At 69.8% G+C, this 49,443-nt stretch carries 48 protein-coding genes; 19 read left to right on the top strand and 29 right to left on the bottom strand.

The annotated features are described in order from the left end of the window. The first annotated feature begins 284 nt into the window (after nt 1-284). Nucleotides 285-2,102, top strand: coding sequence for an FUSC family protein (locus AB0N89_RS04330; RefSeq protein WP_364200053.1), 1,818 nt, complete (start codon nt 285-287; stop codon nt 2,100-2,102). On the opposite strand, the gene AB0N89_RS04335 is transcribed toward AB0N89_RS04330, so the two are convergent. The 11 genes from AB0N89_RS04335 to AB0N89_RS04385 all read right to left on the bottom strand — a co-directional run bounded on the left by AB0N89_RS04335 (nt 2,099) and on the right by AB0N89_RS04385 (nt 11,267). Continuing rightward, a complete protein-coding gene (locus AB0N89_RS04335; protein ID WP_364200055.1) occupies nt 2,099-2,692 on the bottom strand; it encodes a hypothetical protein in 594 nt (197 codons plus the stop codon). The two genes, AB0N89_RS04330 and AB0N89_RS04335, sit on opposite strands and share 4 nt — an antisense overlap. A gap of 78 nt (nt 2,693-2,770) precedes the next feature. Next, on the bottom strand, nt 2,771-3,631 hold the full coding sequence (locus AB0N89_RS04340) for a DivIVA domain-containing protein (RefSeq protein WP_364200057.1): 861 nt from the start codon (nt 3,629-3,631) through the stop codon (nt 2,771-2,773). 54 nt (nt 3,632-3,685) lie between these two features. Further along, entirely contained in the window at nt 3,686-3,961 is a 276-nt protein-coding gene (locus AB0N89_RS04345) for a YggT family protein (protein ID WP_005155180.1), read from the bottom strand. 114 nt (nt 3,962-4,075) lie between these two features. Further along, nucleotides 4,076-4,675 carry a cell division protein SepF gene (locus AB0N89_RS04350; RefSeq protein ID WP_364200059.1) on the bottom strand — a complete coding sequence of 200 codons (600 nt, stop codon included), beginning with the start codon at nt 4,673-4,675 and terminating at the stop codon, nt 4,076-4,078. An 82-nt stretch (nt 4,676-4,757) separates the two neighbouring features. Beyond that, entirely contained in the window at nt 4,758-5,489 is a 732-nt protein-coding gene (locus tag AB0N89_RS04355; RefSeq protein ID WP_364200061.1) for a YggS family pyridoxal phosphate-dependent enzyme, read from the bottom strand. Next, the gene (gene pgeF, locus AB0N89_RS04360) at nt 5,486-6,193 is read right to left on the bottom strand and encodes a peptidoglycan editing factor PgeF (protein WP_364200063.1); all 708 of its coding nucleotides are present in this window, start codon (nt 6,191-6,193) and stop codon (nt 5,486-5,488) included. Before pgeF ends, AB0N89_RS04355 begins: the two co-directional genes overlap by 4 nt. 73 nt (nt 6,194-6,266) lie before the next feature. After that, nucleotides 6,267-7,589: a cell division protein FtsZ gene (ftsZ, locus tag AB0N89_RS04365; protein WP_364200065.1), complete on the bottom strand. Its 1,323-nt coding sequence runs from the start codon at nt 7,587-7,589 to the stop codon at nt 6,267-6,269. Between the two features lie 250 nt (nt 7,590-7,839). Next, the gene (locus tag AB0N89_RS04370) at nt 7,840-8,610 is read right to left on the bottom strand and encodes an anti-sigma factor (RefSeq protein ID WP_364200067.1); all 771 of its coding nucleotides are present in this window, start codon (nt 8,608-8,610) and stop codon (nt 7,840-7,842) included. After that, nucleotides 8,607-9,218, bottom strand: coding sequence for an ECF RNA polymerase sigma factor SigK (gene sigK / locus AB0N89_RS04375; RefSeq protein WP_364200069.1), 612 nt, complete (start codon nt 9,216-9,218; stop codon nt 8,607-8,609). Before sigK ends, AB0N89_RS04370 begins: the two co-directional genes overlap by 4 nt. After that, complete coding sequence (locus tag AB0N89_RS04380) at nt 9,211-9,951, bottom strand: DUF1365 domain-containing protein (protein WP_364200071.1); 741 nt, start codon at nt 9,949-9,951, stop codon at nt 9,211-9,213. The genes sigK and AB0N89_RS04380 overlap by 8 nt, the downstream gene beginning before the upstream one ends. After that, nucleotides 9,945-11,267 (bottom strand): FAD-dependent oxidoreductase, encoded by a 1,323-nt coding sequence (locus tag AB0N89_RS04385; protein WP_364200073.1) that lies wholly within the window; start codon nt 11,265-11,267, stop codon nt 9,945-9,947. The genes AB0N89_RS04380 and AB0N89_RS04385 overlap by 7 nt, the downstream gene beginning before the upstream one ends. 42 nt (nt 11,268-11,309) lie before the next feature. Here AB0N89_RS04385 and AB0N89_RS04390 point away from each other — a divergent pair, with 42 nt between their 5' ends. Beyond that, nucleotides 11,310-12,581: a cyclopropane-fatty-acyl-phospholipid synthase family protein gene (locus tag AB0N89_RS04390; RefSeq protein ID WP_364200075.1), complete on the top strand. Its 1,272-nt coding sequence runs from the start codon at nt 11,310-11,312 to the stop codon at nt 12,579-12,581. Next, nucleotides 12,581-13,366, top strand: a complete 786-nt coding sequence (locus tag AB0N89_RS04395) for a DUF1295 domain-containing protein (RefSeq protein WP_364200077.1) — start codon at nt 12,581-12,583, stop codon at nt 13,364-13,366. Before AB0N89_RS04390 ends, AB0N89_RS04395 begins: the two co-directional genes overlap by 1 nt. Here AB0N89_RS04395 and AB0N89_RS04400 read toward each other — a convergent pair. Continuing rightward, entirely contained in the window at nt 13,353-13,862 is a 510-nt protein-coding gene (locus AB0N89_RS04400; protein ID WP_364200079.1) for a DinB family protein, read from the bottom strand. The genes AB0N89_RS04395 and AB0N89_RS04400 overlap by 14 nt on opposite strands. A gap of 219 nt (nt 13,863-14,081) precedes the next feature. On the opposite strand from AB0N89_RS04400, the gene AB0N89_RS04405 reads away from it, so the two are divergent. Further along, a complete protein-coding gene (locus tag AB0N89_RS04405) occupies nt 14,082-15,401 on the top strand; it encodes a wax ester/triacylglycerol synthase family O-acyltransferase (RefSeq protein ID WP_364200081.1) in 1,320 nt (439 codons plus the stop codon). A gap of 409 nt (nt 15,402-15,810) precedes the next feature. Here AB0N89_RS04405 and AB0N89_RS04410 read toward each other — a convergent pair whose 3' ends face one another. Together AB0N89_RS04410 and AB0N89_RS04415 are read right to left on the bottom strand one after the other, a co-directional pair. Further along, nucleotides 15,811-17,202, bottom strand: a complete 1,392-nt coding sequence (locus AB0N89_RS04410; protein WP_364200083.1) for a class II 3-deoxy-7-phosphoheptulonate synthase — start codon at nt 17,200-17,202, stop codon at nt 15,811-15,813. 79 nt (nt 17,203-17,281) lie between these two features. Then, nucleotides 17,282-18,214 carry a peptidase gene (locus tag AB0N89_RS04415; protein WP_364200085.1) on the bottom strand — a complete coding sequence of 311 codons (933 nt, stop codon included), beginning with the start codon at nt 18,212-18,214 and terminating at the stop codon, nt 17,282-17,284. Between the two features lie 202 nt (nt 18,215-18,416). On the opposite strand from AB0N89_RS04415, the gene AB0N89_RS04420 reads away from it, so the two are divergent. Beyond that, nucleotides 18,417-18,821 (top strand): hypothetical protein, encoded by a 405-nt coding sequence (locus AB0N89_RS04420; RefSeq protein WP_364200086.1) that lies wholly within the window; start codon nt 18,417-18,419, stop codon nt 18,819-18,821. An 81-nt stretch (nt 18,822-18,902) separates the two neighbouring features. Here AB0N89_RS04420 and AB0N89_RS04425 read toward each other — a convergent pair whose 3' ends face one another. Both AB0N89_RS04425 and gltB read right to left on the bottom strand, forming a co-directional pair. Further along, complete coding sequence (locus AB0N89_RS04425; RefSeq protein WP_364200088.1) at nt 18,903-20,411, bottom strand: glutamate synthase subunit beta; 1,509 nt, start codon at nt 20,409-20,411, stop codon at nt 18,903-18,905. Next, nucleotides 20,404-24,972, bottom strand: coding sequence for a glutamate synthase large subunit (gltB, locus tag AB0N89_RS04430; protein WP_364200090.1), 4,569 nt, complete (start codon nt 24,970-24,972; stop codon nt 20,404-20,406). Before gltB ends, AB0N89_RS04425 begins: the two co-directional genes overlap by 8 nt. A gap of 378 nt (nt 24,973-25,350) precedes the next feature. Between gltB and AB0N89_RS04435 the strand changes: the two genes are divergently transcribed. The 3 genes from AB0N89_RS04435 to AB0N89_RS04445 are packed head-to-tail and all read left to right on the top strand — an operon-like array spanning nt 25,351 to nt 28,756. After that, nucleotides 25,351-26,853 carry a hypothetical protein gene (locus AB0N89_RS04435; protein ID WP_364200092.1) on the top strand — a complete coding sequence of 501 codons (1,503 nt, stop codon included), beginning with the start codon at nt 25,351-25,353 and terminating at the stop codon, nt 26,851-26,853. A gap of 40 nt (nt 26,854-26,893) precedes the next feature. Then, nucleotides 26,894-27,679 (top strand): SDR family oxidoreductase, encoded by a 786-nt coding sequence (locus AB0N89_RS04440; protein WP_364200094.1) that lies wholly within the window; start codon nt 26,894-26,896, stop codon nt 27,677-27,679. A 12-nt stretch (nt 27,680-27,691) separates the two neighbouring features. Then, nucleotides 27,692-28,756, top strand: coding sequence for a diacylglycerol kinase (locus AB0N89_RS04445; protein ID WP_364200096.1), 1,065 nt, complete (start codon nt 27,692-27,694; stop codon nt 28,754-28,756). A 181-nt stretch (nt 28,757-28,937) separates the two neighbouring features. On the opposite strand, the gene lgt is transcribed toward AB0N89_RS04445, so the two are convergent. The 3 genes from lgt to AB0N89_RS04460 are packed head-to-tail and all read right to left on the bottom strand — an operon-like array spanning nt 28,938 to nt 32,337. Further along, nucleotides 28,938-29,999 carry a prolipoprotein diacylglyceryl transferase gene (gene lgt / locus AB0N89_RS04450; RefSeq protein WP_364200098.1) on the bottom strand — a complete coding sequence of 354 codons (1,062 nt, stop codon included), beginning with the start codon at nt 29,997-29,999 and terminating at the stop codon, nt 28,938-28,940. Nucleotides 30,000-30,028: 29 nt separating this feature from the next. Next, the gene (locus tag AB0N89_RS04455) at nt 30,029-31,198 is read right to left on the bottom strand and encodes a M20 family metallopeptidase (protein ID WP_364200100.1); all 1,170 of its coding nucleotides are present in this window, start codon (nt 31,196-31,198) and stop codon (nt 30,029-30,031) included. Then, nucleotides 31,195-32,337, bottom strand: coding sequence for an amidohydrolase family protein (locus tag AB0N89_RS04460; RefSeq protein WP_364200102.1), 1,143 nt, complete (start codon nt 32,335-32,337; stop codon nt 31,195-31,197). The genes AB0N89_RS04455 and AB0N89_RS04460 overlap by 4 nt, the downstream gene beginning before the upstream one ends. Nucleotides 32,338-32,433: 96 nt before the next feature. Between AB0N89_RS04460 and AB0N89_RS04465 the strand changes: the two genes are divergently transcribed. After that, a complete protein-coding gene (locus AB0N89_RS04465; protein WP_364200104.1) occupies nt 32,434-33,807 on the top strand; it encodes a glutamine synthetase family protein in 1,374 nt (457 codons plus the stop codon). A gap of 35 nt (nt 33,808-33,842) precedes the next feature. On the opposite strand, the gene trpA is transcribed toward AB0N89_RS04465, so the two are convergent. From trpA to AB0N89_RS04490, 5 genes are all read right to left on the bottom strand, one after another. Then, nucleotides 33,843-34,634, bottom strand: a complete 792-nt coding sequence (gene trpA / locus AB0N89_RS04470; protein ID WP_364200106.1) for a tryptophan synthase subunit alpha — start codon at nt 34,632-34,634, stop codon at nt 33,843-33,845. Then, on the bottom strand, nt 34,631-35,860 hold the full coding sequence (gene trpB / locus AB0N89_RS04475) for a tryptophan synthase subunit beta (RefSeq protein WP_364200108.1): 1,230 nt from the start codon (nt 35,858-35,860) through the stop codon (nt 34,631-34,633). The genes trpA and trpB overlap by 4 nt, the downstream gene beginning before the upstream one ends. Then, entirely contained in the window at nt 35,857-36,666 is an 810-nt protein-coding gene (gene trpC, locus AB0N89_RS04480) for an indole-3-glycerol phosphate synthase TrpC (RefSeq protein ID WP_020630310.1), read from the bottom strand. Before trpC ends, trpB begins: the two co-directional genes overlap by 4 nt. A 192-nt stretch (nt 36,667-36,858) precedes the next feature. Beyond that, the gene (locus tag AB0N89_RS04485; protein ID WP_364200110.1) at nt 36,859-37,449 is read right to left on the bottom strand and encodes a Trp biosynthesis-associated membrane protein; all 591 of its coding nucleotides are present in this window, start codon (nt 37,447-37,449) and stop codon (nt 36,859-36,861) included. Further along, nucleotides 37,442-39,004, bottom strand: a complete 1,563-nt coding sequence (locus AB0N89_RS04490) for an anthranilate synthase component I (protein WP_364200112.1) — start codon at nt 39,002-39,004, stop codon at nt 37,442-37,444. The genes AB0N89_RS04485 and AB0N89_RS04490 overlap by 8 nt, the downstream gene beginning before the upstream one ends. Nucleotides 39,005-39,099: 95 nt before the next feature. Between AB0N89_RS04490 and AB0N89_RS04495 the strand changes: the two genes are divergently transcribed. Then, a complete protein-coding gene (locus tag AB0N89_RS04495; protein WP_364200114.1) occupies nt 39,100-39,705 on the top strand; it encodes a TetR family transcriptional regulator in 606 nt (201 codons plus the stop codon). Between the two features lie 90 nt (nt 39,706-39,795). Here the strand turns inward: AB0N89_RS04495 and AB0N89_RS04500 are convergent, their stop codons facing one another. The 5 genes from AB0N89_RS04500 to hisF form a co-directional block, all read right to left on the bottom strand. Further along, a complete protein-coding gene (locus AB0N89_RS04500; RefSeq protein ID WP_364200116.1) occupies nt 39,796-40,410 on the bottom strand; it encodes a hypothetical protein in 615 nt (204 codons plus the stop codon). Between the two features lie 146 nt (nt 40,411-40,556). After that, the gene (locus AB0N89_RS04505) at nt 40,557-40,919 is read right to left on the bottom strand and encodes a DUF1304 domain-containing protein (RefSeq protein WP_364200118.1); all 363 of its coding nucleotides are present in this window, start codon (nt 40,917-40,919) and stop codon (nt 40,557-40,559) included. After that, a complete protein-coding gene (hisI, locus tag AB0N89_RS04510) occupies nt 40,916-41,278 on the bottom strand; it encodes a phosphoribosyl-AMP cyclohydrolase (RefSeq protein ID WP_020630317.1) in 363 nt (120 codons plus the stop codon). The genes AB0N89_RS04505 and hisI overlap by 4 nt, the downstream gene beginning before the upstream one ends. Continuing rightward, entirely contained in the window at nt 41,275-41,655 is a 381-nt protein-coding gene (locus AB0N89_RS04515; RefSeq protein WP_364200120.1) for a hypothetical protein, read from the bottom strand. The genes hisI and AB0N89_RS04515 overlap by 4 nt, the downstream gene beginning before the upstream one ends. After that, nucleotides 41,655-42,428 carry an imidazole glycerol phosphate synthase subunit HisF gene (gene hisF / locus AB0N89_RS04520; protein ID WP_364200122.1) on the bottom strand — a complete coding sequence of 258 codons (774 nt, stop codon included), beginning with the start codon at nt 42,426-42,428 and terminating at the stop codon, nt 41,655-41,657. The genes AB0N89_RS04515 and hisF overlap by 1 nt, the downstream gene beginning before the upstream one ends. 38 nt (nt 42,429-42,466) lie before the next feature. Between hisF and AB0N89_RS04525 the strand changes: the two genes are divergently transcribed. The 9 genes from AB0N89_RS04525 to AB0N89_RS04565 all read left to right on the top strand — a co-directional run bounded on the left by AB0N89_RS04525 (nt 42,467) and on the right by AB0N89_RS04565 (nt 49,252). Next, a complete protein-coding gene (locus AB0N89_RS04525) occupies nt 42,467-43,069 on the top strand; it encodes a TetR family transcriptional regulator (RefSeq protein WP_364200124.1) in 603 nt (200 codons plus the stop codon). A 10-nt stretch (nt 43,070-43,079) separates the two neighbouring features. Continuing rightward, nucleotides 43,080-44,291 (top strand): phytase, encoded by a 1,212-nt coding sequence (locus AB0N89_RS04530; RefSeq protein ID WP_364200126.1) that lies wholly within the window; start codon nt 43,080-43,082, stop codon nt 44,289-44,291. A gap of 90 nt (nt 44,292-44,381) precedes the next feature. Next, nucleotides 44,382-44,891, top strand: a complete 510-nt coding sequence (locus AB0N89_RS04535; protein WP_364200128.1) for a SigE family RNA polymerase sigma factor — start codon at nt 44,382-44,384, stop codon at nt 44,889-44,891. Beyond that, a complete protein-coding gene (locus AB0N89_RS04540) occupies nt 44,888-45,889 on the top strand; it encodes a hypothetical protein (RefSeq protein ID WP_364200130.1) in 1,002 nt (333 codons plus the stop codon). The genes AB0N89_RS04535 and AB0N89_RS04540 overlap by 4 nt, the downstream gene beginning before the upstream one ends. A gap of 28 nt (nt 45,890-45,917) precedes the next feature. Continuing rightward, on the top strand, nt 45,918-46,838 hold the full coding sequence (locus tag AB0N89_RS04545; RefSeq protein WP_364200132.1) for an NADP-dependent oxidoreductase: 921 nt from the start codon (nt 45,918-45,920) through the stop codon (nt 46,836-46,838). After that, on the top strand, nt 46,835-47,395 hold the full coding sequence (locus AB0N89_RS04550; RefSeq protein ID WP_364200134.1) for a putative glycolipid-binding domain-containing protein: 561 nt from the start codon (nt 46,835-46,837) through the stop codon (nt 47,393-47,395). The genes AB0N89_RS04545 and AB0N89_RS04550 overlap by 4 nt, the downstream gene beginning before the upstream one ends. A 28-nt stretch (nt 47,396-47,423) precedes the next feature. After that, nucleotides 47,424-48,125: an ABC transporter ATP-binding protein gene (locus AB0N89_RS04555; protein ID WP_364200136.1), complete on the top strand. Its 702-nt coding sequence runs from the start codon at nt 47,424-47,426 to the stop codon at nt 48,123-48,125. Further along, nucleotides 48,122-48,856, top strand: coding sequence for an ABC transporter permease (locus AB0N89_RS04560; RefSeq protein WP_364200138.1), 735 nt, complete (start codon nt 48,122-48,124; stop codon nt 48,854-48,856). Before AB0N89_RS04555 ends, AB0N89_RS04560 begins: the two co-directional genes overlap by 4 nt. A 9-nt stretch (nt 48,857-48,865) precedes the next feature. Further along, complete coding sequence (locus AB0N89_RS04565; RefSeq protein ID WP_364200140.1) at nt 48,866-49,252, top strand: PPOX class F420-dependent oxidoreductase; 387 nt, start codon at nt 48,866-48,868, stop codon at nt 49,250-49,252. The last annotated feature ends 191 nt before the right edge of the window (nt 49,253-49,443 follow it).

Here is a 49,443-nt window from a genome sequence, read left to right on the forward strand (position 1 = left end):
GCCGGATCCCTTGCCGAACAGGTGATACACGCCCGCCTGCCCGCGCATGTACAGGAAGAGGACGCGAAGTTTGCGGGCCGGATCGGCGGGAGTTCGGGACGTCAGGCGTCTCGAAAGTGGCTTTCGCGACACTGGGCGCCGCCGGAGACCACCTGTACCGACGCCTCACAGGACGCGCCGCTCCCGCACACGGGTTGCGAAAGCCACTTTCACGACCCCAGGGGCCGAGTTGCCGTCCCCGCCATCGCATCTAGGTTGACGGGTATGTCGATCAACGGGGTCCGATGAAAGGGCCCGGACTCCTCGTCGTCCTGCTGGTGGTCCTCGGCGGCGTCAGCGGGCTCGGATTCCTGCTGGGACTGGGCAACGCGGCCGTCTTGGCGGCGCTCACCGCGCTCTTCTGCCTCATGGCCGCGGTCGGCGGTCCACTGTGGGCGGATCTGCGGCTGCTGGCGTGGTTCGCGCCGTCGCTCGTCCTCGCGGTCGGCGTGCCCCGGCTGCTGGGGGCGGTGTCGCAGTGGGCGGCGATCGGGCTGCTGGTCGTGATCGTGGTCGTCGCCGGACTGCTGCCCGCGCTCGGAGCGCGGTTCGTCACGGTCGGGCTGGGGCTCGGCATGGCATCGCTGTTCGGGTACGGCTTCCAGCTGACGGGAACGGCGACGGCGGGGCAGATTCTGGGCGCGCCGGCGCTCGCGGTGGGCGTCGTGCTCCTGCTGCGGGTCCTGATGGGAGCGAAGGACCCGGCCAAGCCGACCAGGGACGCACTGGCCGACGCGCTCGCGTCGAGCACCTCCGAAACGCAGGAACGCGCCGCGAAACTGTGGCTCGCGGACCGGCCCCGTCGCTGGACCGGCAGGGTCCTCGGCGGCGTGTTCCGCTACCGCGCGGCCACCGGATTGCTGGAGATCCGCCGGAAACGGCTGGACCACGACGAAATCGGCGAAACGCTCGACGCGGCCGGGGAAGAAGCCATCAGGCTCGCCGAGGCCGTCCGAAGCGCCACGGCGCCGGACGACGTCGAATCGGTGCGGCGCAAGGAACCCGCCGGACTGCCCGGCGCCACGGCCAGGCTCGTCACCGCGCTCTGGGACGCCCTCGAAACCATCCGGACCGCGGCGACCGAACGCGACGAGTCGCGTGTGGACGTTCCGAAAGGACTCCGGAAGGAACTGCGCCGGATCGAGTTGAGCGGCGCGCTTTCCTGGCAGTCACCGCAGTTCCGGCACGCGCTCCGCTGCGGGCTCGGGCTGGCGCTGGCGCTCGTGGTCGCGAGTTTCCGGCCCGGCGACCCGCTCACCGTGTCGTTCCTGCTCGGCACTTTCGCCATCATGCAACCGGAATGGCGGGACAGTCTCAGCAAGGCCTGGCAGCGCATCGGCGGCTCGCTCGGCGGCGCCGTCGTGCTCACCCTCGTCCTTTGGCTTCTGCCGCAAGGGTTTCTGCTGCCGATCGGGCTCATCGCCCTGCTGGGCGGCTTCTCGTTCATGCGGACACGGCCGGCGGTGTTCAACGGCTGCATGGTCCTGATGTCGGTCGGCATGAACGCGACCACCAGGCATCTGGACCCGCGTTACGTGCTCGTCGAGTACCTGCTCCTGATGGTCCTCGCGGGCGCCATCGCCCTGCTGTTCGGGTTCGCCGCGATCCCCGGCGTGCCGAAACCCGGCCCGGCGGAACGGTTCGAGCGCGCGGTCGGCGCCACCCAGGTGCTGCTCGGCTCGGTGGGACGGAAACTACGCGGCGAGGACGTCGATCCGCGGACGCTCGGCCGCGAATTCCGCACCGCCGCCGTCGCGCACCACGGACTGCTCGCCGCGGAACCGGGCACGAAAGAACCCGCGCCCGGGCAACGGGACGCACTGGAGAACGCCGCCGAAGCCTTGCGAGGTCTGTCCGTCACGGCGTCGTCGCTCTTGCTGCTGTCCGGACCGGCCGACGTCGCGGACGCCGTCGGCGAAGCCGCACGCGCGCTCGGAACCGAAGAGCCCGCGGAGATTCCGGTGCCACCAGACGCCGACGAGGAACAGCGTTTGATGCTCGACACGATCGCCGCCGACGTGATCACCGTCGGCGAAGCGGCTCAGACGCTCAAGAACGCCTAGCTGTCGGCCTTGCTCTTGTCGCGGTGCTGCCCGGCGATCTCGGCGTCGGGCGTGCACAGCGCGCACGGGGTGAACCCGAGCTGCCGCGCCTCACCGATGCCGAGCGGAATCGTGTCCCGCGCTTCGAGCCACGCGCACGATGTCACGTGATAGCGCGGGTACTCGTCCACGACGACGACCTCGGTCTCGAGTTCGGAGACGATCGCCACATCCTCGGGATCGCTCTTCTCCTCGCCGGGGTCGCCGTTGCGCTGAGTCCCCGGAGCCTCGTCGGTGTCGTCGAGTTCACCGGCGGCGGGCATCAGGACGGTCTGCTCGGCGTCCTCGGATTTTTTCTCGTCGTCCGCGTCACTCTTTTCGGCCGCCGTCGAATCGTCGGCCTCTTCGGCGTCGCTCTGCTCGGCGTCGGAATCCGCGTCGGTCTCGGCCGCGCGCTTCTTGCGGCGGCGCAGCCAGTCGAAGACGAGCAGCAACCCCGCGACGACGGAGAGACCGATCGAGATCCAAGCCCACAGGGAGTTCGCGGTGATGAGCGCCGCGACGAGCAGCCCCAGAGCCGCCAGTACCAGTACCAGGACGATGTAGAGCACGCTGAATTACAACACGAGTGACAAGCGAAACGGCCCCGACCCTCCGGAGAGTGCCGAGGCCGTTCCACTGTGTAGAAATCAGCCCGCTTCGGCCCGGGGGCCGAACGAGTAGCCCTGTCCGCCGCCCGAGGACGACGCCGACTGCCCCGAATTCGTCGAGGACGCCGACGCGGGAGCGGCCGAGCCGCGGTCGTCGAGCTCACGCAGCTGGGACTCGAGGAACCCGCGCAGCCTCGTGCGGTACTCCCGCTCGATCGTGCGCAGCTCTTCGATCTTCTTGCCCAGCGAGCCCTTCTCCGCGTTCATGTTGTTCATGGTCTCGGTGTACTTGCGCTGAGCTTCGCGCTCCATGGTCGTCGCCTTGTCGCGCGCCTGGCGCTCCAAGGTTTCGGCACGGGTCCGGGCGTCGTTCAGCATGGTCTCGGCGCGGGTGCGCGCCTCGTTCACCATCGAGTCCGACTTCGACCGCGCGTCCGAAAGCAGCTGCTCGGACTTGGTCCGGGCTTCGGCGAGCATGCCGTCCGACTCGGTCTTGGCCTCGGCGGTGAGCCGGTCGGCCATCTCCTGCGCCAGTCCGAGCACCTTCGCGGCCTGGACGTTGGGCTCCCCGTTGTCCGGCACCATCGAGTGGGCCTGGGTCTGCTCCATCGCCGACTGCGGCGGCACCGGCGCCAGGCGGCGCGACGGCTCGTCGCGTACCTGCGGCGGCGGGCCGACGGCGCCGGCCTTGGCGTTTTCGAGCTCACCACGCGTGGTCTCGAGCTCGTTGTCGAGCTGCTCGACCTGCTGCCGCAGCTCGTTGTTGTCCTCGATCAACCGGGCAAGCTCGGTCTCCACCAGGTCGAGGAACGCGTCCACCTCGTCCTCGTTGTAGCCCCTTTTGCCTATGGGCGGCTTGCTGAACGCGACGTTATGCACGTCAGCGGGGGTCAACGACATCAGATCACCTCACGCACTCCATGGCCTGCAGGTCCACCCGGGCTTCCCCGAAAATCACCCTGGCGTTGCCAGCTGCATCGCGAAGAACACAACCAACAGCAGCACCATAATCGATAAGTCCAGTCCGACGCCGCCGATTCGTACGGTCGGGATGATTCGTCTGAACAGACGAACCGGAGGGTCGGTCACTGTGTAGATGGTCTCGAGCGTTACCGCAACCCCTCCGGCAGGACGCCACTCGCGAGCGAAAGCACGCACGAGTTCGACGACGATCCGTGCCGTCAGCAGGAGCCAAAAGGCGAACAGCACGTACCAGACGACCAGCAACACAGCATTCACGTAACCACTCTGCCATGCCCCGCGTCAAAAGACGCAGTTGACGGGCCCGAGATGCCGATGAGTCGACAAAATCACATCCGGCTGCGCCCAGCGGTCACCGGGTGATCAGCCGCGCAGGAATAATCCGCCTTCGGCAATCCGCCGACGGTCTTCCGCGGTGACGTCCACATCGGGCGGTGAGAGAAGGAACACCTTGTTGGTGACCTTGTCCATCGAGCCGCGCAACGCGAAGGCGAGCCCCGCGGCGAAGTCGACGAGACGCTTCGCGTCCGCGTTCTCCATCTCCGTGAGGTTCATGATCACCGGGATGCCTTCCCGGTAGTGCTCCCCGATCGCACGCGCCTCCGCGTAGCTCGTCGGGTGCAGCGTCGTGATCCGGCTCAACGGGTCACGGACGGCCGGGCGGACCGGCTCGGTGACCGGACGCAGCCGCGCGACCGGCTCCGGCTGTCGGTCGATCGCCAGTGCCCCGTGGACCGCCGGCTCCGGACTGGCCACGGAGCGTGACCGAGGCCGGGGCGCGGGCTCGTCATAAGTGTCTTCGACTTCCCGGTAACGTCCACCCCGTGACCGGGCAGGCGGCTCGTCGTCGTACTCGTACTCGTCCTCGGCGTACCCTCGCCGGTAGTCATCCTCGACGTCGTAGCCGTCTTCGTCCGCGGGCACCATCCCGAAGTAGGCCTTCAGCTTCTGCAGCGCGCTCATGCCTCTCCCTAGCCTTAGCCGCGTCCCGCACCGTGCTCCCCCGCCCTCGCCGCCACTCCCCGTAACGACGAGACGGTATTCCCTAGGGCGAGGCTAAACCGCGTCCACCGAGCAACGCGGTTCCGACACGCACACAGGTCGAGCCGTGCGCGATCGCCTGTTCGAGATCATTGCTCATTCCGGCGGAGATCTCACGGGCATTGGGGTGATCTTCCCGTAGACGCTCCGACGCACGAGCCAGCTTCTCGAACGCCTCTACGGGGTCAGTACCCAGCGGAGCCACTGCCATAAGCCCTCGGAGGCGAATATCACCCACATGGGCTATCCGCTCCGCCAACTGGCCCAGTTCGCTCACCCGAGTGCCCCCGCGCTTCGGATCGTCATCGAGACTTACTTGAATGAGGACGTCCAACGGGTGATCGCGTTGCCCGGAATCGAGCGCCGACCTGGTGGCTTTCGCGAGCGCGTCGGCCAGGCGCTCGGAGTCGACGGACTGGACCTCGTCGGCCCAGCGCACGACCGATTTGGCCTTGTTCCGCTGCAGGCTGCCGACCATGTGCCAGCGGACGCGGGCGTCCGGGCGCAGAGCCGCGACCTCTTCGGCCTTCGCCCCCGCCTCCTGATCGCGGTTCTCGGCGAGATCGAGCGCGCCGAGGTCGGCGAGCAGAGCCGCGTCGAGCGCTGGGAAGGTCTTGGTGACCGCGAGCAGTTTGACCTCGCCGCGTTCCCGGCCCGCGGCCTCGCACGCGGCCGCGATCCGCTCTTCGACCTCGGCGAGGGAAGCGGCCAATTCCCCCTTGCGGGCGTCACTCACGACGCGTCCAGCCAAGTGATACCCGCGATCCGGCCGGTGGTGCCGTCGCGGCGGAAGCTGAACAACGTCTTGTCTTCGTTGGTACAGCGCGGATCGACGCCGATCTTGCCGACGCCGAGGTCGGCCAGCTGCCGCCAGAGGCCCGCGCGCAGGTCGAGCCCGGGCGTGCCTTTGCGGGTTTTGCAGGCACTGCCGGGAACGTGCTTCTCGACGTCGGCGGCCATGTCGGCGGGGACTTCGTAGCAGTCGCCGCAGATCGCGGGACCGAGCAGCGCTTCGGTCCGGGCCGGTTCGGCGCCGAGTGAGCGCATCGCCTCGACCGCGGCGGGGACGACGCCGACCCTCGCGCCGACGCGGCCCGCGTGGACCGCGGCGACGACCCCGGCTTCGGCGTCGGCCAGCATCAGGGGCACGCAGTCGGCGACGAGCACCACGAGCGCGAGACCCGCCTGGGCGGTCACGAGCGCGTCGGTCGCTTCGGCGGCGGAGGTCTCCGAGCCGTCGACGACGGTCGCGGTGCGGCCGTGGACCTGCTCCATCCACGCCAGCCTGTCCTCGGTCAGGCCGAGTTCGGTGGCGAGGCGTTTGCGGTTGGCGTAGACGTCGCCCGCGTCGTCACCGACGTGATCACCGAGGTTGAAGGTGTCGTAAGGCGGCCGGGAAGCCCCGCCCGCCCTTGTCGTGACAACCCGCCGTACCCGCACGAATTCCTCCTGGACCTGAGTGAAGGCCCCCTCGACTGTAGTCAAGGAGGCCTTCACGGAACGTACTGGCGAACTATCGCCGCATGAACGGCGGCACGTCGACCTCGTCGTCCGACGGATCGTCATGCACCGGGGTGGCGCGGCCGGGCAGGCTGCCGTGGGTCGAGTTCGACCCGATCGGCGAGTAGCCGCGCGAACCGTTGGCGGGCTGCGGGAGCCCGCCGCTCAGCGAGCCGTTGCCCTCGGTGCGGGTGGACGGCATCGGCGTGTGCGTGCGCGGCGGCGCGACCGGGTAGCCGTTGGACCCGGTCGACGGGACCGGCGTGGCACCCGAAGGCGGGCCCTGCACGGGCGTCGCCCCGCCACCGGCCACCTGGCCGGCCTGAGCGGACGCGGTCGAGTTCGAGCGGGAGCCGAACGCCGGCGGGTCGAGCTTCTTGTGGGTCGGCGTTCCGGCGTCGAAACCGGCCGCGATCACGGTGACCCGGACCTCGTCGCCGAGCGAGTCGTCGATGATCGTCCCGAAGATGATGTTGGCGTCGGGGTGCGCGGATTCCTGCACCAGCGACGCGGCCTCGTTGATCTCGAACAGGCCGAGGTCCGACCCGCCCGCGATCGACAGCAGCGCGCCGTGCGCCCCGTCCATCGACGCTTCCAGCAGCGGCGAGTTGATCGCCTTCTCCGCCGCCTGGATCGCCCGGCCCTCGCCGCGCGCCGAGCCGATGCCCATCAGCGCGGAGCCCGCGCCGGACATGACGCTCTTGACGTCGGCGAAGTCCAGGTTGATCAGACCCGGCGTGGTGATCAGGTCGGTGATGCCCTGGACACCCGAAAGCAGCACCTCGTCGGCCGAGCGGAACGCGTCCATCAGCGAGACGCCGATGTCGCCCAGCTGCAGCAGCCGGTCGTTCGGGATGACGATGAGCGTGTCGCATTCGTTGCGCAGCTGCTGGATGCCTTCTTCGGCCTGCTTGCTGCGGCGCTTGCCCTCGAAGGTGAACGGGCGGGTGACGACGCCGATGGTCAGCGCGCCGAGCTTCCGCGCGATCTGGGCGACGACGGGCGCGCCACCGGTGCCGGTGCCACCACCCTCGCCCGCGGTCACGAACACCATGTCGGCGCCCTTGATGACCTCTTCGATCTCTTCGCGGTGGTCCTCGGCGGCCTTCTGCCCCACCTCGGGGGCGGCGCCGGCACCGAGGCCGCGGGTCAGTTCCCGGCCGATGTCGAGTTTGACGTCGGCGTCGGACATGAGCAGTGCTTGAGCGTCGGTGTTCACCGCGATGAACTCGACACCCTTGAGGCCGACCTCGATCATGCGGTTCACGGCGTTCACGCCGCCGCCGCCGATACCGACGACCTTGATCACCGCAAGGTAGTTGTGCGGGGGCGTCATCGGGGCCGCCTTCCTGATCGTGTGTGCCCGTGCTGCCCGCCGGTCGCTGAGCGTTTGCCGAACCCTCGAGCTGAAGTTCAGATTGAGAGTTATGTCAACTGCCGACGTTGAAGCAGGACGGTATGCACCAGGCTGGCTCGAATCCAGTAGCCACGCCGTGTGTCGCAAAGGTGTTTTGCCACAACATCTTCGCGGGCGCAAGAGCGAGACCCGGTCGCAGCGGCGAACGGCGGCCTGGTAGAAGCGAAGATCAGGTCGGCATGGACATGACCATGACGACGTCCTTCGACGGCGTCCCGGTCGGCGATCCGCCCGCCTGTTCGACGCTGAGCGCGAACTTCTCGGCCCCGCTGAGACCGTCGGCGACCAGCACCGCACCGTCCTGACCACCGGAAATGAGCCCGGCGGGCTTCGGCGCGGTGCCCGGGTACATCAGCCACGCCTGGTACGTCCGGCCCGGATCGTTCTTCGGCAGCTGCGCCGCCATGAAGACGAGCCGGTCCTTCGCGCGCGACATCATCACGGTCCCGCCGCCCCCGGCGGAGGTCTCGGCGTGCCCGGTCCGGAGATCGGCGGCCGCGAGGACGTCGGCGACCGGGGTGTACCGGTCCGCGTACTGCGCGGCGCGTTCCCGCGCGGCGGTCAGCTGGGTGTGGTTCTCGTAGGCGATGCCGCCGAACACGGCCGTGCCCGCCAGCCCGACCACCGCGGCCGCGGCCGCCGCGATCGCCCAGCGCGGGGCGCGGCGCCGGTCCTTGAAGCGCTCCCCCGACCCGGCGCGCGTCTTCGGCGGCACCTGCCTGGTCGCCATCGCCTCGGCGAGCACCCGGCGCTTGAGCTCCGGCGGCGGGTCTTCGGCCAGCGCGGCCCCGAGCCGGGTCGCGGTCGCCTGCAGTTCGAGGACCTCTTGGGCGCACGGAGCGCACTCCCCGAGGTGCCGCTGGAACTGGGCACGCTCTATATCGGACAACGCGTCGACCGCGTAAGCGCCGGTGAGCGTGTGCATTTCGGGCATGGTCATGCCGTCACCCCCAAACAGTCCCGGAGCCGGATCAGGCCGTCCCGGAGGCGGGTCTTGATGGTTCCGTGCGGGGTCTGGAGCACTTCCGAGACCTCGCGATAGGTGTAGCCCTGGTAGTAGGCGAGCAGCACGGATTCCCGTTGCAGCTCGGTGAGCGTGGTCAGGCAACGGCGCACCTGCGAACGCTCCCAGCGCGCCGCGACGGCTTCCGACACCTCGTCGAAGGGCCGCGCGCGGGCGGCTTCGAAGGTCGCCTTGACCTCGCGGTCCGAACTGGCCCGTGCCGATCGGACGCGGTCGACGGCACGACGATGCGCCAAGGTCATGGCCCAGTTCAGCGCGCTCCCCCGCTCCGGGGAGTAGCGCGTGGCGGTGCGCCACAGCTCCACCATGACCTCCTGAGTGACCTCTTCGGACTGTGCGGCGTCACGGAGGATGCGCCGCACCAGACCGAGGATCGGTCCGGCGAGCTGGTCGTACAAGGCGTCGAAGGCCCGCTCGTCCCCCTTGGCGACCCGGACGAGCAGGTCCTCGGCCGTCGGGCCCGCCGGTTCGCCGTCGGGTTCGGGAACGGGCGCCATCCGGCGGGGAAGTGCCGATTCATCCATCAAGTCTGCCTCCGGCCGTCTGTGGCGTCCGCGGGGTGATCGGCGCCTTCTTCACCCACAGTTTGATCCCATGCCGCCGGATCAGCGCGGAGACCCGGTGCGGCATGAGCGGACGGGTGATCAGCAGGTGCGCCAGCCACCTCGTGGTGGCGGGCCGCCGCACCCCGCGCAGCGACGCGGTCAGCGGGGTCGTCTCCCCCTGGCGGAGGGCGATCTTGACCGAGAGCAGCGACTCCGGCTTCGGCACCTCCATCCGGTACTCGCCCTCCATCGACTGGAACGGCGAGACGTAGAACTCCTTGTCCGCGAAGGCGTTCCCGGCCGCGTCGGGACGCAGGAGGTACGCGTGCCTGCCCCGATAGGTGTTGTGGACCTCGGCGACGACACATTCGAGCCCGCCGTCGGGCCGGTGACACCAGTAGAGGGAGATCGGGTTGAAGTTGTGCCCGAGCATCCGCGCGCCGGCGAGCATCAGCACCCGGCCGCCCTGGAGGTCGACGCCGCGTGCCGCGAGCCACCGGTCCAATTTGGACCGGATGCTGGAGGTGTCCTCGGGCGCGAAGTGGTCTCTCGGGTCGAAGCGGGCGAAGGGCCGAAGCCACCACGGCAGCTTCGGCAGCCTGTCGAGGTCGACGAACCACAGATAGACGCGGTGGGCGAACGAGATCGGCGGATCGTTGCGCCGGACGTGCGCCACCGTCGCGTCGTAGAGGACTGCCATGGCGGTCACCATCGCACTCCGAAGCTCTCGGCCGCGCGGACGCCGGACGCGCAACCGTCCTCGTGGAACCCCCAGCCGTGATACGCGCCGGCGAAGGCGACCGTGCCGTCGTTGAGGTCGGGCAGACGGCGCTGGGCGGCCACGGACCCCGGCGTGTAGACGGGGTGCTCGTAGGTCATCTTGGCGAGCACCGAACCGTCGTCGGGGGCGGTGCCGGGATTGAGCGTGACGACGTAGCCGGTCGGCTCGTCGAGCCGCATCAGGCGGTTCATGTCGTAGGAGACCTGGACCGCGCCCGCGTTCGCGCCACAGGCGGGGGTGGCGTAGTTCCAGCCCGCCCGCGCCGATTCCGCCGTCGGGAGCACGCCGGTGTCGGTGTGCAGCCATGCCTCGTTGCTGGAGTACCGGAACGAGCCGAGGACGTCGCGTTCGTCGTCGGTCGGCGACGCGAGCAGCTTCAGCGCCTGGTCCGCGTGCGTGGCCAGGACGACCTTGTCGAGCCGGTGCCGGGTGTCGGCGTCGTCGCGGACCTCGATCCCCCGCCCGGTGCGCCTGACCGAACGGACCGGCGTCGACAGGTGCACGGCGGTCAGCTGCTTGGCGGCGCGTTCGACGTACTCGCGGGAGCCGCCGACGACGGTGCGCCAGCGCGGGGACCCGCCGACCGACAGCATCCCGTGGTTGCGCAGGAACTCGAACAGGTAGCGCGCGGGGTACTGGAGCGTGTCGGCCCGGTCCGCCGACCAGACGGTCGAGACCACCGGCAGCATGAAGTGGTCGACGAAGTACTTCGTGTACCCGCCGATCGCGAGGAACGCGCCGAGCGTGACGTCGCCGGCTTCGGGCGATTCGAGGACGCGCTTCGCGTGCAGGTGGAAGCGTTTGACGTCGGCGAGCATCCGCAGGTAGCGCCCGCGGGCGACGTTGCGCGGCTGCGCGAACAGGCCTTTCATTCCCTTGGCCCCGGCGTACTGGAGGCCGCAGCCGTCGCAGCGGATGCTCATGGACATCTCGGTGTCGCGGGTGGCGACGCCGAGCTCGCCGAACAGGCGCAGCAGGTTCGGGTAGGTGCGCTCGTTGTGCACGATGAACCCCGAGTCGACACCGACGGTGCCGCCGTGCGCGCTCGGGACGTCGTGGGTGTGCGCGTGCCCGCCCAGCCTGTCGTCGGCTTCGAACAGCAGCACTTCGTAGCGGCGTTGCAGCAGGTAGGCGGCCGTGAGGCCGGCCACGCCGCTGCCGATGACTCCGATGCGTAGACCCTTGGTGTGCACGAAGGGGATTCGGAACAGGGGCCGGGCCGGATTGGACCGGGTGAACCGGGGCATCGTGCGACCCATCCTTTTCCTGTCCGGGGTCGAATGACGACTATGCCCAACAGCCCCGCGTCTCGCCTAGTCCCGTTCGTCGAGCGGCTCCTCGGCGGCTCCCTCCCGGTCGGTCTCCGTACCTGGGACGGCGTACGCGCCGGTCCGCCGGATGCCCCCACCGTGGTCCTCCGCAACCGCCGCGCCCTGCGCCGTCTCCTCTACGCCCCCGGTGAATTGGGCCTGGCCAGGGCCTATGTCTCGGGTGATCTCGATGTCGAGGGCGACCTGGCCGACGGTTTCCGCCGGATCTGGGCGCTGAGCCGCTCGGGTGCCGCGCGCGGCGCGAAACTCGGTCCGCGCGAGTGGGCCGAGGCGGCGCGGATCGCGGTGGGCCTCGGCGTCGTCGGACCGCCGCCCAAACCGCCCGCCGAAGAGGCCAGGTTGTCCGGGAAACTGCACACCCTGCTCCGCGACAAGTCCGCGATCGCGCACCACTACGACCTCAGCAACGCCTTCTACCAGCTGCTGATGGACGAATCGATGGCCTATTCGTCGGCGTACTGGACGTCCGACGAGGACGGTTACGACCTCGAACAGGCCCAACGGGACAAACTCGAACTGATCTGCCGCAAGCTCGGCCTGCGGCCGGGGATGCGGCTGCTCGACGTCGGCTGCGGCTGGGGCTCGCTCCTGGTGCACGCCGCGAAGCACCACGGGGTCCAGGCCGTCGGGATCACGCTGTCGGCGGAACAGCTGCAGCACATCCGCGGCAGGCTCGCCCAGCACGACCTGGAGGATCGCGTCGAGGTCCGCCGTCAGGACTACCGCGAGCTGACCGACGAGCCGTTCGACGCGGTCGCCTCCATCGAGATGGGCGAGCACGTCGGCGAGGAGAACTACCCCGAGTACACGCGGACGCTGTACCGGATGCTCAAGCCCACCGGGCGGCTGGTGCTCCAGCAGATGTCACGCGGCGCGGTGGCGCCGGGCGGCGGCGCGTTCATCGAGCGCTACATCGCCCCCGACATGACGATGCGGCCGCTGAGCCGCACGCTCGGCCATCTGGAGACCGCCGGTTTCGAGATCCGCGATGTCCACGCGCTGCGCGAGCACTACGTGCGTACGGTCCGGGCATGGGAGAAAACGCTCGAAGGCAACTGGGACGACGTCGTGTCGCTGATCGGTGAGTCCGGCGCGCGGGTCTGGCGGCTCTACCTGGTCGGCGGCGCGCTCGCGTTCGAGGAGAACCGGATGGGCGTGGACCAGATCCTCGCCGTCCGCTCGTCCGACGCGGGCTTGAGCGCGCTGCCCGCCACCCGGGAGTGGTCCTGATGCCGCTCGGGGGGACTCTCGCGGTCACGGCGGGCGCGACGCTCGTGGCCTTCGTCGTCACCTTCGGCATCGCCCGGTGGCGCAAGCGGTACGACACCGTCGACACGCTCTGGGGGCCGGGCTTCGCGCTCGTCGCGGTGGTCGCGGCCCCGCTCGGGGACGGGTCGGTGGCGCTGCGCGTGGTCACCGCGCTGCTGACCGCGGTCTGGGGGGTGCGTCTCGGCGTCCACCTCCACCTGCGCAACCACAAGCTGCCCGAGGACCCGCGCTACGTGCGGATGGCGGAGAGCGCCGGGGAGAATCCGGCGCTCAAGCTGTTCGTCCGCGTGTACCTGGTCCAGGCGGTGGTGCTCTGGTTCGTCTCGCTGCCGGTCCAGTTCGCGATGTACGGCGACTCCTTCGGGGTGACGGCGTGGCTCGGCGTCGCGGTGTGGCTGGTCGGCTTCGGGTTCGAGACGATCGGTGACGACCAGCTGCGCCGCTTCAAGGCCGATCCGGACAACAAGGGGAAGGTCCTCGACAGCGGGCTGTGGCGCTACACCCGGCATCCCAACTACTTCGGGGACGCGTGCGTGTGGTGGGGCCTGTACCTGCTGGCGTGTTCCAGCTGGGTGGGGGCGGCGACGATCCTGTCGCCGATCGCGATGACGTACACGCTGGCCAAGGGAACCGGAAAACCTTTGCTGGAGAAGGGTTTGCAGCGTTCCCGGCCGGGATACGCGACCTACGTCGAGCGGACCAGCGGGTTCTTCCCGCTGCCCCCTCGCAAGCTCACTCCCCGGTGAGACCGTCGATCATTTCGCGCAGCAGGTCGAGGTGGCCGGCGTGCCTGCCGGTCTCCTCGACCATGTGCGCGAGCACGAACCGGACGTTGACCTTGCGGTCCCCGCGGAAGGGGACCTCGTCGTCCAGCCCCATCCTCTCGACGACCTTGCGGCTCCGCTCGCACTCGGCCTCGTAGGCGGCGATCAGCTGCTCGATCGGGGTCTTCATGGCGACCCGGAACTCGGCGTCCGGGTCGGCTTCGAGGGCCTCCTTCCAGAGGTCCTCCTGACCGTCGAGCACGACGTTGAACCAGTACTGCTCGACCAGGGTCAGGTGCCCGAGCAGCCCGGCGACGGTGGTCAGCTCGCTGGGCACGAGCGGCCGCCGGGCCTGCTCGTCGGTGAGGCCGGAGCACTTCCACACCACGGTGGCGCGGAGGAAATCGAGAAAGCCGTTCAGCTGGGTGCGCTCGTCACCGGTGAGCGGTGGTTCGGGACGCTTCGGTTCTTCGGTCATGGTCGTGCAGTCTGCCGGTTTCCTCCCGGCATCCGCCATCGAGATACCGTTCGGGAGCTTGTCCACCATCTGCCGCAGAGCCGTGGTCCATGTCCGAACGTGATCCCATCGTTCGAGTGAAACCAGCGGTAGTTAGCGCCCCGGAAACATGACGACCACCCGCCCGTCATGTCAGGCTGGTGCAGTTGTGCCCCTAGCCGGAGCGTCAAGGAAAGGCAGATGATGTCAGGCCTGCAGCTGAGCGCACTCGATGTCGCTTTCCTTTGCATGGAAAGCGAAACGACGCCCATGCACATGGGCGCGGTGGTCACCTTCCGCCCGCACGGGCAGGTGCACGCGCGCAAGCTGACCGCGCTGCTCGCCGAACGGGCCGCGCTGCTCCCGAAGCTGCGTCAGCGCCCTCGCACCGCGCTGTTCCCGCCAGGCGCCGCCATCTGGGCCGAGGACCCGGATTTCGTTGCCAGTGAACATATTTCACATCACCACCTGAGCTCCCTGTACGAACCGGACCCACTCTCCGCCTACGCGTCGCGGTGGATGGGACGGCCGCTCGACACCGGAAAACCCTTGTGGGACTTGCATCTCGTCACCGGCCTCCCGGACGGCGAGTACGCGTTGCTGCTGAAACTGCACCACGCGCTCACCGACGGGGCGGGTGCGTACGCCGTCGCCGTGGGTCTGCTCGACGGACTCCCGAGGGCGACGAAGCGCGCGCACAGCGGCACCGAACCGCCGGCCCCACGCTCCCCTGTGGACGCTGTCAAGGACGCGCTCGGCACCACCCTGGCCCAGGCCGGGGAATCGGCCGGGATCGCCTCGTCCGTCGTCCGCGCGACCCGTTCGCCGCTGTCCCCGATCAGCGCCCCGCCGTCGACCGAACGACGGCTCGGTTTCGTCCGGCTGGACACCGGTGAGATCCGGCGGATCCGCCGGGCCCACGGCGGTACCGCCAACGATGTCGTCCTGGCGATCCTCAGCGGCGCGCTGCGCGAGTGGATGATCAACCGCGGCCAGCGCGCCGACGACCGGACGCTGCGCGCGCTCATCCCGGTCAGCGTGCGCGGGCGGGCCGCCGAGCAGCTCGGCGGCAACAAGCTGTCCGGGTACCTCTGCGATCTGCCGGTCGGCCTCGACGATCCGGTGGACCGGCTGCTGGCCGTCCAGCGCGAGATGAGCCGGAACAAGGCCGCCGGCCCCGCCCGGGGCCCCGGCGCGTTCCCGCTGCTCGCCGACCGGATGCCGCCGATGCTGCACCGGCTGAGCAGCAAGGCGGCCGGGCTGGCCGCGCCGCTGCTGTTCGACCTCGTGGTGACGACAGTCCCGGTGCCGCCGAACCGGCTCAGCCTCGACGGGACGAAGATCGAAGGCGTGTACCCGTTCGTGCCGCTGGCGCCGAGGCAGGCGATCGGGATCGCGGTGGCGACCTACCGTGACTCCGTCCATATCGGACTTCAGGCGAACGGCGCGGCGGTTTCGGACGTGGGTTCGCTGCGGGACGGCGTGCTCAAGTCGGCTTCGCGCCTGCTGGACACCGCTTAGTCCCCGGTCATAGCGCGCGTAAGGGCCTTTCACGTACATGGGGCCGAGTGCTGAAGTGATGCGTCGCGAAAGCCACTTTCGAGACGTCCGGCGTCCCGAAAGTGGCTTTCGCGACGCCTTGGGTCTGGGCATCGGCGAGCGCAGGCACTCGAAGGCAAATGTGACGGATCAAGTGAGGTGAAGGGCTCTTTCCTCGCGTCGCATGCGGGGAAAGAGCCCTTCACCTCGCGGCTGCTGGTTTAGGGGCGCCGTGGGTGCGGATGCGAGGTGGGGTGGGCTTGTGTGACTGGTGGGGCGGGTGAGGTGCCGGTCGGGGTGCTCTGGTGGGTCGACGGCGTCCCGAAAGTGGCTTTCGCAACCTCCCGAGCCCGGCCGAAGGCTTGCCCAGACACAGTGAAGAAGAACCCGCTCAGCCGCGCAGCATCTCCGCGACCAGGAACGCCAGCTCCAGCGACTGCTGCGTGTTCAGGCGCGGGTCGCAAGCGGTCTCGTACCGGCCCGAAAGATCCAGGTCCGAGATCTCTTGCGCGCCGCCGAGGCATTCGGTGACGTCCTCGCCGGTGAGCTCGACGTGGATGCCGCCCGGGTAGGTGCCGAGTTTGCGGTGCACCTCGAAGAAGCCCTGGACCTCGTCCACGATCCGGTCGAAGTGCCGGGTCTTGTACCCGGTCGACGCCTCGTGGGTGTTGCCGTGCATCGGGTCGCACTGCCAGATGACCTTGTGCCCGGACGCTTCGACCTTCTCGACGATCGCGGGCAGCACCTCGCGGACCTTGCCGTTGCCCATCCGGGCGATCAGCGTCAGGCGGCCGGGCTCGTTGCGCGGGTCGAGCCGCCGGACGTACTCGACGGCCTGCTCGGGCGTGGTCGTCGGGCCGATCTTGAGGCCGATCGGGTTGGCCAGCAGTTCCGCGAAGGCGATGTGCGCGCCGTCGAGCTGCCGGGTCCGCTCGCCCACCCACAGGAAGTGCGAGGACAGGTTGTACAGCTTGGGGTTCGCCGCGTCCGCGCGGTCCATCCGCAGCATGGAGCGCTCGTAGTCCAGCAGCAGCGCCTCGTGGCTGGCGAAGATCTCGGTGGACTGGAGCGAGGTGTCGGTGACGCCGCAGGCCGACATGAACCGCAGGCCACGGTCGATCTCCGAGGCCAGCGCCTCGTAGCGCTCGCTGGCGGGCGAAGACTTCACGAAGTCCTTGTTCCAGTCGTGCACCTGGTGCAGGTCCGCCATACCCGCGCCGGTGAGCGCGCGGACGAGGTTCATCGCGGCGCCCGCGTTGGCGTAGGCGCGGATCATCCGGCCGGGGTCGGGCACACGGAGTTCGGGCTTGGCGACGAGCGAGTTGATGATGTCGCCGCGGTACACCGGCAGGCCGAGCGCGTCGGTGGACGCCGAACGCGGCTTCGCGTACTGGCCCGCGATCCGGCCGACCTTCACCACCGGCAGGCTCGCGCCGTAGGTGAGGACGACGGCCATCTGGAGCAGGGTGCGCAGGTTCGCGCGGATGTGCGGTTCGGTGTTCGACTCGAACGTCTCCGCGCAGTCCCCGCCCTGCAGCAGGAACGCCTCGCCGCGGGCGACCATGGCGAGCCTGTCGGAGAGCCGGTCGATCTCGGCGGGGACGGTGATCGGCGGCACGCTTTCCAGCACGCCGCGGACGCGTTTCGTCAGCTCCGCGTCCGGCCACTCGGGCTGCTGCGCGGCAGGCCGGGAAAGCGCGTCGTCGAGCCTGTCTCGCAGCCCGGGGGGCAGAGGGGGCAGTTCGGGGAGCGTGTCGACGGGAACGTCCACTGTCCAGTTCACGGGCACCAGGATATGCCCGGCCGAAAGCCGCCCGCCCACCGGGACGAAAGTCCCAAAAGGTGGACGGGCGGCGAGCTGATCAGGCGGCCTGCGCCTTGTCGTAGAGATTCTGCGCGTCCGTGCCGAAGTACGGTCCGAACATGTAACCCGGCAGGAAGTTGTAGCCGAAGCTGTTCACCGAGGCCTGGACGCCCGCACCGGTCGCCTCGCTGAAGTTGAGGAACCACGGGCCGCCGCTCGAACCACCGGTCATGTCGCAGCTCATCCCGTGGTCCTTGGTGAGCAGGAAGTCGGTGAACGTGCTGCCGCTGCAGTAGATCAGCTTCGTGCCGTCGTACGGCGCCGCCGCCGGGTACCCGAACGTGTACATCGACTGGTTGCGCGCCTGGTTGAACGCGATCCCCTGCGCGCCGACGACGTCGGTCAGCTTCTGCCCGTTGAGCGGGTTGACCACGGCCGCGCCGACGTCGTAGTTCATGTCTTCGCTCGCTTCCCACTGCGGAGTGGTCAGCGTGCTCTTCGCGGCCCAGGTGCCGTAGGGGGTTTTGCCGTTGTCATAGCCCGGCGCGAAGGTCCAGTTCGTGTGCCACGCGCCTTGGTACTTCACGCAGTGCCCGGCCGTGATCACGACGCTGCCGTTCGCACTGGTGACCGCGTCACCCGAGCAAGACGCGTTCCGCCCGCCCATGGTGAAGAACACGCGGCCTGCGGTCTGCACGACCTTGCCCGCGCCCGTCCACGCGCCGCCGCCGTTGGGCATGCTTTGGATGATCGTGCTCTTGCCCTTCGCGACATCTTTCGGCGTGAAGGCGGGCGCGCTGACCAGCTGTTCGATCGGCACCGCCGACCGCATCCGCTCCGGTGTCCAGTAGGCCGAGACGGCCTGCGCGTCGACCGCCGCCCGATGGTGGGCGGGCGCGGCCTGCGCCGGACTCGCGACCGCGGTCAGCGCCGTCACCGCCAGTCCCGTGAGCGCCGCCAGGATCCCCGTCCGGAAAGCCGTCCTCTTCATGGCGTACCACCTTTCGCCACCGGTGAATTGCCGTATGACTTGCACGACATTTCGAAAGTATTTGTCCTGCTACCGTGCGTACAAGCGGCCGTTCGGCCGCATCCGTGGCCGGGTATGGGCCGTTCGGCCGAACACGACGCCGATCCCGTCCGGGCGTCCGCCTCGCCACCCGGAACGGTTAGCCTTGCTTGTGGGGATATCCGTGAACGGCTTCGCCCGGCTGGGCACGTATGTCATGGCTCCGGCCGCCTGGGCACTTCTGACACCGATCGCGGTCGTCTTCGGCGATACCAGCGGACTGGTCTGGCCGGCGCTTTTCGCGCTGATCGGGTCGGCGCTCGTGACCGTCGCCGTCAGGGCGGTGATCAAGTACGGATTCGACTTCGAAATCTCGCTGTATACGTCACCGGAATCGGCCGCGGTCACCGTGCTGACCCTCATCCTCGGACCGGTGATGCTGCTCGGCGGGCTGCTGGTGGCCTGGGTGTTCTGGGCGCGCGTCAAACTGGGCGAGGACACCTTCGCCGAAGCCTCTGCCGGGGTCTTGGTGGGGATCCTGGTCGGCGGTCTCGGCTGGATCGGCTTCGTCGCCCTCCTGTTCGCCTGATCAAGCTCCCGAGTGTCATGAGGGGTCCCCATGGGACGAAAAACGTCTCATGGGGACCCCTCATGACATCTCTACGGGGGCTCAGATCACCGCGAGCGGAAGCGCCGTCGGGTGCACAGGGGCCGGAAGGTCCGAAGCACCGGTGAGGTAGGCGTCCACCGCGCTCGCCACCGAACGTCCCTCGGCGATCGCCCACACCACCAGCGAAGCACCGCGGTGCGCGTCGCCGCAGACGAACACGCCGGGCGATTCGGTCTGCCAGTCCGATCCGCACGAAAGCGTGCCGCGCCGGGTCAGCGAAAGCCCGAGCCCGTCCAGCAGCGGCATGTGCTCGACTCCCTCGAACCCGATCGCGAGCAGCACGAGGTCGGCGGGCAGTTCCTCGACCTCGTCGTTGACCGGCGTCACCATGCGCTTGCCGGTCTCCGGGTCCTTGACCACGCGGACCTGCCGGAGCTCGACGGCGCGCACGTTCCCGTCGTCGTCGCCGACGAACCGGGTGACCGCGACGGCGAACTTGCGCTCGCCCGCCTCCTCGTGCGCCGGGTAGGTGCGCAGGATGTACGGCCAGGTCGGCCACGGCGAACGGTCGTCGTCCCTTGTGGACGGTGGCGTCGGGTACTGGTCCAGCTGCGTCACCGAAAGCGCGCCCTGCCGGGTCGCTGTGCCGTAGGAGTCGGCGCCGGTGTCACCGCCGCCGATGATGACGACGTGCTTGCCCGCCGCGTCGATCGGCGACGGGCCGTCGCCCTCGACGTACTTGTTGGCCGGAACCAGATGTTCCATCGCCAGGTGGATCCCGGTCAGCTCGCGGCCGGGCGTGGTCTTGTCGTCGCGGCCGCGCAGCGCGCCCACGGCGAGCACGACGGCGTCGTGACCGGCCCGCAGTTCCTCGACGGTCAGATCGACGCCGACCTCGCAGCCGGTGACGAACTTCGTGCCCTCCTTGCGGAGTTGCGCGAGCCGCCGGTCGAGGACCTTCTTCTCCATCTTGAACTCGGGGATGCCGTACCGCAGCAGGCCGCCGAGCCGGTCGTCCCGCTCGTAGACGGTCACCTCGTGGCCGGCGCGGGTCAGCTGCTGCGCGGCGGCGAGCCCGGCCGGGCCGGAGCCGACGACCGCGACCCGCTGGCCCGAGGACACCGCCGAGACCTGCGGCTGCACGTAGCCCGCTTCCCAGGACTGGTCGGCGATCGTCTGCTCGACCCGCTTGATCGACACCGGACCGCCGGACAGCGGCGAGATCGACAGGACACAGCCCGCCTCGCAGGGCGCGGGACACAGCTTCCCGGTGAATTCGGGGAAGTTGTTGGTCGCGTGGAGCCGGTCGCTCGCCGCGGCCCAGTCGCCGCGGCGCACCAGATCGTTCCACTCCGGGATCAGGTTGCCCAGCGGGCAGCCGGAACCACCGGAATGGCAGAACGGGATACCGCAGTCCATGCACCGCGAAGCCTGCTCGCGCACCTTTTCGTTGCGCTCGCCCGGTTCCACGTCGGCGTACACCTCGCCCCACGTGGCGAGCCGGTCCTCTTTGGACTTCTTCTTCGGTTCTTCGCGTCCGTACTTCAGGAAACCCGTCGGATCAGCCACGAGCGGCCTCCATGATCGCTTCGTCGACGTCGCGGCCCGCGGCGCGCGCCGCCTTCGCCGCGTCAAGGACACGCTGGTAGTCGCGGGGCATCACCTTGGTGAACGCCGCCGAGCGACGCGGCCAGTCGCCGAGCAGCGACGCGGCCACGGCCGAACGTGTGAGGTCGTAGTGCTTCTGCACGGTCTTCTTGAGCCAGGCGAGGTCCTCCGAGGACGGTGCCTGAAGGTTCACCATCTCTTCGTTGACCTTGCCGCGGTCGAGGTCGAGCACGTAGGCCTCGCCACCCGACATGCCCGCCGCGAGGTTGCGCCCGGTCGGGCCGAGCACCACGGCCTGGCCGCCGGTCATGTACTCGAAGGCGTGATCGCCGACGCCCTCGGCGACGACCACCGCGCCCGAGTTGCGCACGCAGAAACGTTCGCCGACCTGGCCGCGCAGGAACATCTCGCCGCCGGTGGCCCCGTAGGCGAGGGTGTTCCCGGCGATGGTCTGGCCTTCCGCCGCGAACTTCGCGTCCGGATGCGGGCGCACGACGATCCGACCGCCCGAGAGGCCCTTGCCGACGTAGTCGTTCGCGTCGCCGACCATGTCGAGCGTGATGCCGCGCGGCAGGAACGCGCCGAGCGACTGCCCGGCGGAACCGGTCAGCAGCACGTGGATCGTGTCCTCGGGCAGGCCCTCACCGCCGTAGCGGCGGGTGATCTCGGAACCGAGCAGCGTGCCGACGGTCCGGTTCACGTTCCGCACCGGCAGTTCCAGCCGGACCGGGTGCGCGTCCTCCAGCGCCGCCTCGGCGAGCTGGATCAGCGTCCGGTCGAGCGCGTGCTCCAGGCCGTGGTCCTGGGTGCGCGTGCGCCGCTTCGCCCCGCCGTACGGGGTTTCGGCGGGCATCTCGAAGATCGGCGCGAGGTCGAGGCCGGAGGCCTTCCAGTGCTCGACGGCGTCGTCGGTGTTCAGCACCTCGGCGTGCCCGATGGCCTCGTCGAGGGTGCGGAAACCGAGCAGTGCCAACGTTTCCCGGACCTCTTCGGCGACGAACCGGAAGTAGTTGACGACGTGGTCGGCCTGGCCGGTGTACCGCTTGCGCAGATCGGGGCTCTGGGTCGCGACGCCGACCGGGCAGGTGTCGAGGTGGCAGACGCGCATCATGACGCAGCCTTCGACGATCAGCGGCGCCGTCGCGAAGCCGTACTCCTCCGCGCCGAGCAGCGCGGCGATGACGACGTCCTTGCCGGTCTTCATCGCGCCGTCGACCTGCACGGTGATCCGGTCACGCAAACCGTTGAGCAGTAACGTCTGCTGCGTCTCGGCGAGACCGATCTCCCACGGTGTCCCCGCGTGCTTGAGCGAGTTCATCGGGGAGGCGCCGGTGCCGCCGTCGTGGCCGGAGATCAGCACGACGTCGGCGTGCGCCTTGGACACGCCCGCCGCGACCGTGCCGACGCCGAGCGAGGACACCAGCTTCACGTGGATGCGGGCGTTCTCGTTGGCGTTCTTGAGGTCGTGGATCAGCTGGGCGAGATCCTCGATCGAGTAGATGTCGTGGTGCGGGGGCGGCGAAATGAGCCCGACGCCCGGCGTGGAGTGCCGCGTGCGCGCGATCCACGGGTACACCTTGTTCGGTGGCAGTTGCCCGCCTTCACCCGGCTTCGCGCCCTGCGCCATCTTGATCTGGATGTCGTCGGCGTTGACCAGGTACTCGCTCGTGACGCCGAACCGGCCGCTCGCGACCTGCTTGATCGCGCTGCGCCGCGTCGGGTCGTAGAGGCGTTCGGGGTCTTCCCCGCCTTCACCGGTGTTGGACCGGCCGCCGATGCGGTTCATCGCGATGGCGAGGGTTTCGTGCGCTTCGGCCGAAATCGAGCCGTAGGACATCGCGCCGGTGTTGAAGCGCTTGAAGATCGCCTCGACGGGTTCGACCTCGTCCAGCGGGACGGGTTCGCGGGTGCCCGCGCGGAAGGAGAACAGCCCGCGCAGCGCGCCGCCCTGGCGGTACAGGCGGTGCACCTCGTCGGAGTACTTCTTGTACACCTCTTCCCGGCCGGTCTTCGTCGCGTGCTGCAACAGGAAGACGGTCTCCGGGGTGAACAGGTGCAGCTCGCCCTCGCGGCGGTAGGCGTACTCACCGCCGGTCTCCAGACCGCGGTGGACGCGGTCTGTCGGGTTGTCCGGGTACGCGCGGCGGTGGCGCGTGGCGACCTCTTCGGCGAGCACGCTCAGGCCGACGCCGCCGAGCTTCGACGACGTCCCGGTGAAGTACTCGTCGAGCAGATCCTGGCTCAGCCCGAAGGACTCGAAGACCTGCGCCGCGGTGTACGCGCCGACGGTCGAGATGCCCATCTTCGACATGATCTTCAGGACGCCCTTCACGAGCGCCTTGACGTAGTTGCGGACCGCCGCGGCGGGCTCGATCCCGGTGACCGCGCCGGTCGAGATCATGTCCTCGATGGTCTCGAAGGCCAGGTACGGGTTCACCGCCGCGGCGCCGTAGCCGAGCAGCAGCGCGACGTGGTGGACCTCGCGGGCGTCACCGGTCTCGACGACCAGCGCGACGCGGAGCCTTTCCTTGGTGCGCACCAGATGGTGGTGCACCGAGGACACCAGCAGCAGCGACGGGATCGGCGCCATGCGGTGATCGGAGTCGCGGTCGGACAGCACGAGCGTGCGCGCGCCCGCCGCGATCGCCTCGGAGGCTTCGCGCCGGACCCGTTCGATCGCAGCGGCCAGCGCTTCGGCGCCACCGTCCACTTCGTACAGTCCGGAAAGGACACTGCAGGCGAAGCCGGGAAGGTCGCCGTCGTCGTTGATGTGGATCAGCTTGGCGAGTTCGTCGTTGTCGATCACCGGATACGGCAGCTGCACGTGACGGCAGGAGGCCGGGCCGGGGGCGAGCAGATTCCGCTCGGGGCCCATGATGCGGCTCATCGAGGTGACGAGCTCTTCGCGGATCGCGTCCAGCGGCGGGTTGGTGACCTGCGCGAAGTTCTGCTTGAAGTAGTCGTAGAGCAGCCGGGAACGCTGCGACAGCACGGCGGGCGGGGTGTCCGAGCCCATGGAGCCGATCGGCTCCATGCCCTTGGCCACCATCGGCGCGAGCAGGATCTTCAGCTCTTCTTCGGTGTAGCCGAAGGAAAGCTGGCGCCGCAGCACGGAATCGTGGCTCTGCACGATGTGGTCGCGGTCCGGGAGGTCGGCGAGCTGGAGGAGACCGGCGTGCAGCCAGCCCTCGTACGGGAGTTCCTTGGCCAGCTCCGACTTGACCTCTTCGTCGTCGACGATCCGGCCGGCTTCGGTGTCCACCAGGAACATCCGGCCGGGCTTGAGGCGACCCTTGGCCACGACGTCCGCGGGGGCGACGTCGAGGACGCCGGCCTCGCTGGCCAGCACGACCCGGTCGTCGGCGGTGCGCCACCAGCGGGCGGGGCGCAGGCCGTTGCGGTCCAGCACCGCGCCGACGAGCGTGCCGTCGGTGAAGGTGACACAGGCCGGGCCGTCCCACGGCTCCATGAGGCTCGCGTGGAACTGGTAGAACGCACGACGCTGTGCGTCCATCCCGGCGTGGTTCTCCCACGCTTCGGGGATCATCATCAGCACCGCGTGCGGCAGCGACCGCCCGCCGAGGTGCAGCAGCTCCAGCACCTCGTCGAAGGAGGCGGAGTCCGACGCGTCGGCCGAGCAGATCGGATACAGCCGGGTGAGGTCGCCGGGGACGAGGTCCGATTCGAGCAGCGCCTCACGGGCGCGCATGCGGTTGCGGTTGCCCCGGATGGTGTTGATCTCGCCGTTGTGCGCGACGAACCGGAACGGATGCGCCAGCGGCCACGACGGGAAGGTGTTGGTGGAGAACCGGGAGTGCACGAGCGCGATGGCGCTGGCGAGCCGGGTGTCGGTCAGGTCGGTGAAGAAGAGCGGAAGCTGTTCGGGGGTCAGCATTCCCTTGTAGACGATGGTCCGCGAGGACAGCGACGGGAAGTAGGTGCCACAGCCCGCTGTCACGCTCTCGTTCTCGACACGCTTGCGGAGACAGAAGGCCAGGCGGTCGAGTTCGAGCCCGCCGGGACGTCGCCCGTCGCCTTCCGCGCCCGCGACGAACAGCATCGCGAAATGCGGCATCACCGAACGCGCCGTCGGGCCGATGTCGGCGCGGTCGGCGTCGACCGGGACCTCACGCCAGCCGAGGACGTCGAGCCCCTCTTCGCCCGCGATCCGCTCGATCAGGGCGATGGCCTTGGTCCGCTCCTCACCGTCCGAGGGCAGGAAACCGATGCCGGTCGCGTAGGTCTGGTGGCCGTCGGCGTCCGCCTCGGGCAGTGTGAAGTCCACTTCGGCCCGCAGCAGCTCGTCGGGGAGCTGCACCAGGATGCCCGCGCCGTCACCGCTGGTCGGCTCGGCACCGGCGGCGCCGCGGTGGTCGAGGTTCGTCAGCGCGGACAGACCGTCGGTGACGATGCCGTGCGAGCGCCGCCCGCGGACGTCGGCCACCATGGCCACACCGCAGGAGTCCTGTTCGGATTCAGGATCGTAAAGACCCTGTTTGCCTGGAATGGCGGAGAAGATCATGAAGGGACCTCCTTCGTCGTCGTGCTCAGCGGCCGGACGGGCCGGCCGGGGGAATGCGCACGGGACGACGATGGCCCGTTCGTTAGCGCGACTTTAACACCTGTGAAACACGTCGGCATCAGTTCGGAGGGCGCGAAAGCGCGCCGATGGGTAACGATCTGGATGCCCGGAACGACAGAGTTCCTGATGGGGTCGCGATAGTTCGTTCCGCTAAGTATATGTCTTGTACCGGGATGTCACGAGACACGGTGAGGCGACACTGGTCACTCCGGACGCCCACGGATACTACTCCGTCCGGCCCCATTCGATACTTCACGGCAACCTGACACGCCCCGGGATCGACAATCCAGTGAAACCATCACTTCACCTGGGGGCTCGATGATCAGCTTCGTCCGAAGATCCGCCATGCTCGGAGCCGCCGTCGTGGCGTTTTCCGCGCTGCCGGCGGCCACGCCCGCGCTGGCGACGTCGGAGACCGCCGCCTCCGCTCCCGGTGTCCACAGTGACGTGTCCGCCCCGGCGAAGACGTTCACCGGCAACGGGAAGGACGTCCCGGTCGGCGCCTGGACGGACCGCGGGTTCCACGCGTCGAAGGCGTACTTCACCTTCGACCTGCGCCCGTACCGCGGCGCCACGATCGGCTACGCGGAGGCCTACGCGACCGAGACCGCGGCGAACAACTGCGCCAAACCGCGAGCGACCGAACTGTGGGTCACCGACGAGGCGACGGCGCCGACCTGGCTGCGTCAGCCGAAGGAGCGAGCCAAGCTCCCCGGCCCGGGCGCCCTGGGCGACTGCCTGTGGAACCGCGTCGAATGGGACGCCACGCGGGCGATCACGGACGCGCTCGCGGCGGGCAAGGATTCGGTGTCCTTCGTGCTGCGCATGCCGGACAACCGCCAGTTCGATCCGGCCTACGGCAGGCGCGTCGAGAACCGCCTGCACCTGTACCTCGACTACAACCGGCCTCCGGCCGTCCCGACCGATCTGCGCGTCGGCCTCAAGCCCTGCGGCGCGGATCCGGTGTACACGGCGGACGACCCCGTCGAGGTCACCGGCCTGATCCGCGATCCCGACCAGTCCTCGGTCTCCGGCCGCGTGACGGTCTGGCCCGCGGGCGAACCCGCGAACCGGCGGGAAGTGGGCCCCGATTCCGCGACCCCTTCGCCGCACGGCGCCCGGCTCGCGCTCCCGGCCGACTTCATCACCGAAGGGCGCGTCTACCAGTGGACGATGCAGGGCGTCGACGGCGCCCTGACCGGACCCGCCGGCGCGCCGTGCTCGTTCGTCGTCGACCGGGTGCGCCCGGTGACCGAGCCCGTGGTGACGTCGGCGGACTACCCACCCGGCGGTGAACGCCATGGCGCCGTGGGCATCCCGGGCACTTTCACCATCGACGCCAAGGGCGATCAGGACATCGTCGGGTTCAGCACCAGCAGTGGCTACGTGGCCGCGGATCGCCCTGGTGGCGTCGCGACCGCCCGATACGCGCCGAAGCGGGAGTTCGACACCTTCAGCGCGTGGGGCGTCGACAAGGCGGGCAACATCGGGCCCGCGGGGTCATACGGCATCGTGGCCACACCATCGCAGCCTGGCGTCACCTTCGACGCCCAGGAGGTCGCGGTGGGCAAGCCGCTGCGGCTCGACTTCACCCCGGGCGCGATGCCCGGCGTCGTCGAGTACGTCTACGACTTCGGCTGGACCGGCGAGGTCGTGGTCCCGGCCGGGCCGGACGGCAAGGCGACGACGACGGTGATCCCGAGAGAGCCGTGGACCTATCTGGTCGTTTCGGGCCGCACCCGCGAAGGCTGGACCTCCGAACGCTGGGAAGGACCGGTGGAGGAGAAGACCGCCCCGGCCGTCACCACACGTTCTCCGTGAACAGCCGGCCAGCCCACTAGAACGTGTTACAGTTCCGCGCATGATCCTGGACCGTTTCCGGCTCACCGACCAGGTCGCCGTGGTCACCGGCGCCGGACGCGGGATCGGCGCGGCGACGGCCGTGGCGCTCGCCGAGGCCGGCGCCGACGTGGTGATCTCGTCGCGCACCGAAGCCCAGCTCACCGAGGTGGCGGCTCGGATCGCCGCCACCGGCAGGCGCGCCCACGTGGTCCCCGCCGATCTGAGCGACCCGGCCGCCGCCGGGGAGCTGGCGCGGATCGCGACCGCGGAGTTCGGACGGCTGGACCTGGTGGTCAACAACATCGGCGGCACCTATCCCCGGCCGTTGCTGGAAACCAGCGGTGAATTCCTCGAAGAAGCCTTTCGCTTCAACGTCTCCACCGCGCACGCGCTGACCGTCGCGGCGGCACCGTCCTTAGTGGAGACGGGTGGGTCGGTCGTCAACATCTCGTCGGTCATGGGCCGCGTGGCGGGCCGGGGTTTCGCCGCGTACGGGACGGCGAAGGCCGCGCTGGCGCACTACACCCGGCTCGCGGCGGCCGATCTCGCGCCGAAGGTGCGCGTGAACGCGATCTCGGTCGGCTCGGTGGCGACGTCCGCGCTCGAAGTGGTGGTGGGCAACGACGAGCTGCGAGGCCGCATGGAGGCCGCCACCCCGCTGGGCCGGATCGGCGAGGCCGAGGACATCGCGGCCACCGTCGTTTTCCTGGCGTCGGGCGCGGGCCGGTACGTCACCGGCAAGATCATCGAAGTCGACGGTGGACTGCAGGCCCCGAACCTCGAACTGGGCCTGCCCGATCTGTAGGAGGCGAACGCCGTGCGCGTGGTCCAGTGGAGTACCGGGAACGTCGGCCGTCACGCGCTGGCCGGGATAGCCGCGCGCCCCGATCTCGACCTCGCCGGGGTCTGGGTTTCGAGTGAGGCCAAGGCGGGGAAGGACGCCGGGGAGCTGGCCGGGCTGGGCCGCCAGCTCGGGGTCTCCGCGACGACCGACGCGGACGCGCTCATCGCGCTGAAGCCGGATTGCGTGCTCTACACGGCGATGGCCGACGACCGGCTCGTCGAAGCCGTCGAGGACCTGAAACGGTTCCTGCGCGCCGGTATCAACGTGGTGTCCAGCAGTCCGGTGTTCCTCCAGTACCCCGAAGGCGTGGTCCCGCCGGAGATGATCGAGCCGATCCGCGAGGCCGCCCGCGAAGGCGGTGCTTCGCTGTGGGTCAACGGCATCGACCCCGGCTTCGCGAACGACTGGCTGCCGCTGGTGCTCACCGGCGTGTGCGAACGGATCGACGAGGTCCGGTGCATGGAGATCCTCGACTATTCGACGTACGACCAGGGCAAGGTCCTGTTCGAGATCATGGGCTTCGGCCGGGAGATGGACGACCTTCCGCTGCTGTTGCAGCCCGGGGTCCTCTCACTGGCCTGGGGCAGCGTCGTGCGGCAGCTCGCGGCCGGGCTGGACGTCGAACTCGACTCCGTCGAAGAGGTCTACGAACGGCTTCCGGCTCCGGAGACCTTCGAGATCGCCTCCGGGACGATCAAGGAGGGTACGGCGGCGGCACTGCGGTTCGAGGTGCGCGGAATGCGCGGCGGGCGGGCGGTGTGCGTGCTGGAGCACGTCACGCGCCTGCGGGGCGACCTCGGCCCGGACTGGCCACAGCCGAGCGGGCAGGGCTGCTACCGCGTCAAGGTGACCGGGGAGCCCGACTACGAGCTGGACCTGCGCCTGGTCGGGACCGACGGCGACCACAACACGGCCGGGCTGAAGGCGACCGCGATGCGGCTGGTGAACGCGGTCCCGGCGGTGGTGGCGGCTCCGCCCGGGCTGCTGACCGCGCTGGACCTGCCTTTGGTGACGGGGCGGGGCCTGGTCTCTCCCTGAGGTACCGAGCGCCGGGTCAGTCGAGCGTGCTCCCACGGCGAACATGCGTGATTGAAGCCGGAACTCGCGTGACTGGAGCCCGCACCAGGTGTTCCGTGCCTGATCACGCGAGTTCCGTCTCTGATCACGCGAGATCCGGCCGGACACACACGTGATCCGGGTTCAAACACGCCACGGACGGCTACTTTTCGGCGTCGGGCTTCGGGTCCTCGGTCGCCTTGTCCGCGGCCGAGTCCCGCACGGTGTCCGGAGCCGCCGCGACCTCGGCGTGCGCCTCGTCCTTGGGCGAGTCCTCCGCGGCCCTCTCCCCCGATCCGGTCCCTTCGGCGGACTCGTCTTCCCGGGGGACGTCCTTGCTCCACAACGTTTCGGGCGCTTCCCGCGGCCCCCGCTTCGCGGCGAGGACGAAGTACACGACCGCCGCGGCGAACACCAGGATCGAGGTCCACACGTTCACCCGCAGGCCCAGGATGTGGTTCGCGGAGTCGGTCCGCATCATCTCGATCCAGAACCGGCCGGCGGTGTACCCGGCGACGTACAGCGCGAACACGCGGCCGTGACCGAGGCGGAACTTCTTGTCCGCCCAGATGACCACCAGCGCGACACCGAGGTTCCAGATCAGCTCGTAGAGGAACGTCGGGTGCACCGGGCTGTCCGCCAGCGGGATGTGCCCGATCGCGACGCCGTTCAGGAAGTCGTCCGGGTTGTCCACGTTGATGCGCTGGTAGATCTCCAGGCCCCACGGCAGGTCGGTGTGCGCGCCGTAGAGCTCCTGGTTGAAGTAGTTGCCGAGCCGCCCGATCGCCTGCGCGATCACGATCCCCGGCGCGAGCGCGTCCGCCATCGCGGGCAGCGGGATCCCCCGGCGGCGGCAGGCGATCAGCGCGCCGACGGCGCCGAGCGCGATCGCGCCCCAGATGCCGAGGCCGCCGTCCCAGATCTTCAGCGCGTTGAGCGGGTTCTTGCCCTCGCCGAAGTACAGCTGGTTGTCGGTGATCACGTGGTACAACCGCCCGCCGACCAGGCCGAACGGCACCGCGAAGACGGCGACGTCGATGACGGTGCCCTTCGTGCCGCCGCGGTTCACCCAGCGCCGCTCGCCCAGCCAGATCGCCACGATGATGCCGGCGATGATGCACAAGGCGTACGCCCGGATCGGGACCGGCCCGATATGCCAGACGCCCTGGTCGGGGCTGGGGATGGTCGCGAGGAACGCTGCCGAGGCGGTATTCACGGAGGCCACCGTAGCGCTTCATCCACTTCTGGGGAGCGTCAGCCCTCGACGGCGGCCAAATAGCCTGCGATCAGCGCCGACGCGACCTGCCGGATGGCGGAGTCGGGTGGCAGGAACAGCTCATCGTGCAGGCTCGGCGCGCCCGCGGTGTCGCCAAGACCGACGAACATCATCAGCCCGCGCGTCGCCCCGCAGTAGTGCGCGAAGTCGTCGGCGCCGAACGACCGGAAATCGGTGTCCACGCCCGCCCCTGCCCGCACGAGCCGCCGGTGCGCGCGCTGGGTGAGACCGGCGTCGTTGCGCAACACCGGTTCGCACGGGCTGATCTCCAGTTCCGCGCGGCAGCCGTGCGCCTTCGCGGTGCCGTGGACGATCTCGGCGAGCCCCTCCAGCGCGAGGTCGCGGTCTTCGGCGCGCATCAGCCGCAGCGAGCCCGACAGGCGGGCCTCGTTCGGCACGACGTTCGCCGTCCGCCCCGCCTCGATCCGGCCGACCGAGCAGACCGCGCCGAACACCGGGTCGACCCGGCGGCTCGCGAGCTGCTGCAGGCTCACCACGATCTGGCTGAGCGCGAGGATCGGGTCGCGCAACAGGTGCGGGTACCCGGCGTGCCCGCCCTGGCCCCGGACGACGACGTCGAACTCGTCGGTGGAGGCGTTGACCGGGCCCGGCACCGCCGACACCACTCCCGCCGCGAGCCGCGGCTGGACGTGCGCGCCGATGACAGCCTCGACGCCGTATTCGGTGAGCACGCCGGAGTCGACGATGTCGAGCGCGCCGGACGGCGAGGTCTCCTCGCGCGGCTGCAGGAGCGCGACGAGCGGCCGGGGCACGCCGACGGCGGCCGCCGCGCAGCAGGTGGCGACGAGCGCGGCCATGTGCACGTCGTGCCCGCACGCGTGCATCAGCGGCGTCTCCGAGGCCCACGGGACCCCGGTGCGCTCGGTGACCGGCAGCGCGTCCAGTTCGGTGCGCAGCGCCACGGCCGGGCCCGGGCCGGTGCCGGGGAACAGCACGGCGCGCCCGGTCTTGGCGACCAGGACCCCTTCGCCGGCTCCCAGTGCCTCGACGAGGACCCGCGCGGTGTCCTCCTCGTCCCCCGACGCGCGGGGATCGGCGTGCACCCGGTGCCGCAGCGCGATCGCGGACGGCAGTTCCGCCGCGACGGCGGCCTCCCACCGGTCCTGCAGTTCGTCCAGTTCCGTCATGTCCCCTCCAGCCCGTACACCCGTTCGGCGTTGCGACGGCCCACGAGCGCCGCTATCCGATGCGCGTCCACTTCGGACAGTACGTCCGCGGTGAGCCCCGCGTACAGGAAGTCCGACAGTCCTTGCCGGAACAGCGCGGTGCCGAGGTGGTACAGCTCGGCCAGCCCGAACGCGTCCGTGGAGAACAGCAGCTTCCCGAACGGCACGATCTCCATCGTCTCCGCGATGATCGCGGGCGCACGGTGACCGACGTTGTGCGTCGCGAGACCCACGTCCATGAACACGTGCTCGAAGACCTGCGCCAGATACGCGGCGTTCCGGTGAAAGGGATAGTTGTGCAGCAACATGATCGGCACCCCGTGTGACCGCGTCGCCCGCAGCAGGCCGGTGAGCAGCAGCGGATCACAGCGATGCAGGTCCACGTCGGAATCGCCGTAGCCGACGTGGACCTGGATCGGCAGGGCCAGGTCGATCCCGGTCCAGACGAGGAACCGGTGCAGCACCTCGTCCGCGAGCCGGACCGGTTCGCCCGCCTCGATCCGCGCGAGCCAGCGGCCGGCCGCCTCGGTGACTTCGGCGTCCGTGGGCCGCTCCCCCGCCAGGTCGAGGCCGACCCGATAGGCGGCGATGGACTTGAACCCCACCGCCGTCGTGGCGCGTTTCGCCAGCTCCCCGGCGAAGGCCGAGGCGAATCCGGCCGCCGTGGTGGACACGATCACCGCTTCGGCGACCTGTTCGAGCCGGACGATGTCCCGCGCGCGGGCCCCGGACAGCTGCGCGAACTGCTCGGTCGTGGTCAGCGTGTCCGGCAGGAAACCGCCGTCGAGCAGGAACTCGGTCGTGCCGGTGGCACGCAGGAATCGCGCGTTGACCTCGGCCGCGCCGAGTTCGGCGCGACGGGCCAGGTAGACCTCGGCCGGGACGTGCGGCGGCAGGTCCAGCATCGGGGCGCAGCGGGCCCGGACCGCGAGGCCGATCAGTGAGTCGAACAGGGTCGTGCCCAAGGACGAGACGGTGTCGGCCTCGGTGAGCATCTGCTCGAACTCGATCCGGCCGAGGTCGCCGGTGACGACGCCGTGGCAGTGGTGATCCACCAGCCGCGTCTCGGCCACGAACGGCAGGATCCCGGGTCCCGGCATGAGCGCGTCCCTTCTCGTGATCGACGAGTGCGGCCTCACCCTATGGCCGGATCCGGGCATGGCAAGGGGCCCGCGATGAGGCCAGGATGGGGAACCATGGTGAACCGGGAAGCACTGACCGCCCGCGCGACCGCCCTCACCGGGGATCTCCGGGCCCGGGGTGTCGAGCTCGTGGCCCTGACCTTCGTGGACAACGCCGGGATCGCCCGGGTCAAGGCCGTGCCCCTGCGGAAACTGCCGTCAGCCGCCGCGTGGGGTGTCGGTGCTTCGAATTGCTTCGATTTCTTCGGCTACGACGACGTCATCACCGGGGGCGAGCATTCCCTCGGACCGGTCGGCGATCTGCGGCTGCATCCGGATCTCGACGCGCTGACCGTGCTCGCCGGCCAGCCCGGCTGGGCCTGGGCTCCGGTGACGAAACTCGATCAGGAGGGCCAGCCGCATCCGCAGGACGCGCGCGCACTGCTGGCGACGGCGGTGGACCGGCTCGCCGCGCGCGGGCACCGGGCGCTGATGAGCTTCGAGATCGAATGGGTGGTCACCACCGCCGACGCCCTGGACGATCCGACGTCGGCCACCGCGGGCCCGGCCTACGGCTACGCCCGGCTTTCCGAGCACGCGGACTACCTCCGCGCCCTCGTGTCCACTTTGGACCAACAGGGCGTCGGCGTGGAGCAGATCCACCCCGAGTACGCCGACGGGCAGTTCGAACTGTCCGTCGCGGCCGCCGATCCGGTGCGCGCGGCCGACGTCGCCGTCCTGACGAAGGAGACGATCCGCGCGCTCAGCCACCGGCACGGGCTGAAGGCGTCCTTCACCCCGAAGTTCGCGCCCGCCGGCGTCGGCAACGGCGGACACGTGCATTTGAGTGTCTGGGACGGTCCTCGGAACCTTTTCTCCGGCGGGGAAAGGGTTTTCGGGCTGACGCGCATCGCCGAGTCGTTCGGCGCGGGCATCCTGCGGCGGCTGCCCGCGCTGCTCGCCGTCGGGGCGCCGTCGGTCGTCAGCTACCTGCGGCTGGAACCGCACCACTGGGCCGGGGTGTACGCCGCGTGGGGGCTGGAGAACCGGGAGACGCCGCTGCGGCTGGTGCGCGGGGTCGCCGGGAACCGGGATTCGGCGGCGAACCTCGAGGTCAAATGCTTCGACCTGACCGCGAATCCGTATCTGCTGGCCGCCGCCCTGCTGTTCGCCGGGATGGCCGGTGCCGACGAGGAGGCTTCGCTGCCGGAGCCGGTGGACGTGGATCCGGGGTCGCTGACCGACGCCGAACGCGCCGCGCGCGGGATCGAACGGCTGCCGGTGAGCCTGGCGGAATCCGTCGCGGCGTTCGAAGCGGACCAGGACCTGGCGGCCGCGTTCGGCGCTCCCCTGGCGACGACGCTCGTGGACGTGCGGCGGGCGGAGATCGAGCGGTTCGCCGGCGCGAGCGCGAAGGAGGTCACCGAGGCGCAGCGGTGGCGGCACTGAACGTGGGCTGAAGGGGCCCTTCAGCCCACGTCAGATCAAGCGGGGGCGACGGTCTTTCGCACACCCTCGGCCAGTTCGGCCGACAGAGCGCGGACCGCGTCGGTCCCGCTCGCCGCGGCCGTCACCAGCGCCGAGCCGACGATGACGCCGTCCGCGAACCCGGCGACCTGCGCCGCCTGCTCACCGGACCGGACGCCGATGCCGACGCCGATCGGCAGCTCCGTATGCGCGCGGGTCCGCTCGACCAGGTCCTCGGCGTGCACGCCGACCTGGTCACGGGCACCGGTCACGCCCATCACCGCGGTGGCGTACACGAAGCCCGAAGCGGCCGCGACGGTCTTCGCGATCCGCTCCTCCGAGGAGGACGGCGCGACCAGGAAGATCCGGTCCAGACCATGCTGGCCGGAGGCCGCGATCCACTCGTCGGCCTCGTCCGGGATCAGGTCCGGGGTGATCATCCCGAGCCCGCCCGCCGAAGCGAGGTCACGCGCGAAGCGGTCGACGCCGTAGCGGTGCACCGGGTTCCAGTACGTCATCACGACGGCCTTGCCGCCGCGCGCCGACACCGACTCGACGACCTCGAACAGGTGCTTGAGCTTGAACCCGCCGGACAGCGCGCTCACCGAGGCGGCCTGGATCGTCGGACCGTCCATCACCGGGTCCGAGTAGGGCACGCCGACCTCGACCAGGTCCGCGCCGCCGTCGACCACCGCGGCCAGCAGATCCTTCGACCCGTCGACCGTCGGGAAGCCCGCCGGGAGGTACCCGATCAGCGCTCCGCGTCCCTCGGCCCGGGTCTTGGCGAAGATGTCGTCCAGGGCGCTCATGCGTTCTCCACCAGGCCGAAGTACTTCGCGGCCGTGTCCATGTCCTTGTCGCCGCGACCGGACAGGTTCACGATGATCAGGCCCTCGGGACCCAGTTCGCGGCCGAGCACCAGCGCGCCGGCCAGCGCGTGGGCCGACTCGATCGCCGGGATGATGCCTTCGGTGCGCGAAAGCAGCTTGAACGCGTCCATCGCCTCGGCGTCGGTCACCGGCCGGTACTCGGCGCGGCCGCTGTCCTTGAGCCACGAGTGCTCCGGGCCGACGCCCGGGTAGTCGAGGCCCGCGGAGATCGAGTGCGACTCGACGGTCTGGCCGTCCTCGTCCTGCAGCAGGTACGTCATCGCGCCGTGCAGGTTGCCCGGCGTGCCCTTGGTGAGCGTGGCGCCGTGACGGTTGCCGTCGATGCCCTCACCGCCCGGCTCGAGACCGACCAGCCGCACGGACGGGTCGTCGATGAAGCCGTGGAAGATGCCGATCGCGTTCGATCCGCCGCCGACGCAGGCCGCGACGGCGTCCGGCAGGCGTCCGGCCTGCTCCAGGATCTGGGCGCGGGCCTCCTCGCCGATGATCTTGTGGAAGTTCCGCACCATCATCGGGAACGGGTACGGGCCCGCCGCCGTGCCGAACAGGTAGTGCGTGTCCTCGGCGTTGGTGACCCAGTCGCGCAGCGCCTCGTTGATCGCGTCCTTGAGCGTGCGCGAGCCGGTCTTCACCGGGATGACCTCGGCGCCGAGCAGCTTCATGCGGGCGACGTTCAGCGCCTGCCGCTCGGTGTCGACCTCGCCCATGTAGACGACGCATTCCAGGTCCAGCAGCGCGCAGGCGGTGGCGGTGGCCACGCCGTGCTGCCCGGCCCCGGTCTCGGCGATGACCCGCTTCTTGCCCATCCGCTTGGTGAGCAGCGCCTGGCCCAGCACGTTGTTGATCTTGTGCGAACCGGTGTGGTTCAGGTCCTCGCGCTTGAGGAAGACGCGGGCGCCGCCGGCGTGCTCACCGAAGCGCTTGGCCTCGGTGAGCAGCGACGGGCGGCCCGCGTACTCGCGCAGCAGACGACGGAACTCGTTGACGAAGTCCGGGTCGGTCCGCGCCTTGTCGTACTCGGCCGCGACCTCGTCGACGACGCCGATCAGGGCCTCGGGCATGAACCGGCCGCCGTACGGGCCGTAGTAGCCCCGGCCGTCCGGGTCGTGCTCGCCGTGCGGTGTTTCGGTGTACTCCACGCTCATCGAGAAGGCCTCGGGCAAGCGGGGTGCGAACCGGCGGTGACCAGCTTGACCAGCGCGCCCTTCGGGTCACCCGAAGCGACGAGCCCTTCGCCCACGAGGACGGCGTCGGCGCCGTGACCCGCGTAGGACATCAGGTCGCCGGGGCCGCGGACACCGGACTCGGCGATCTTGAAGACGTCCATCGGCAGGCCGGGGGCCAGCCGCGAGAAGACGTCCCTGTCGACCTCGAGGGTGTGCAGGTTGCGGGCGTTGACGCCGATCACCTTCGCGCCGGCTTCGAGCGCCTTGTCGGCCTCTTCGGCGTTGTGGATCTCGACCAGCGCGGTCATCCCGAGGGATTCGACGCGGTCCAGCAACGCGATCAGGGCGTTCTGCTCCAGCGCCGCCACGATCAGCAGGACCATGTCCGCGCCGTGCAGCCGCGCCTCGTGGACCTGGTACGGGCTGACGATGAAGTCCTTGCGCAGCACCGGGATGTCGACCGCCGCGCGGACCGCGTCGAGGTCGGCGAGCGAACCGCCGAACCGCCGCTGCTCGGTCAGCACGCTGATGACCCGGGCCCCGCCGTCGGCGTAGTCCTTCGCCAGCGCGGCCGGATCCGGGATCTCGGCCAGGTCGCCCTTGGAGGGGCTGCGCCGCTTCACCTCGGCGATGACGCCGATGCCGGACTCGCGCAAGGCCGCGAGCACGTCACGGGGAGGTGCGACCTGGGTCGCACGCTTCTTCAATTCGTCGAACGGCAGAACCGCCTCGCGCTCGGCGAGATCGGCACGGACACCGGCGACGATGTCTTCGAGCACGCTCACCGGAGTCCCTCACCGGCTGTCGTACTCACGGATTCCTTCGCAAGGTCGCTCACAAAAACCTTCCCCTTCCCGCCGAAACGATGCTAACCCCCGCACGGATACGGTCTGGTTCCGGGTATGTCCGTTACTCCGAATGCCAACCGTGTCATCTTTGCCGGGAAAGATCCCCGAAACCCGCGAAATCCGCCGCCGTCACCGGGTCGCGGTGGGATCTTCGCCTTCCGACAGCGCCTCCCACAGCTCGGTTTCGGGATCCTTGGCGGCCCGCTTCTTCGCCCCCGGCGCCGAGTACTTCGCGCCGAGGCGTGGCATCCGGCCCGCGCCCTTGATGGCTGCCAACCCGCCGGCGGCCACGAGAATTCCCCCGAGGATCGCCAGCCCGCGGGCTCCCAGCATCTGGGCGACGGGCAGTCCGTCGGCGAATCCGGTGAACGGACCGTCCGCCACGCCGATCCACACCGCCGCGGCACCGGCCACGGCGAGTACCACTCCGAGCACCCGGCGTGGCCAGCCACCGGTGGCGATCAGCCCCGCCGTACCCGCCAGCGCCAGCAGCGCGAGCGGAATCAGCGCGATCGCCCGCGTTGAACCGATTTCCGTGTACACGATGGTGCCGCGCACCCCGCCGTCGCGGAACTCCGCGAACCACACGAGCTGCGACGATCCCCACAGCGCGACCGCGCCCAGCAGCAGGCCCACCACGGCGATCCACAGTGGACGCTTGGCCTTCTTCGCCGCCGGGGCGGCGGTTTCCGGGGCCTCGCTTTTCGGGGCTTCAGACACGAGTGCTGTCACCCGCCGGGTCGAGTTCGTCCGCCGCGATCATCGTCTGCGCCGCGGCGACGGCGGACAGCACGGTGCGGGCCTTGTTGAGCGATTCGTTGTCCTCGTAGTCGGCCACCGAATCGGCGACGACTCCGCCGCCCGCCTGGACGTACGCGGTGCCGTCCTTCATCAGCGCGGTGCGGATCGCGATCGCCGTGTCGGCGTCGCCCGCGAAGTCGAGGTACCCGACAACGCCGCCGTAGAGCGCCCGGCGGGTCGGCTCCAGCTCCTCGATCAGCTGCATCGCGCGGACCTTCGGCGCGCCCGAGAGCGTTCCGGCCGGGAAGCAGGCGGCGACGGCGTCGAACGCCGTCTTGTCGTCGAGGAGTTCGCCGGTGACCGTGGACACGATGTGCATGACGTGGCTGTAGCGCTCGACGTCGAAGAAGTCGACGACGCGCACGGTGCCGGGCTTGCAGACCTTGCCGAGGTCGTTGCGGCCGAGGTCGACGAGCATCAGGTGCTCGGCGCGCTCCTTCTCGTCCGCGAGCAGGTCCTTGGCCAGCTGCGCGTCCTCTTCCGGATCGGCGCCGCGCCAGCGGGTGCCCGCGATCGGATGCGTGGTCGCGCGGCCGTCCCGCACGGTGACCAGCGACTCGGGGCTGGATCCGACGATGTCGAAACCGTCCAGGCGCAGCAGGTACATGTACGGGCTCGGGTTGGACGTGCGCAGCACGCGGTAGACGTCCAGCGCGTCGGCCTGCGTCTCGATCTCGAAGCGTTGCGACGGCACGATCTGGAACGCTTCGCCCGCCTTGATCGCCTCGACGGCCTTCTCGACGGCGGCGTGGAAGTCCGGCTTCGAGCGGCGGCGCGTGAACTCGGGCGCGGGACGGTCGAAGACGGCGGCCGTGGCCGGGGCCGCGACGTGCAGCTGCTTCGTCATCGCGTTGAGGCGCCCGACGGCGTCGTCGTACGCGGCGTCGACGCGCTCGGGCGAGTCGTCCCAGTTGACCGCGTTGGCGATCAGCGTGACCGTGCCCTCGTGGTGGTCGAAGGCGGCCAGGTCGGTCGCCAGGAGCATGGTGAGCTCGGGGATGTCGAGGTCACGCTCGGCGAGCTCGGGGAGGCGTTCGAGCCAGCGGACGGCGTCGTAGCCGATGTAGCCGACCATGCCGCCGGTGAGCGGCGGCATCCCGGGCAGCTGCTCGGTGTGCAGCGCGGCCACGGTCTCGCGCAGCACGGTGAGCGGGTCGCCCTCGGTCGGCAGGCCGACCGGCGGGGTGCCGGTCCAGACGGCCCGACCGTCACGCACGGTCAGCGCGGCGGGGCTGTCGACGCCGATGAACGACCATCGGCTCCACGAAGCGCCGTTCTCCGCCGATTCGAACAGGAACGTCCCCGGCCGGTCGGCGGCGAGCTTGCGGTAGACCCCGATGGGGGTCTCACCGTCGGCGAGCACGCGACGGACAACGGGGATGACGCGACGGCCCTCGGCGAGCGCGCGGAACTCGTCGCGCGAAGGGCTGACCGAGCCGAGCCCCGACGGGCTGGCGTTTGCGGCGCTGACCATGTCGCTCATTGTGCTGCAACCGCCGGACGGGCGGGACCGGGGGGATGAATTCAAGGATTGTTGAATTTCGCGCCCGGTCCGTTCATGATGACGCCATGGCTGGTGAAGACACTACCGTCCGGCGCCGGGGACGGCGTCCCGGCGGGCAGGACACCCGCACCGCGCTGATCGAAGCGGCGCGCGCGGTGTTCGGCGAGAGCGGCTTCGACGGCGCGACGGTGCGCGTGATCGCCACCCGCGCCGGGGTCGACGCGGCGATGGTCAACCACTGGTTCGGCAGCAAGGAGGGGCTGTTCGCCCAGGCCGTGCTGAAGCTGCCGTTCGACCCGCACGAACTCCTCGCGGAACTGAAGGACGGCCCCGACGACGAGTTCGGCCGCCGGATCGTGCGGACCTTCCTCACCCGCTGGGACGGCGCGGGCGGCGAAGTGTTCCAGGCGCTCGTCCGCAGCGTCGCCGGGCACGAGCAGGCCGCGCTGGTGCTGCGCAGCTTCTTCCAGAGCTTCTTCACGAAGGTCATCGCCGGGCTGGGCTCCGACCGCGTCGAACTGCGGACGTCGCTCTGCGCGTCGCAACTGGTCGGGATGGGGCTGGTGCGGTACGTCGCGAAGTTCGAGCCCATGGCGTCGAGCGACATCGAGCCGCTGGTGACCGCGATCGCGCCGACGGTGCAGCGGTACCTGACCGGGGACATCGACTGAGCCGGACCCTGCCGCGAGTCGTCCCTCCGGTCACGTGTGTCGTCCGTCTGATCACACGCGTCGTCCGTCCGAGCACGCCGAACCCTCGGTTCAGTCCGTGTCCGGCTCGATCTCCTTGACGGGAACCGTGTGGAGCGTGTCCTTGTGAAAGCGTCCGCGCGGGAAGATCACGATCATGTCCGTTCCTTCGCCGCCGACGAAGACCGGGACTTTCTCGAATCCCTCGAAGCGGGGAGCGATCCTCAGCGACCATCGCGTGGCGAGAAACTTGTAGCCTTCTTCGAAATACAGGTCGATCTCGGGGAACGGCCAGCCCGGCCGCACTGTCGCCTTCGCCTCACGCAAGCCCGTCCTCGATGCCGAGCGATATCGTTCGCTCCAGAGCCAGGCGGCGTACGAGGACGCCGGGAAGCCCAAGAAGGCCACCAAGGACAACGGGACCAGCACCTCGTAGCCGGACTTGTCAGCGACTATCTGGCAGAGGACGAAGAAACCCAACCAGAACACCGTCAAAGCCATCGCCCTGTTCTCGAACCGGGACAGTTTCCAGATCAGCGGGGAGGCCACTTCTTCGTGCACCGTCTGCGCGGCAACGCTTTTGACGACGTCGACATCCGCGGCGGACAACGGCCGCCCGGCGACGTGCCGACGTCGTCTCGGACGGCCGCTCGCAGCCGATCTTCTCTTCCCTCTCCCCGGTTTCATGCGCTGAGGTTAATCGGGAAACCGGGGCTTTCCCGGCGACGAGTTCTTTCTCGCGCCAAGGCAACCGCGAACGCTCGCCGGACGTTCAAGTGAGCAGGATCAAGGATCCGTCCGTACCGGGACCGGGGAGCAGGTCAAGGTCCTGATCAGCCCGCGATCAGCACCGCGATCAACGCCAGCGTGCCGGGGACCACCTGCACGAAGAAGATCCGCTTGCTCGCCGTCGCCGTCCCGTAGAGCCCGGCGACGATCACGCACGCCAGGCCGAAGATCTTGAACTGCCAAGCCGTGCCGCCGGTCGCGAAAAGGCCCCAGATCAGCGCGGCGGCGAGGAAACCGTTGTACAGCCCCTGATTCGCCGCGAGCGGCGCGCTCTCCTTCGCGAATTCCTCGCTGGTGCCGAAGGCGGCGCGGGCCCGCGGGGTCGTCCACAGGAACATTTCGAGCACGACGATGTACAGGTGGATCAGGGCGACGATGCCGACCAGGACGTTGGCGACGACATTCACGGGTTCTCGCTCTCGTCGGCCAGCAGCAGCCGTTCGTCGGTGTCGAAGCAGGTGTGCGTGCCGGTGTGACAGGCGGGGCCGGTCTGGTCGACGCGCAGCAGGACGGTATCGCCGTCGCAGTCGATCCGCACCTCGCGCACGTGCTGGACGTGGCCGGAGGTCTCGCCCTTGGCCCACAGCTCCTTGCGGCTGCGCGAATAGTAGGTCCCGCGCCGGGTGGTGAGGGTGCGCTCCAGCGCCTCGTCGTTCATCCACGCCATCATCAGGACGTCCGACGTGGAGTGTTCGACGACCACGGCGGCGATCAGCCCGTCGGCGTTGCGCTTCAAGCGATCCGAGAGGGCGGGGTCAAGCGTCATTCTTGGACTCCGAGAAGGTGCCGTTTCACCGGCATCGAGTTGAGCAGGACCGCCGTGTAGATGTACCCGGCGAACAGGATCCCGGAGACGATCTTCACCCAGAAGAGTTCCGCCGCCAGCATGGACAGCGCGTGCAGCAACGCGAACAGGAAGCTGACGCCGAAACCGGCGAACCGCGCCGAACGCATCTTCAGCACCAGGCCCGCCACGACGAGACCGCCGAGCACCACCGACGTTCCCGGCAGCAGGAACGTCCGCGCCGAGGAATACGGCGCGAACATGAGGACCGCGGCCATCCCGACGTACGCGAGACCGAGCCCGAGCAGCAGCGCGCAGACGACCTTGACCTCCGTGGAGGCCTTCCACTTGTCCGTCATCACCGGACCACGACTCCCCCGGCGCGCAGGGCGTTCTTGACCTCGCCGATCTTCAACTGTCCGAAGTGGAACACACTGGCCGCGAGCACCGCGTCCGCGCCTGCCTCGACGGCGGGCAGGAAGTGGTCGAGCGCGCCGGCGCCGCCGCTGGCGATCACCGGGACGCGGACGGCCGCGCGCACCCGGGTCAGGAGTTCGAGGTCGAAGCCGTTCTTGGTGCCGTCGGCGTCCATCGAGTTGAGCAGGATCTCGCCGACGCCGAGTTCCTCACCGCGCGCGGCCCACTCGACGGCGTCGATCCCGGTGCCGCGGCGGCCGCCGTGCGTGGTCACCTCGAATCCGGACGGCGTCGGTTCGGTGCCCTCGGGGACGCGGCGGGCGTCCACCGACAGCACGACGCACTGCGCGCCGAACCGGCGGGACGCCTCGCGCAGGAACTCCGGCCGCGCGATGGCCGCCGTGTTGATGCTCACCTTGTCCGCGCCCGTGCGCAGCAGCCGGTTGACGTCGTCGTTCGTGCGGACGCCGCCACCGACGGTGAGCGGGATGAACACCTGCTCCGCGGTCCGGCGGACGACGTCGAACGTGGTCTCGCGGTCCCCCGAGGACGCCGTGACGTCGAGGAACGTGAGCTCGTCCGCGCCTTCGGCGTCGTACAGGCGGGCGAGCTCGACGGGGTCGCCGGCGTCGCGCAGGTCGGCGAAGTTGACGCCCTTCACCACACGGCCCGCGTCGACGTCGAGACACGGGATGACCCTGACTGCGACTGACATGGGGACAAGCGTAGTCAAGGGCGTTCTAAGCTCGCGGAATGGCACAGGCGGGGCGGCGGCCGGGGCAGACCGAGACGCGGGAGGAGATCCTCGAGGCGGCGCGGCGCAGGTTCGCCGAACAGGGTTACGACGGGGCGACCGTCCGCGGCATCGCGGCCGACGCGGGGGTCAACGCCGCGCTGCTGCACCACTTCTTCGGCACCAAGCAGCGGCTTTTCGCCGCGTCGATGAACCTGCCGGTCGACCCCGGCGAACTGGTCCCCCGGATCCTCGAAGGCCCCGAGGACGAAATCGGCGAACGTCTCGTCCGCGCGTTCCTCGGCCTGTGGCAGGCGGAGGAGGGACGGGCGCCGTTCCTGGCGATGATCCGGTCGGCGACCACCAACGAGCAGGTCGCGTCCATGATGCGGCAGTTCCTGGAACGGGCGGTGCTGGCGCGGGTCGCCGAGGCGCGCGGCGTGCCGAAGGTCCGGGTGGCGGGGATAGCCGCGCAGATGGTCGGGTTCGCGCTGCTGCGCTACGTCGTCGGGCTCCCGCCGCTCGTCTCCGCGTCGGAGGACGAGGTCGTCGCGATGCTGGCGCCGGTCGCGCAGTACTACCTGACCGACGGCGTTCACCGGCCGGACACTCCGCGCGGCTAGCTTCCCGAGGATGCGCATCGCCCTCGTCCCCCTCCTGGCGGTCTCCCTGCTCACCGGGGCACCCGCCGAAGCGAGCACCGATCCCTCACCCGTGGCCCAGACCAGGGCGTTCGTCGACGACGTGGGCGCGGCCCCGGCGAACGCCGACGCCGACGACCCGGCGATCTGGGTCCATCCGAAGAACCCTTCGGCCAGCGTGGTGCTCGGCACGCTCAAGGAGGGCGGGCTGGCCGCGTTCGACCTGAAGGCGCGGCAGCTGCAGCAGCTCGACGTACCCGCGGGCGGCCGGTTCAACAACGTCGACGTCGTCGGCGATCTCGCGGTGGTGAGCGACCGCGGCCGGGACCGCGTGCGCGTCTACCGGATCGACCCGGCGGGTGCCGCGGCGGGATCGCGAGTGCTTCGGGACGTCACGGATCCTGCCGCCGCACCGGTTTTCTCCGCGTCGGAGTCCGAAGTGGACGAACAGCGGACGGCGTACGGGCTCACCGCCGGACGCGACCCGCGCACCGGCGCGCGCTGGGTCGCGGTGACCCGGCGGCACGAGACCCGCGTGGCGCTTCTGCGACTTGTCGACAAACCGGGCGGGACCGTCGGCACGGCGCCGATCGGCACGGTCGACCTGCCGTCGGAGTTCCGGCTGCCGAACGGGACGACGTGGTCGCCGTGCGGCGAACCGGACGAGCGCCCGCAGCTGGAGGGTTCCGTGCTCGACGCCGAGCACGGCGTGCTCTACACCGCCCAGGAAGACGTCGGGATCTGGCGCATCCCGGTGAACGGCGCCGGGTTCGGCCGCCCCGAGCTGATCGACAAGGTGCGTTCGTTCGGCGCGCCGCAGCGCTTCGACGAAGCCACCGAGGAGTGCGTCGCCGACGGTCCCGACCCCGGTTTCGGCGGCAAGTGGCTGACCGCGGACGCCGAAGGACTGGCGCTGGCGGACGGCAAGCTGCTCGCGTCGAGCCAGGGCGACTCGCGGTTCGTGGTCTACGACCGCGCCGGCACCCCGCGTCGCGACTTCCGGATCGTGGCAGGACGCGGCACCGACTCGGTCGAGCACTCCGACGGCGCCGCGATCACCACCCGGCCGCTGGGCCCGCTGTTCCCGCACGGCCTACTGGTGGTGCACGACGGCGAACGCCGTCCGGCGGCCACCGGCCCCTCGGGTCAGGAGCTCGCGACCACCGGGTTCGCCTTCGTCCGGCTGGAGACCGCCGTGCGGTGATCACGTTCACCGGGAAAGTTCCGCCCCCGGTGCATCAGCACGATGGTCTCGTGCGTCTATAGAGCGAGACCATCGGCTGAGGGGGACCACGTGCCTGCGACCTTCGACGAGTTCGTCGCGGATCGCCTGGACGGGCTCCTGCGCTACGCGACCGTCCTGACCGACGATCCGTACCTGGCGCAGGACATCGTGCAGGAGGTGCTGCTGCGCGCTCAGCAACGCTGGCAGAGGATCGACTCGCCGCCGACGTACGTCCGCCGGATGGTGACCAACGAGTACCTGTCGTGGCGGCGGCGCCTGGCGGTCCGCCGGGTGGTGCCGTCGTCGCCGGAGGCACTCGATCTGGTGAGCCCGCCGGTCTCCGATCACGCCGTCGAGTACGACGAACGCGACGCGATGCTCGACAGGCTCGCGAAGCTCCCGCGCAAACAACGCGCCGCGATCGTCCTCCGCTACTACGAGAACTACTCCGACGAGGAGATCGCCGCGGTGCTCCGCTGCGCGACGTCGACCGTGCGCAGCCAGATCTCGCGCGCGCTCGCGACGCTGCGGGAAACCGAGCTGTCCCCGTCTGTTCAGCCCACGGGAGCCCGCAAATGACCCGACTGAGTGAAGAGAACACCGAGAACCTGATCCGGGAGAGCCTCGAACAGCTGGCGACGCGGGCGCCCGACGGGGCCGAGATCCGCGAAGCGCTGACTCAACCGTCGCGAAGCCGTCCGACGATGGCACTGGCCCTGGTCGCGGCGGCGGTCGCGATCATCGCGCTCGGGGTGCCGCTGGGCCTGCGGGCCTTCACCGCGGTCCCCCCGGCCGCGCAGCGCAACGCCGACTGGGCGTTGCTGCCGTACAAACCCGGCTGGCTGCCCGACGGTTTCAAGGAGACGACACGGAGCGCGAGACCGTATCCCGCCCCGCAGACGCGGGAATGGAGCGGCGGCGATTCCGGCCAGATCCAGCTGACCAGCACGCCGCTGAGCGACGAACGGTCCGGGCCGTGGACGATCGCGCCCGCGCCGAACCAGATCATCGTGCACGGAAAGGTCGGCATGGCCGTCGAGGTCTACGGCCAGGGGATGATGCTGACCTGGTCGCCCGACAACGTCTACCTGCTGACCATGAGGCTGCTCAACGTCAAGGACCCGCGCGCGGTCGGCGAGCGGATCGCCGACGAGATGGTCTCGGACAACCGCGCCCGGGTCTCGGGAGAACTGCGGTTCGGACGGCTGCCCGACGGCCTGGAACTGTCGGGCGTGAAGACGTTCATGAAGATCAGCGGCGGCGCGACCGAGCTGGAGGCCGCTCAGGCGGGTCAGCCGGCTTCGGCGCCGGTCGTGACGGCGTCGCTCACCGGTGACCGGCCGGAACCGGACGGCGCGGAACCGGTCGCCGTCAAGGTGAAGGGCCGTGACGGCCTCTTCCTCCCCGAACGCGAAGGCGCGCTCGGCCATCAGAACGGCACGGTCGCCGTGCAGGTGGACGGCGGGCGGTGGCTCGCCGTTTCGGGCAACCGGGATCAGGCCACGTTGCTCGACATCGCCGACAGCGTGCAGATCGTCCCCGGCGACTACAGCTGGTTCGGGAAAGCGCCGGAATAGGGGCGGGCGGGCGACGGTTGTCGACGGCATGACGGACACCTACCGTTCCATCGCGTTCACCGAATACGGCGACTCCGGAGTCCTCCACGTGCTCGAACGGGAGCTTCCCGAACCCGGCCCCGGCCAGGTCAGGGTCGCCGTCCGGGCGGCGGGGGTGAACCCGATCGACTGGAAGATCCGGGCCGGGCTGATGGCCGAGGTGTTCCCGGCGGCCTTCCCCGCCGTCCCCGGCGGAGACCTCTCCGGCGTGGTCGACGCGATCGGCGAGGGAGTCACCGCCTTCGCGGCCGGCGACGAGGTCCTCGGCTCCGGCAACGGCGGGTACGCGGAGTACGTCCTCGCGGATCCGGCGAAGCTGACCCGCAAGCCCGAGTCGCTCTCCTGGGAGCTGGCCGCGGCGCTGCCCGCGGTCGTCAACACCGCTTATCGCGCCCTCAACCTGCTGGACCTCGAAGAGGGCGAGACGCTGCTCATCGACGGCGCCGCGGGTGGTGTCGGCACCGTCGCGGTCCAGCTGGCCGTCGCGCGAGGGCTCTCCGTCGTCGGCACCGCGAGCGAAGCGAACCACGACTACCTGCGCTCGCTGGGCGCCGTTCCGGTGCAGTACGGCGAAGGGCTCGTCGATCGCGTACGCGCCGTCGCGCCGCAGGGCGTCGACGCGTCCTTCGACGCTTCTGGACACTCGCTCTCCAGGCTCGTCGAGCTGACCGGCGGCCCGGAGCGGGTCATCACCATCGCCGCGCAGGACGCGGCCGACCACGGCGTCCGCTTCACGTCGGGATCTCCGGCGGAGCAGGTCCCCGGCTCGCTGGCCGACGGTGCCGCGCTCGCCGCCGAAGGCAAGCTCACCCTGCCGATCTCCCGCGTCTATCCGCTCGCCGAAGCGGCCGCCGCGCAGGACGAGAGCGCGGCGGGTCACGTGCGGGGCAAGCTCGTCCTGGTGCCGTGAACCTTCCGGCGGCGGCGAGCTGGCGTCATCAGGACGCGAGGAGCGGCTTCGAGGTCGCGTTCTTCCAAGGACACGAAGGCGGGTGGCGGATCAGCGGCGCCACGACGGCGGTCGAGGACGGCGAATCCTGGTTCGTCGAGTACGCGATCACCGTCGACGCCGCCTGGCGGACGAGGCGGGCGGAGATCTCCGGCCGCTCGTCCGGGGGCTCCCGCCGCACGGTGCTCGAAGCGGACGGCGACGGCCGATGGCGAGTGGACGGCGTCCCGGATCCGCGGCTCGACGGCTGTTTCGATGTGGACCTGGAGTCGTCGTCGATGACGAACACCCTGCCGGTGCACCGGCTCGGCCTCGCGCTGGGCGCCACCGCCGAGGCGCCCGCCGCGTATGTCCGTGCCGGTGAGCTCGCCGTGGAACGGCTGGAGCAGCGCTATCAGCGGATCGGTGATCGCGATTTCGCCTACACGGCACCGGTCTTCGATTTCTCCTGCGTGCTGAACTACGACGAGCACCTGCTGGTCGTCGACTATCCGGGGATCGCCGCCCGGTTGTCCTGAACCACGCCCTCTTGACGCGTGCTTCTCCGTGACGGACCTGCGGGTCGTCCGCGGCGGCCGCGAGGTCGTCAGGGACATCGGATTCGAGACGCCGCGCGGCCGGATCACCGGCCTGCTCGGGCCCAGCGGCTGCGGCAAGACGACGCTGATGCGCGCGATCGTCGGCGTGCAGATCGTCGCGGCGGGCGAAGTCACCGTGCTCGGCCACCCCGCGGGCAGCCCGCCGTCGCGGCGGCTGATCGGCTACGCCACCCAGAACCCCGCCGTCTACGCCGACCTCACCATCACGGAAGCCTTGCGCTACTTCACTTCCGTGCTCCGCGCACCGATGTCCGATGTGGACAGGGTGATCGACGAGGTCGGGCTCGCGGACCACGCCGGCAAACTGGTCGGCTCCCTGTCGGGTGGCCAGCACAGCCGTGTGAACCTCGCCGTCGCGCTGCTCGGGAAACCCGAACTGCTCGTCCTCGACGAACCGACCGCCGGCCTGGATCCCGTGCTCCGCGATGAACTCTGGGCGTTGTTCCGCCGTCTCGCCGACGGCGGCGCGACACTGCTCGTGTCCAGCCACGTCATGGACGAAGCCGCGCGATGCGATCGCCTGCTGCTCATGCGCGAAGGCCGGATCCTCGCCGAAGACACCCCGTCCGGGCTGCGCGAACGCACGGGGACGACCGATCTGGAGCAGGCGTTCCTGCGGCTGGTCCGGGAAAGCGAGGTGGCGTCGTGAATCCCGCACTGACCCTGGCCACGACCCGCCGCATCCTGCTGCAGCTCCGGCACGATCCGCGCACCGTCGCGATGCTGATCGTCGTCCCGTCACTGCTGATGGTGCTGCTGCGTTTCGTCTTCAACTCCGAGGCGGTGTTCAGCCGCATCGCCCCGGCACTGCTCGGTGTCTTCCCCTTCCTGATCATGTTCCTGATCACCTCGATCACCACGCTGCGCGAGCGCACCACGGCGACGCTGGAACGCCTGATGACGCTGCCGATCGGCAGGCTGGACCTGCTCGTCGGCTACGCGATCGCGTTCGGCTCGATCGCGATCGTGCAGGTCGGCGTCGCGGCCGGGATCTCGCTGGCCTGGCTGGGCCTCGACATCGCCGGCTCGATCGGGATGCTGCTGCTCATCGCCGTCCTCGACGCCCTGCTCGGAATGGCGCTCGGCCTGTTCGTGAGCGCGTTCGCGCGGACGGAGTTCCAGGCGGTGCAGTTCATGCCGCTGTTCGTGCTGCCGCAGATCCTGCTGTGCGGGCTGTTCGTGCCACGCGGCGAAATGGGCTGGCTCCTCAACCGGCTCTCGGACGTGATGCCGCTTTCGTACGCCGTCGAAGCACTCACCCGTGTCACCACTTCGGGCGCCGTGGACGCGACGCTGATCCGGAACCTGCTCGTCGTCGGGGCGTGCGCGCTGGCCGCGCTGGTCCTCGGCGCGGCCACGTTGCGGCGCCGGACGCCTTAAGCTCTCCCCATGGGATCGGAGTTCGAGCGGATCGCCGCCGAGAAGTACGTCATGCTGACCACCTTCCGCAAGAACGGCACCCCGGTGCCGACACCGGTCTGGGCGGCGGGCGACGGTGGCGAGCTGGTGCTCTGGTCCGAGCGCAAGGCGGGCAAGGTCAAGCGCATCCGCAACAGCGGCCGGGTCGAGGTCCAGGCCTGCGACCTCCGCGGCACCAAGACCCACGGCGACGTCGTCGCGGGCGAGGCGCGGCTGCTGGACCTCGACGAGACCGACCGCGTGCGCAAGGTGATCGCGCGGAAGTACGGGATCACCGGGCAGGTGACGATGTTCTTCAGCAGGCTGCGGGGGCCGAAGGACCGGACCGTGGGAATCGCGATCAAACTGGCGGAATGACCCGGTCGCGCGTGTCGTCCGCCTGGTCACACGCGTCGTCCAGCCGGTCACGCGAAAGTACCGAGCTTGGTCACCGTAGTCGTGAGTGGCGATTCGGGGTTATAAAAAAAAAACCCCCCAACCACCCCCCCCCCCCCGAGCGGGGGCAAAACAAAACCCAGAACCAAACAGGGCGCGCCCCCCCCCGAGAA

The organism is Amycolatopsis sp. NPDC089917 (assembly GCF_040684635.1).
Lineage (GTDB): Bacteria > Actinomycetota > Actinomycetes > Mycobacteriales > Pseudonocardiaceae > Amycolatopsis.

What these genes read in the sequence shown, in the direction of transcription:
- AB0N89_RS04530 (WP_364200126.1), top strand. Translation starts at nt 43,080, where the DNA reads ATGCGCATCGCCCTCGTCCCCCTCCTGGCGGTCTCCCTGCTCACCGGG.
- AB0N89_RS04370 (WP_364200067.1), bottom strand. Translation starts at nt 8,610, where the DNA reads ATGACCATGCCCGAAATGCACACGCTCACCGGCGCTTACGCGGTCGAC.
- AB0N89_RS04395 (WP_364200077.1), top strand. Translation starts at nt 12,581, where the DNA reads ATGCCGCTCGGGGGGACTCTCGCGGTCACGGCGGGCGCGACGCTCGTG.
- hisF (WP_364200122.1), bottom strand. Translation starts at nt 42,428, where the DNA reads ATGTCAGTCGCAGTCAGGGTCATCCCGTGTCTCGACGTCGACGCGGGC.
- AB0N89_RS04405 (WP_364200081.1), top strand. Translation starts at nt 14,082, where the DNA reads ATGATGTCAGGCCTGCAGCTGAGCGCACTCGATGTCGCTTTCCTTTGC.
- AB0N89_RS04350 (WP_364200059.1), bottom strand. Translation starts at nt 4,675, where the DNA reads ATGAGCGCGCTGCAGAAGCTGAAGGCCTACTTCGGGATGGTGCCCGCG.
- trpA (WP_364200106.1), bottom strand. Translation starts at nt 34,634, where the DNA reads ATGAGCGCCCTGGACGACATCTTCGCCAAGACCCGGGCCGAGGGACGC.
- hisI (WP_020630317.1), bottom strand. Translation starts at nt 41,278, where the DNA reads ATGACGCTTGACCCCGCCCTCTCGGATCGCTTGAAGCGCAACGCCGAC.
- AB0N89_RS04330 (WP_364200053.1), top strand. Translation starts at nt 285, where the DNA reads ATGAAAGGGCCCGGACTCCTCGTCGTCCTGCTGGTGGTCCTCGGCGGC.
- AB0N89_RS04390 (WP_364200075.1), top strand. Translation starts at nt 11,310, where the DNA reads ATGCCCAACAGCCCCGCGTCTCGCCTAGTCCCGTTCGTCGAGCGGCTC.
- ftsZ (WP_364200065.1), bottom strand. Translation starts at nt 7,589, where the DNA reads ATGACGCCCCCGCACAACTACCTTGCGGTGATCAAGGTCGTCGGTATC.
- AB0N89_RS04515 (WP_364200120.1), bottom strand. Translation starts at nt 41,655, where the DNA reads ATGACGGACAAGTGGAAGGCCTCCACGGAGGTCAAGGTCGTCTGCGCG.
- AB0N89_RS04490 (WP_364200112.1), bottom strand. Translation starts at nt 39,004, where the DNA reads ATGGTCAGCGCCGCAAACGCCAGCCCGTCGGGGCTCGGCTCGGTCAGC.
- AB0N89_RS04525 (WP_364200124.1), top strand. Translation starts at nt 42,467, where the DNA reads ATGGCACAGGCGGGGCGGCGGCCGGGGCAGACCGAGACGCGGGAGGAG.
- AB0N89_RS04455 (WP_364200100.1), bottom strand. Translation starts at nt 31,198, where the DNA reads ATGACGGAACTGGACGAACTGCAGGACCGGTGGGAGGCCGCCGTCGCG.
- AB0N89_RS04415 (WP_364200085.1), bottom strand. Translation starts at nt 18,214, where the DNA reads ATGAAGAGGACGGCTTTCCGGACGGGGATCCTGGCGGCGCTCACGGGA.
- AB0N89_RS04495 (WP_364200114.1), top strand. Translation starts at nt 39,100, where the DNA reads ATGGCTGGTGAAGACACTACCGTCCGGCGCCGGGGACGGCGTCCCGGC.
- gltB (WP_364200090.1), bottom strand. Translation starts at nt 24,972, where the DNA reads ATGATCTTCTCCGCCATTCCAGGCAAACAGGGTCTTTACGATCCTGAA.
- AB0N89_RS04400 (WP_364200079.1), bottom strand. Translation starts at nt 13,862, where the DNA reads ATGACCGAAGAACCGAAGCGTCCCGAACCACCGCTCACCGGTGACGAG.
- trpB (WP_364200108.1), bottom strand. Translation starts at nt 35,860, where the DNA reads ATGAGCGTGGAGTACACCGAAACACCGCACGGCGAGCACGACCCGGAC.
- AB0N89_RS04340 (WP_364200057.1), bottom strand. Translation starts at nt 3,631, where the DNA reads ATGTCGTTGACCCCCGCTGACGTGCATAACGTCGCGTTCAGCAAGCCG.
- AB0N89_RS04440 (WP_364200094.1), top strand. Translation starts at nt 26,894, where the DNA reads ATGATCCTGGACCGTTTCCGGCTCACCGACCAGGTCGCCGTGGTCACC.
- AB0N89_RS04465 (WP_364200104.1), top strand. Translation starts at nt 32,434, where the DNA reads ATGGTGAACCGGGAAGCACTGACCGCCCGCGCGACCGCCCTCACCGGG.
- AB0N89_RS04500 (WP_364200116.1), bottom strand. Translation starts at nt 40,410, where the DNA reads ATGAAACCGGGGAGAGGGAAGAGAAGATCGGCTGCGAGCGGCCGTCCG.
- AB0N89_RS04460 (WP_364200102.1), bottom strand. Translation starts at nt 32,337, where the DNA reads ATGCCGGGACCCGGGATCCTGCCGTTCGTGGCCGAGACGCGGCTGGTG.
- sigK (WP_364200069.1), bottom strand. Translation starts at nt 9,218, where the DNA reads ATGGATGAATCGGCACTTCCCCGCCGGATGGCGCCCGTTCCCGAACCC.
- AB0N89_RS04565 (WP_364200140.1), top strand. Translation starts at nt 48,866, where the DNA reads ATGGGATCGGAGTTCGAGCGGATCGCCGCCGAGAAGTACGTCATGCTG.
- AB0N89_RS04380 (WP_364200071.1), bottom strand. Translation starts at nt 9,951, where the DNA reads ATGGTGACCGCCATGGCAGTCCTCTACGACGCGACGGTGGCGCACGTC.
- AB0N89_RS04435 (WP_364200092.1), top strand. Translation starts at nt 25,351, where the DNA reads ATGATCAGCTTCGTCCGAAGATCCGCCATGCTCGGAGCCGCCGTCGTG.
- AB0N89_RS04545 (WP_364200132.1), top strand. Translation starts at nt 45,918, where the DNA reads ATGACGGACACCTACCGTTCCATCGCGTTCACCGAATACGGCGACTCC.
- AB0N89_RS04540 (WP_364200130.1), top strand. Translation starts at nt 44,888, where the DNA reads ATGACCCGACTGAGTGAAGAGAACACCGAGAACCTGATCCGGGAGAGC.
- AB0N89_RS04385 (WP_364200073.1), bottom strand. Translation starts at nt 11,267, where the DNA reads ATGCCCCGGTTCACCCGGTCCAATCCGGCCCGGCCCCTGTTCCGAATC.